The 57,671-nt window shown below is 31.1% G+C and carries 45 protein-coding genes (1 of these 45 running past the window's edge); 18 read left to right on the top strand and 27 right to left on the bottom strand.

Annotation, left to right across the window (positions count from 1 at the left end):
- From HSX10_RS00225 to HSX10_RS00200, 6 genes are all read right to left on the bottom strand, one after another.
- On the bottom strand, positions 1-2,495 hold the 5' portion of the coding sequence (locus tag HSX10_RS00225; protein ID WP_173586186.1) for a TonB-dependent receptor. It extends 166 nt beyond the left edge of the window; 2,495 of the gene's 2,661 nt are visible here — the first part of the coding sequence; the start codon lies at positions 2,493-2,495; its stop codon lies beyond the left edge, outside the window.
- A 150-nt stretch (positions 2,496-2,645) separates the two neighbouring features.
- Positions 2,646-4,292, bottom strand: a complete 1,647-nt coding sequence (gene pgi / locus HSX10_RS00220; RefSeq protein WP_173586185.1) for a glucose-6-phosphate isomerase — start codon at positions 4,290-4,292, stop codon at positions 2,646-2,648.
- 8 nt (positions 4,293-4,300) lie between these two features.
- Complete coding sequence (locus HSX10_RS00215) at positions 4,301-5,608, bottom strand: peptidoglycan DD-metalloendopeptidase family protein (RefSeq protein WP_173586184.1); 1,308 nt, start codon at positions 5,606-5,608, stop codon at positions 4,301-4,303.
- A 13-nt stretch (positions 5,609-5,621) separates the two neighbouring features.
- Entirely contained in the window at positions 5,622-6,554 is a 933-nt protein-coding gene (locus HSX10_RS00210) for a tryptophan 2,3-dioxygenase family protein (RefSeq protein WP_173586183.1), read from the bottom strand.
- A gap of 7 nt (positions 6,555-6,561) precedes the next feature.
- Positions 6,562-7,344: a DUF3108 domain-containing protein gene (locus HSX10_RS00205; RefSeq protein ID WP_173586182.1), complete on the bottom strand. Its 783-nt coding sequence runs from the start codon at positions 7,342-7,344 to the stop codon at positions 6,562-6,564.
- A 323-nt stretch (positions 7,345-7,667) separates the two neighbouring features.
- Positions 7,668-8,144, bottom strand: coding sequence for a CCC motif membrane protein (locus HSX10_RS00200; RefSeq protein WP_173586181.1), 477 nt, complete (start codon positions 8,142-8,144; stop codon positions 7,668-7,670).
- A 947-nt stretch (positions 8,145-9,091) separates the two neighbouring features.
- Here HSX10_RS00200 and HSX10_RS00195 point away from each other — a divergent pair.
- From HSX10_RS00195 to pth, 6 genes are all read left to right on the top strand, one after another.
- Positions 9,092-9,334 carry a hypothetical protein gene (locus HSX10_RS00195; RefSeq protein ID WP_173586180.1) on the top strand — a complete coding sequence of 81 codons (243 nt, stop codon included), beginning with the start codon at positions 9,092-9,094 and terminating at the stop codon, positions 9,332-9,334.
- A gap of 8 nt (positions 9,335-9,342) precedes the next feature.
- A complete protein-coding gene (locus HSX10_RS00190) occupies positions 9,343-10,056 on the top strand; it encodes a GLPGLI family protein (RefSeq protein WP_173586179.1) in 714 nt (237 codons plus the stop codon).
- Positions 10,057-10,195: 139 nt separating this feature from the next.
- Complete coding sequence (locus HSX10_RS00185; RefSeq protein WP_173586178.1) at positions 10,196-10,438, top strand: hypothetical protein; 243 nt, start codon at positions 10,196-10,198, stop codon at positions 10,436-10,438.
- 73 nt (positions 10,439-10,511) lie between these two features.
- Complete coding sequence (locus tag HSX10_RS00180; RefSeq protein WP_173586177.1) at positions 10,512-11,240, top strand: GLPGLI family protein; 729 nt, start codon at positions 10,512-10,514, stop codon at positions 11,238-11,240.
- Positions 11,241-11,290: 50 nt separating this feature from the next.
- Positions 11,291-13,942, top strand: coding sequence for a carboxypeptidase-like regulatory domain-containing protein (locus tag HSX10_RS00175; protein ID WP_254453180.1), 2,652 nt, complete (start codon positions 11,291-11,293; stop codon positions 13,940-13,942).
- A gap of 109 nt (positions 13,943-14,051) precedes the next feature.
- Complete coding sequence (pth, locus tag HSX10_RS00170) at positions 14,052-14,684, top strand: aminoacyl-tRNA hydrolase (protein WP_173586175.1); 633 nt, start codon at positions 14,052-14,054, stop codon at positions 14,682-14,684.
- A gap of 56 nt (positions 14,685-14,740) precedes the next feature.
- Here the strand turns inward: pth and HSX10_RS00165 are convergent, their stop codons facing one another.
- Positions 14,741-18,052, bottom strand: a complete 3,312-nt coding sequence (locus HSX10_RS00165) for a zinc-dependent metalloprotease (protein WP_173586174.1) — start codon at positions 18,050-18,052, stop codon at positions 14,741-14,743.
- 94 nt (positions 18,053-18,146) lie between these two features.
- On the opposite strand from HSX10_RS00165, the gene HSX10_RS00160 reads away from it, so the two are divergent.
- From HSX10_RS00160 to serS, 3 genes are all read left to right on the top strand, one after another.
- Positions 18,147-19,052, top strand: coding sequence for a bifunctional riboflavin kinase/FAD synthetase (locus tag HSX10_RS00160; protein WP_217363212.1), 906 nt, complete (start codon positions 18,147-18,149; stop codon positions 19,050-19,052).
- Positions 19,049-20,362 carry an HTTM domain-containing protein gene (locus HSX10_RS00155; RefSeq protein ID WP_173586173.1) on the top strand — a complete coding sequence of 438 codons (1,314 nt, stop codon included), beginning with the start codon at positions 19,049-19,051 and terminating at the stop codon, positions 20,360-20,362. The genes HSX10_RS00160 and HSX10_RS00155 overlap by 4 nt, the downstream gene beginning before the upstream one ends.
- A 175-nt stretch (positions 20,363-20,537) precedes the next feature.
- Positions 20,538-21,812 (top strand): serine--tRNA ligase, encoded by a 1,275-nt coding sequence (gene serS / locus HSX10_RS00150; RefSeq protein WP_173586172.1) that lies wholly within the window; start codon positions 20,538-20,540, stop codon positions 21,810-21,812.
- Between the two features lie 274 nt (positions 21,813-22,086).
- Here serS and HSX10_RS00145 read toward each other — a convergent pair whose 3' ends face one another.
- Positions 22,087-23,040 (bottom strand): NAD-dependent epimerase/dehydratase family protein, encoded by a 954-nt coding sequence (locus HSX10_RS00145; protein ID WP_173586171.1) that lies wholly within the window; start codon positions 23,038-23,040, stop codon positions 22,087-22,089.
- Between the two features lie 173 nt (positions 23,041-23,213).
- Between HSX10_RS00145 and HSX10_RS00140 the strand changes: the two genes are divergently transcribed.
- Complete coding sequence (locus tag HSX10_RS00140; protein ID WP_173586170.1) at positions 23,214-23,741, top strand: hypothetical protein; 528 nt, start codon at positions 23,214-23,216, stop codon at positions 23,739-23,741.
- A 94-nt stretch (positions 23,742-23,835) separates the two neighbouring features.
- Positions 23,836-25,902 (top strand): M13 family metallopeptidase, encoded by a 2,067-nt coding sequence (locus HSX10_RS00135; RefSeq protein WP_173586169.1) that lies wholly within the window; start codon positions 23,836-23,838, stop codon positions 25,900-25,902.
- 70 nt (positions 25,903-25,972) lie between these two features.
- On the opposite strand, the gene HSX10_RS00130 is transcribed toward HSX10_RS00135, so the two are convergent.
- Together HSX10_RS00130 and HSX10_RS00125 are read right to left on the bottom strand one after the other, a co-directional pair.
- A complete protein-coding gene (locus HSX10_RS00130; protein ID WP_173586168.1) occupies positions 25,973-26,686 on the bottom strand; it encodes a hypothetical protein in 714 nt (237 codons plus the stop codon).
- Positions 26,687-26,779: 93 nt separating this feature from the next.
- On the bottom strand, positions 26,780-27,598 hold the full coding sequence (locus HSX10_RS00125; RefSeq protein WP_254453179.1) for an NAD(P)H-binding protein: 819 nt from the start codon (positions 27,596-27,598) through the stop codon (positions 26,780-26,782).
- Between the two features lie 112 nt (positions 27,599-27,710).
- Between HSX10_RS00125 and HSX10_RS00120 the strand changes: the two genes are divergently transcribed.
- Positions 27,711-28,193: a CBS domain-containing protein gene (locus tag HSX10_RS00120; protein ID WP_173586167.1), complete on the top strand. Its 483-nt coding sequence runs from the start codon at positions 27,711-27,713 to the stop codon at positions 28,191-28,193.
- Here HSX10_RS00120 and HSX10_RS00115 read toward each other — a convergent pair.
- On the bottom strand, positions 28,190-28,540 hold the full coding sequence (locus HSX10_RS00115; RefSeq protein ID WP_173586166.1) for a hypothetical protein: 351 nt from the start codon (positions 28,538-28,540) through the stop codon (positions 28,190-28,192). The two genes, HSX10_RS00120 and HSX10_RS00115, sit on opposite strands and share 4 nt — an antisense overlap.
- 41 nt (positions 28,541-28,581) lie before the next feature.
- Complete coding sequence (locus tag HSX10_RS00110; RefSeq protein WP_173586165.1) at positions 28,582-29,226, bottom strand: spermidine synthase; 645 nt, start codon at positions 29,224-29,226, stop codon at positions 28,582-28,584.
- A gap of 204 nt (positions 29,227-29,430) precedes the next feature.
- Between HSX10_RS00110 and HSX10_RS00105 the strand changes: the two genes are divergently transcribed.
- On the top strand, positions 29,431-29,826 hold the full coding sequence (locus HSX10_RS00105) for a hypothetical protein (RefSeq protein ID WP_173586164.1): 396 nt from the start codon (positions 29,431-29,433) through the stop codon (positions 29,824-29,826).
- A 45-nt stretch (positions 29,827-29,871) separates the two neighbouring features.
- Here the strand turns inward: HSX10_RS00105 and HSX10_RS00100 are convergent, their stop codons facing one another.
- Positions 29,872-30,873 carry an NAD(P)H-dependent glycerol-3-phosphate dehydrogenase gene (locus HSX10_RS00100; RefSeq protein WP_173586163.1) on the bottom strand — a complete coding sequence of 334 codons (1,002 nt, stop codon included), beginning with the start codon at positions 30,871-30,873 and terminating at the stop codon, positions 29,872-29,874.
- A gap of 235 nt (positions 30,874-31,108) precedes the next feature.
- On the opposite strand from HSX10_RS00100, the gene HSX10_RS00095 reads away from it, so the two are divergent.
- Positions 31,109-32,050: a nicotinic acid mononucleotide adenyltransferase gene (locus HSX10_RS00095; RefSeq protein ID WP_173586162.1), complete on the top strand. Its 942-nt coding sequence runs from the start codon at positions 31,109-31,111 to the stop codon at positions 32,048-32,050.
- 117 nt (positions 32,051-32,167) lie between these two features.
- Here the strand turns inward: HSX10_RS00095 and HSX10_RS00090 are convergent, their stop codons facing one another.
- From HSX10_RS00090 to mfd, 4 genes are all read right to left on the bottom strand, one after another.
- A complete protein-coding gene (locus tag HSX10_RS00090; RefSeq protein WP_173586161.1) occupies positions 32,168-36,604 on the bottom strand; it encodes a chemotaxis protein CheB in 4,437 nt (1,478 codons plus the stop codon).
- A gap of 558 nt (positions 36,605-37,162) precedes the next feature.
- Positions 37,163-38,464, bottom strand: coding sequence for a TlpA family protein disulfide reductase (locus tag HSX10_RS00085; protein ID WP_173586160.1), 1,302 nt, complete (start codon positions 38,462-38,464; stop codon positions 37,163-37,165).
- Positions 38,465-38,599: 135 nt separating this feature from the next.
- The gene (locus HSX10_RS00080) at positions 38,600-39,463 is read right to left on the bottom strand and encodes a DMT family transporter (protein WP_173586159.1); all 864 of its coding nucleotides are present in this window, start codon (positions 39,461-39,463) and stop codon (positions 38,600-38,602) included.
- On the bottom strand, positions 39,463-42,792 hold the full coding sequence (gene mfd / locus HSX10_RS00075; protein WP_173586158.1) for a transcription-repair coupling factor: 3,330 nt from the start codon (positions 42,790-42,792) through the stop codon (positions 39,463-39,465). Before mfd ends, HSX10_RS00080 begins: the two co-directional genes overlap by 1 nt.
- Positions 42,793-42,905: 113 nt before the next feature.
- Here mfd and HSX10_RS00070 point away from each other — a divergent pair, with 113 nt between their 5' ends.
- On the top strand, positions 42,906-43,337 hold the full coding sequence (locus HSX10_RS00070) for a tellurite resistance TerB family protein (protein WP_173586157.1): 432 nt from the start codon (positions 42,906-42,908) through the stop codon (positions 43,335-43,337).
- A gap of 78 nt (positions 43,338-43,415) precedes the next feature.
- On the opposite strand, the gene fbp is transcribed toward HSX10_RS00070, so the two are convergent.
- A complete protein-coding gene (gene fbp, locus HSX10_RS00065) occupies positions 43,416-44,432 on the bottom strand; it encodes a class 1 fructose-bisphosphatase (RefSeq protein ID WP_173586156.1) in 1,017 nt (338 codons plus the stop codon).
- Between the two features lie 126 nt (positions 44,433-44,558).
- Here fbp and HSX10_RS00060 point away from each other — a divergent pair, with 126 nt between their 5' ends.
- From HSX10_RS00060 to HSX10_RS00050, 3 genes are read left to right on the top strand one after another with little or no spacing between them, the layout of a single operon-like run.
- The gene (locus HSX10_RS00060; RefSeq protein ID WP_173586155.1) at positions 44,559-45,035 is read left to right on the top strand and encodes a GNAT family N-acetyltransferase; all 477 of its coding nucleotides are present in this window, start codon (positions 44,559-44,561) and stop codon (positions 45,033-45,035) included.
- Positions 45,035-46,285 carry an aspartate kinase gene (locus HSX10_RS00055; protein WP_173586154.1) on the top strand — a complete coding sequence of 417 codons (1,251 nt, stop codon included), beginning with the start codon at positions 45,035-45,037 and terminating at the stop codon, positions 46,283-46,285. The genes HSX10_RS00060 and HSX10_RS00055 overlap by 1 nt, the downstream gene beginning before the upstream one ends.
- 19 nt (positions 46,286-46,304) lie before the next feature.
- Positions 46,305-48,134: a GNAT family N-acyltransferase gene (locus tag HSX10_RS00050; RefSeq protein ID WP_173586153.1), complete on the top strand. Its 1,830-nt coding sequence runs from the start codon at positions 46,305-46,307 to the stop codon at positions 48,132-48,134.
- Positions 48,135-48,249: 115 nt separating this feature from the next.
- Here HSX10_RS00050 and HSX10_RS00045 read toward each other — a convergent pair whose 3' ends face one another.
- The 9 genes from HSX10_RS00045 to HSX10_RS00005 all read right to left on the bottom strand — a co-directional run bounded on the left by HSX10_RS00045 (position 48,250) and on the right by HSX10_RS00005 (position 57,428).
- On the bottom strand, positions 48,250-48,696 hold the full coding sequence (locus tag HSX10_RS00045; RefSeq protein ID WP_173586152.1) for a TM2 domain-containing protein: 447 nt from the start codon (positions 48,694-48,696) through the stop codon (positions 48,250-48,252).
- A 75-nt stretch (positions 48,697-48,771) separates the two neighbouring features.
- On the bottom strand, positions 48,772-49,158 hold the full coding sequence (locus HSX10_RS00040; RefSeq protein ID WP_173586151.1) for a VOC family protein: 387 nt from the start codon (positions 49,156-49,158) through the stop codon (positions 48,772-48,774).
- A 71-nt stretch (positions 49,159-49,229) separates the two neighbouring features.
- Positions 49,230-49,685 (bottom strand): DUF1801 domain-containing protein, encoded by a 456-nt coding sequence (locus HSX10_RS00035; RefSeq protein ID WP_173586150.1) that lies wholly within the window; start codon positions 49,683-49,685, stop codon positions 49,230-49,232.
- 10 nt (positions 49,686-49,695) lie between these two features.
- Complete coding sequence (locus HSX10_RS00030; RefSeq protein ID WP_173586149.1) at positions 49,696-51,405, bottom strand: phytoene desaturase family protein; 1,710 nt, start codon at positions 51,403-51,405, stop codon at positions 49,696-49,698.
- A 91-nt stretch (positions 51,406-51,496) separates the two neighbouring features.
- Positions 51,497-52,438, bottom strand: coding sequence for a 2-hydroxyacid dehydrogenase (locus HSX10_RS00025; RefSeq protein WP_173586148.1), 942 nt, complete (start codon positions 52,436-52,438; stop codon positions 51,497-51,499).
- Between the two features lie 196 nt (positions 52,439-52,634).
- The gene (mgtE, locus tag HSX10_RS00020) at positions 52,635-54,011 is read right to left on the bottom strand and encodes a magnesium transporter (protein ID WP_367651247.1); all 1,377 of its coding nucleotides are present in this window, start codon (positions 54,009-54,011) and stop codon (positions 52,635-52,637) included.
- Positions 54,012-54,067: 56 nt separating this feature from the next.
- Positions 54,068-54,856 (bottom strand): 16S rRNA (adenine(1518)-N(6)/adenine(1519)-N(6))-dimethyltransferase RsmA, encoded by a 789-nt coding sequence (gene rsmA, locus HSX10_RS00015; protein WP_173586147.1) that lies wholly within the window; start codon positions 54,854-54,856, stop codon positions 54,068-54,070.
- Positions 54,857-55,096: 240 nt separating this feature from the next.
- The gene (locus HSX10_RS00010) at positions 55,097-55,414 is read right to left on the bottom strand and encodes a DUF4286 family protein (protein WP_173586146.1); all 318 of its coding nucleotides are present in this window, start codon (positions 55,412-55,414) and stop codon (positions 55,097-55,099) included.
- 229 nt (positions 55,415-55,643) lie between these two features.
- On the bottom strand, positions 55,644-57,428 hold the full coding sequence (locus HSX10_RS00005) for a tetratricopeptide repeat protein (protein WP_173586145.1): 1,785 nt from the start codon (positions 57,426-57,428) through the stop codon (positions 55,644-55,646).
- Positions 57,429-57,671: the final 243 nt, after the last annotated feature.

Here is a 57,671-nt window from a genome sequence, read left to right as displayed (position 1 = left end):
AATAAAGAATAAGATGGTAATTTAATAGAATCATAAACATTACCAGATAAAGCCGCATCAGCAACATCTGCAGGATCTACAAATTCATATAAACCGTTATAAATGTTATAATCTAAATCTATAGAAAGCCCATTAAATATCTCAGCTTTAACACCAAAACCAAAAGATGTTTGTGGTGCATTACCAATTTTAACATCTGTTAAATCTATATTTCCATCTGTAGTAATAAAATCTCCCGTATCATCATTTTGCAAAGTGTATGGTGTTTCTCCATCATATTTCCAATCTCCTAAAGAACCAAATACTCTAAATGACCATGCCCCATTTAGAGGACGGTATTCCATATCAAACTCTACTCCTTTATGTGTTTGAGCAACATCCGTTAATCTATAAGTACTTAACTCGTCATCACTAGAACTTAAGCCACCCTCACCATCTATAATACCATCAGCACCTGGCTGAACTGGTCCATCTGTAGAAAGAAATCTATTACCCCATTCTGTACTATAAACATCAATGTTTATTCTCAAAGTTCTATTTTTAAAACGGTAACCTCCTTCAAAACCCGTAATCTCTTCATTATCTACATCTGGCTCTGAAAGTGCATTATCATACCTCACATTACTAAAAATATTATCTAAGAAAGGTTGACGTGAGTAAAAACCTGCATTAGCAAAAACAGAATGCTTGGTATTAATTTTATAAGCCAAACCTCCTTTAATATTATATCCTTCTTTACTTATTTTGTCAGACTTCCCTAAACCGTTTCCTGTTCCTATAAAAAACCCTTCTCTTTGGTAAGATTGTGTTGATACAGCCCCTTGAACAAATGCAGAAAAATTATCATTAGAATATTCTGCTTGACCAAACCCTCCTATATATTGAATTACTTCTTCATAGTTATAATCATATCTTTGATCATTATCTGCAGAGTTAAATAATGAAGACCACGGATCGGCATCAAAAGTTTCAGTTATTACATAATCACTAGGACGACTTGTGCTTGAATTATCATTGTAACCATCTAAACCTAATGTGTTTTCTAATTGTCTAAAGTGCATACCATTATAAGTTCTAGCATCTACACCGAAATTCATTGACCAATTTTCATTAGCCTCATACTCTAAACTAGATAATAGACCGTACCAATTATGATTATTTATTGAAGAACGTCTTAAATAAGAGTCATCAGATGTACCATACTGACCTCCATTAATGGTTGTTGCGGTTGCAATGTTATTCAATTCTATTTGATCAAAATCAATTTCTTCAGCATTTAAACCATCTCCGCCAACTCTAACTCTACCACTACCAACATTACCGGTTCCTCCACCACGACCCCATGATGCATATAAAACAGTAGATAAATCTAATTTCTCGTTAATACTTAAATCCCAGTTTAAGTTAGCAACTGGTTTGTGGTAAAAGTTACGACGTTCTGTATAGCGTTCACCTTCGTAAAAACCTGTATTACTGTTTGCTTTATCACCATAGTCTTGATAAAACTCAAGATCTTGAGAAAAATTTTGATCGTGCCATTGCGGAGCTCCTGTTAACAAGAAGTTGAATGTGTTTTTTTCGTTTGGCTTATAACCAACTGAAAACATATAGTTTTGTCCTTGACCTGCAGTACCAATTGAATATTTTCTATGTGCTTGCCAATGATCTAATAACACAGAAAACGCCCATCCTTTTTCACTTAAACCAGAATCGTAACCAATTGAACTTTTAACATAACTATCATTACCTCCTAAAAATCTTACAAATCCACCTTTTTGTTTATCTGTTGTCTTAGACACAATGTTTACTGTACCTCCAACAGAAGAAATAGCTAATTTTGAAGATCCTAACCCTCTTTGAACCTGTACTACATTAGCAACATCTGACATACCTGACCAGTTAGACCAATACATTGCTCCGTCTTCCATACCATTAATTGGTTGACCATTTAATAAATAAGCTGTGTTTGTTTGATCAAAACCTCTTAAGAAAATCTGGCTATCACCAAATCCCCCAGCTTGGTTTGAAACGTACACAGAAGGAGTATTCTTCATAGATTCTCCAAATTCAACGTTACCAGATGACTTTAATCGAATATCTCTTCCACTAATAGTAGAAACTGCAACAGGTGTTTCTCTACTATTTGCTAAATCAATTACCCTCGTACCAACAAGTACAACTTCATCCAAAGAACTATCTAGGCTTAAAAAGATAGTACCAAAGTCGGTATTACCATTAAATTTCAACGTTTTACTTTCAAACCCAACGTAAGAAATTACAATTTCACCCGACTTTTCCTTTGTTAATAATGTGAATTCTCCTGTGAAATCTGTATCAACCCCATTTTCTGTATAATACTCTATAATATTAGCCCCTGGAAGTGCTGAATTTGTCTCAGCATCTATTATTTTCCCGGTAATAGTACTTTGAGCAAATGTTACTGTAGTAAACAACGTAATTACAGCTAAGAGTAAAAATTGATTAAAATTTTTCATTATAAAATTATCAGTTAATTGTTTTTACAGAGGCAAAATTACATAATACAATAGTCCTACTAATAATTAAATGTTATTAATTACTCACATAGAAAAATAAATATAGAATTAACAAATCTTAACAATTAATATTTAAAATAATTACAATTTTTAACAATTACTCATATAAAAAGCCAATAAATTTTGCGTAGACGCATCATGACTGGCGTCTTTACTGGCTTTATTAAGCTCATCTAGTATAGATTTTGCGAGTTGTTTACCTAACTCAACACCGAATTGATCGTAACTATAAATGTTCCAAACGATGCCTTGAACAAATATTTTATGCTCATACATAGCAATTAATTTCCCTAAACTCTCTGGTGTTAGCTTCTGAATTAATAAAGAAGTTGTTGGTTTATTACCTTCAAATATTTTGAATGGTGCCAATGTAGAAATTGCTTCTTTAGACATAGATTTACCTTCAAATTCAGCTAAAACTTCTGCTTCTGTTTTACCATTCATTAAAGCTTCTGTTTGCGCAAAGTAATTAGACATCAATTTATCATGATGATCCTTATTACCATATAATGAATTTACAAAACCAATAAAATCTGTAGGAATAAGTTTTGTTCCTTGGTGAATTAATTGAAAAAAGGCATGTTGAGAATTTGTTCCTGGTTCTCCCCAAATTAAAGTACCTGTTTGGTAATTTACTTTGTTACCATCTCTGTCTACACTTTTACCATTACTTTCCATAATACCTTGTTGAAGGTAAGTTGCAAACTGGTTTAAATATTGTGTATAAGGAATAATTGCCTCGCTTTCTGATTGAAAGAAGTTATTATACCAAACGGTTAATAATGCTGAAATTACAGGAATGTTTTGATCAAAGTCGGCCGTTTTAAAATGTATATCCATTTTATGCGCTCCTTCTAGTAAACTTTCAAAATGCTTGTAACCTAAAGCTAAACTTATAGAAAGACCAACAGCACTCCAAAGTGAGAATCGTCCGCCTACCCAATCCTTCATCGGGAAAATATTTTCTTCATCAATACCAAAAGCTTTTACACTTTCAATATTTGTAGAAACAGCAACAAAATGCTTAGAAACGGCTTCTTTTGGTAAAGATTCTAAAAACCAAGCTCTAATAGAATTAGCATTAGAAAGTGTTTCTTGTGTTGTAAATGTTTTAGAAACAATTACAAAAAGTGTGGTCTCTGGATTTAATTTTTTTATAATTTCTTGGTAATGATCACCATCTACATTACTAACAAAATGTGTTTCTAATTGGTTTTTATAATATTGTAGTGAATCTACTACCATTGCTGGCCCAAGATCTGAACCTCCAATACCAATATTTACAACATCAGTGATTGCTTTGCCAGTAAAACCTTTATGATCACCATTAACAACAGAATTTGTAAACGCTTCAATTTTTCGTTTTACCTCATGAATTTCAGGAATAACATTTTCGCCATCCACTAAAACCTCAGCATCTTCTGGTGCTCTCAAAGCGGTGTGTAAAACTGCTCTACCTTCTGTTGCATTAATTATATCTCCATCAAAATACTTAGAAATAGCATCTTTTAAATCTAGTTCATTTGCTAGCTCAACAAGTAAACTTACTGTTTCTTTTGTAATTCTATTTTTAGAAAAATCAGCATAAAAATCATCCCACTTAACCGTTAGATCGTTTGCCCTTTCAGCATCAGAACTAAATAAATCTTTTAAATGTTTAGATTTAATATCTTCAAAATGTGCTTGTAATTTTCCCCAAGCTTTTGTTGTGGTCGGATTGGTTGCTTTTAATGCCATAATTTTAATTATAAAATTGGATCTTCAGTTATTGTATTTTCAGTTTCCTTAGGTTCTGCTTCTAAGAAAAAGATATTATCGAGTTGTTTTCTTATTGGTTTAATATACTCTAAGTATTTCACCTTTAAACTATCAGAGATTGGTTCTGCATCAGGTAATTCTTCTTTAAAAGGATCTACTTGTTTTCCGTTTTTCCAGAAACGATAACATACGTGTGGTCCTCCAGTATTCCCTGTCATTCCTACGTAACCAATAATATCACCTTGTTTAACATATTCACCTTTTTTTACATTTTGATTTCTCATATGTAAATATTGTGTGCTGTAAGTAGCGTTGTGTCTAATTTTTACAAATTTACCATTACCACCACGTCTTGTAGACTCTATAACGGTTCCATTAGCTGTTGCCATAATAGGCGTACCAATTGGTGCTGCAAAATCAGTTCCTTTGTGTGGACGTACTTTGTAACCATAAACAGCTATACGTCTTGTTAAATTATAGCGCGAAGAAATACGGCTAAATTGAACAGGTGCTTTTAAGAAGGCACGACGTAAATTTTTAGCATCTTCATTAAAATAATCTCTAATACCTTTTATTGAATCGGTTTCAAATTGAAACGCATATAATGAATCTCCGTTATGCTCAAAATAAGCAGCTTTCACATCTTTAATTCCGGCATAAATAGTATCATCAATATATTTATCAGTGTAGATAACCTTAAAGCGATCCCCTTTTTGTAAACGTCTAAAATCTATAGTCCATGCATAAATTTCATCGGCCATTTTATAAGCTAATCTTTGGCTCAATCCTTTTTCTTCTAATGTTGCAGAAATACTACTTTCTATAACTCCGGTTGCTGTTTTTTCAACATAAGTTATTTTCTTTCTGCTCTTATAAGCATGAATAGAATCTTTTAACCCAATAACAACATAATCTATTTGATTTGGTTGATAGATAAATGTACTTGGACTTGGGAGACTATCTTTTTCTGATCCTTTTGAATATAATAATGTGTAAGGTCTACCAGCACGCAAGTTCCTAATATCAAAAGTATCTTTGGTCGTTTCTGCAATTTGAAAAATATTAGGATACCCAATATTGTTTCGTTGCATAATTTCACCAAAACTATCACCAGATTTAATGGTGTCTCGTTTTACAATGTAATTATTGATATCGAAACCAAATTCTAGAATTTTTTCTTCTTCAGCAATTTCTGCTTGTTCTTTTTCGTAGGCAGACTTTGCAGAATCATCATCTTTACATGACCATAAACTAATTGCAATAATGAATATTGCTAAACTTTTTTTTAATTGCATTAATATTAATCGCTTATAAATTATTTCCCCAATTTTCTACTTCTTCTTTACTCCAGAGTTCCGGAAAGAAAATACGCTTCTGATATTTTGGATGCATATATTTTTTCCAATTACTTCCTCCTGTAGCTTCACCATCTCCAATACCACTATCTATGTAATGTTTTGCTGCATTGTAATGTGCCATTACCCAAGAAACATTAACCGTATAATCGTAATGACGCATTGCTTTTATAAGCGTTTTGCTTTTCTGATCTTTCTCTGGTAACTCCTTAAAACGCGTCCAAAGATTCTTAGTATTATAGGTTTCCATAAACCTTAAAAACTCATCTTTATAACGTTTTTCAAAATTAACTAAAAGCACGGATTTTTTACCGGTTTTATGGTCTTTTCCTGCGGCTTGCCAATATAAATGTTCAAAAGCATGATTAAAAGGAGTTTCCCTGTCAATATCTTTTCTAAATCTATAATCTATTAAATTAATTAATTCAGTAGAAGCAAATTCTATAAGCCTATATTGTGCACTTTGAAAACCACTGGCTGGTGTAAGCGTGTATCTAAATTTCATATATTGCTCCACATCCATTCCTTCCCTCATAATATTGAAAGAGGTTGACAACATATCGAAATAACGACTGATACGCATAAGTTTGGTTTCGAAAAATGTAACGTCTAAATCTTCTTTTTCTGCGACTTGGGCAATTTCCCAAAGAATCATTTTAAAAAGTAATTCGTTAATTTGATGATAGCCAATAAATACCATTTCATCTGGAAGTGTGGTACGTTGAATTTGCAGATTCAACAAAGCATCAGTTTGTATATAGTCCCAATAGGTTATGGGTTTACTGTAAAGAAGACCATATAAATGGTCGTCTGTATCTTGATCTATTTTTGCGTACTTTTCTTCAAGCGCTTTTACAATATCATCGTAATTTTTTTGCTCTGACATATTTAAATTATTCTTTGTAAATGATTTCAAACGGATGTTTTAAACCTTTAAAAGCAACTAACTCTGCTCTTAAAGAACCTACCGCTAAATCTGCTTTTATTTTTAATGGAATTTTATTTTTATCCTCGCTTACCCATAACGTTAAGCTTTCTTCTTCTTTAAATACACGACCTGCCATAACGTAAGGTCTAAACTTAAGCGCTTTAACTTTACCAAATTCAGTCTTAATAATTTCTTTCCCTAAATATTTTATTTTGAAGCCATAATTCTCTTCATCAAAAAACATATTCGTCTTTATTTCATCTCCTACTTTTAAAGATGGAATATCAATTTTGTTTCTAAGATGATAATACATGGATACCATATCTTGAACATCTTTCTCAGTAGAAACTGTACTTATTTCATTTTTCTTAAGATTCTTTACTTGTGCTAACCTAGAATCATGATCAAAATTAATTTCAATGTCTTTGGTATGACCGCCTTCATCTATTTTTCTAATAAATTTATACGGTACACCTGTTTCTCTATCAAAATAACTTTCATAGCGGTCTTTTACTTTAAAAAACCATTTTATAGCACCGGTGGTCCAACCTTTTCCGACAACATGGTAAACAGGTTTTCCTTTTAAATTTGTTTCATTAACCGATAGTGTTGCGTTACCTGCTTTTAGAAAACCACTATAACTCATTTCAAACTTAAACCATTCGCCACCTTGAAAAGCAGATTGCTTCTCACCATTAGGCGCTTGGAATCCCACAAAAAATAATATGATAGTAAATAAATGTTTCATGTTCTTATATCTAGTTATTTACGGTCACATACGCTCGCTATTAATTACCTCTCCGATATAATTTATTCTTAAATTACTCGACTCATAACCTCTAGTTTGTAAATATAATTAATGTGACGCATTTTTTATGTTACAAGCATCACAAATACAATTACCGTTCCAAATGTAATAATAACAAGGCAATCATATATTTCTTTTCTAAAACATCACCTAACAGCTTAGTTGGCGTTAAGCGAATGAAAATCAAGTTTTATTTAAACAAAAAACGCGTCTAACTTTAAAAAGTTAAACGCGTTTTTGTATTTTAAAGTCTCTCTTCTTTTTTATAATTCTTCAACCTGAACTGAATCTACCTCTTCTTCTTCTATAATATATGCATCATCATCCCAATTTTCAGAACTCTCTGGCTCTATAGTTGTTTCGTATTCAGACTCATAATAATAATCATCTTCTTCAAAATTTCCATTTTGGATACCATCTAAAACGGCAGATGAAACTAAAGTACCATAAAAAGCAAGTGCAGCAAGTGCAAAAAGAACTACTAAACCATTAAGTACAATGGCAATAATATTTATAATCCTTGCGGTATTTACATTACTTCTAGACTGTGGATTGAAAGCCTCTGGGTTTTCGCCAAACTCTCTTAAACTTTTATTTGCCATCACCAGACCAATAATAGACATTGCTAATGGAATAATTGCCGTAATACCATAACAGCAACAACCAGCAATACCCATAACTAATGCTAATATTCCTAAAATAAGTGCTAATGGATCTGCAGGTAATTTGTTTTGATTCATCTTTAAGTTTTTATTTGAATTTTATTGTTTACTAATTAATGTTCTTACCAGGATTAAAAATAATCTCTATTTAAAATATTTGAGTATTAAAACCTTTAGATTGCACTCAAAATCACTAGGAATTAACAAATTTGAAAGTACAAAAATGCATATTTATTCTGAATACTTTGTTATGATGGAATAAAAGTGATTTTTTTTCTAGACCAAAACAGTTTCAATTCCTTGCCTCTATACTCTTTTGGATTTATTTTAAATGATCTATTAATTGTTTTCAACTTAAAAATAAAAAAGCAACATCTATTAATTTTGAAATGAAAAACCTTGACAATAACTACCAAAATGATTTCAATTTATCTAGAGGATGTGGCCCTTTAGAAGATATATTTACCCAAACCCCTAATAGTAAGTGTGTTATGATATAAAGATTTATAGACTCTATTGTGAATGATTATTTGAAATCCCTAATTTTAAAGATTGATTCTATTTTAAAAACCGCAACAACATATTCACCCACAAAAATTTAACGTCAAAACTCAAACTCAAAACTGTTAAATTTTTAATTATCTCACGATTTTAATTACGGTTTTTCCACAGCGTAATTACGGAAAAACCGTAAACTTAAAATTGATAGAAAATTCTCATAATTCCCTTGGCTACTTCTATTTTTTATTTTTAGATTTACAGCGTTGGAAACCACATTTAGAGCAATTTAGAAATCACTCTTTATGTTTCAACCAACAAAAAAATGTTTAAACATATAACTTGCGCAAGCTTTTTATTTTGTTAAAGAATACAATAGCAAAAAAAATGACTTCTACTTCTCATTTTCTTAATGAGAGAACAAATGACTTCTAAATTTAAAAGACTTCTATTCCCTAAATTTTAGGGAGACATTAGTTATTAACCAACCTATCTTAAAAAATGTGATGGGTTTAAAGTCTTAAATTATGAAGAAAAAAGTATTTAGCCTTATGGCTGTGGTAATGTTTATGGGAAGCATGAATGCTTCTAAAATGGATAATAAAAGCTATGAACTCGAAGCCACCTCCTGTTTTGAGCAAGGGCATTATTATGCTCAATGGTGGGGTTCTGTAACAGGTGCGACCGCGATTCAAAGAGTGCAAATGACATTATTATACGCTGAGTTGTGCGAACAAGAAAAAGCAAACAGATTTAATCAACAAGCTTAAACATACTTATGAAAAAATTGTACTTCATATTTCTAATTATTCCTATATGTTCATTTTCACAATCAAATATTGAAATTCACTACGAATCAAACATTTCGATTGATTTTGACACACTCAAAGGACCTGAAAATTTTAAAAAAATCTTAAAAAGTTCATTAAGCAAATCTAATTTAATAAATTACATTTTAATGGTTAATGAAACTAAAGGTTTATCTATTTTCAAAAAAGACGAATATAATGATCCATCGATATCAAAATTGGACTTATTAACAATTAATCAAATTCTTAACATCGAAGGAATTTATATAAAGAGTAAAAATAAATTAATTCATGATTACAATATTTTAGACAAAAACTTAAAAGTTGATGTCGAAAAAAGAGTAAGTTGGAATTTAGTTAATGAGAAGAAAAAAATCGGAAATTATATTTGTTTAAAAGCAATCGGAGAAATAGAATATGGAAAAAATAAAGGTGAAATCGTTGAAGCTTGGTATGCACCAAAAATCTCATTGTCATATGGCCCAGTAGTTTACGATGGCTTACCAGGTTTAATATTTGAAATAAAAGAAAAAAATTATTCCCTTTATGTAAAAAAAATTGAATATACCGATAAAGATATAAAAATTGAAGTACCAAATCAAGATCAATTAATTACTGAAAAACAGGCTGATAAGCTTATAGATGAAATGAACAAAAAAGCTGAAGAATATTTTAAAAATTAAAATATTTGTTTCTGAGCAATATGTTTGACGAGTTAAAAGCAACTTGTTTTTCAAAAACTATTATCCCTATAGTTAACTAGGGAAAATTATTTACTAATCAACCTTTCGTTAAAAATATGATAGGTTTAAATCTTAAATTATGAAGAAAAGAATTTTTAGCCTTATGGCTGTGGTAATGTTTATGAGTAGTTCATTAATGGTAAATGCGAATACACAAAACGAGGATTTAGATAGTGGAACTTGTTTTGATGTAGCTGCTTCTGCTGAACAAAATTTCATGAACGATATGGCCAATAGACTTCAAATCATTCCATCAGATATGGCAGCATATAATGTGTTTGCAGCAGCATATGATGCTTGTAACGAAGCTGGAGGGCAATAAAGAGGATTGGAATCAATAAATTATCCAGACAGTTAAAGGTGAAATTTTAACTGTCTTTTACAAATATGCGCTTATGGCTAAAAAATATATTTCATTCTTAATATTTTACTTTTTTTCTATATCAATGTTTTGCCAAATAGGTAATGCGGTTTATGGTAAACAATTAGAATCGTTAAGTATTAATAAATCAGGCACTTCAGATGATATAGATCAATCTATTAAAAAAATATTAGAAAATCTTGAAACGCACGAATATCAATTAGTATTTAATGATAGAGAAGCTTTTTACAAAAAAAATAAATCGTTAAACAGTAATGTAAATCCTATTGTCAAAGCAATGACAGAAGGGGTTGCTAATTTCAAAGGCACTATATTCTTTGATAGTAGTTCTGAAATAGTTTTACACGAACTAGAATTCGCTGGTGTGAATTACCTTATAAAAAAAAATAAAATAGACTGGATTTTAACTAAAGACACATTACAAATTGATAATTACCTGTGTTATAAAGCAAAAACCACTATTATTATAAACAACCTTAAAGGCAAACACGAATTAGAAGTTATAGCTTGGTATGCGCCAGAAATTCCAATACCTTATGGGCCAGATGGTTATGGGGGATTGCCAGGTTTAATTCTACAGCTTAATAATAATGGCATCATAACGTCTTTGAAAAAAATAGAATTCTTTAAAAAGGATAAAACAATCGATATAGAATTGCCTACAAAAGGCGAAAAAGTTTCTGAAGATGAATTTAGCAGTATAGTTGCTAAACAATATGCAAACAGAAAAAATAAATATTGAAAGCTTTGTTAAAATTTTCATCAAAATATATTGTTGTAATCCTGATATTTTTGGCAGGATTTTCTTCTTTTATTAATGCCCAACAAATCAAAGTCTCAGGTAAAGTATCAGACACCTTACAAAACCCTCTAAGCTACTCCAACATCCTAGCCATCCCCAAAGCAGACGACCAAGACGTTAAATTCGCCATCACCGAAAACGATGGCAGCTACAAACTTGGCTTAGCAAAAAACCAAACCTACGAACTCACGGTAAGTTATTTGGGCTACAAACCACAAACGATTATTATAACTACCACAGACCAAAACCTCTCTAAAAACTTCATCCTCAAAGAAAACCCAGACCAACTAGACGAGGTTAACATAAAATACACACCACCAATAACCGTAAAAAAAGACACCATCACTTACGATGTTTCTAAATTTGTAACTGGAGAAGAACGCAAACTAAGAGATGCTTTAAAAAAATTACCAGGCGTAGAAGTAGATAGAGCAGGTAATGTGATGGTAAATGGCAAAAAAGTAACCAAAGTCTTAGTAGAAAACAAAACCTTTTTTACAGGCAATAGTAAATTGGCTGTAAATAATATACCAGCAGATGCCGTAGAAAAAATAGAAGTTTTAGATAATTACAATGAGGTGGCTATGCTAAAAGGCTTGCAAGACTCTGAGGATATGGCAATGAATATCTTATTAAAAGAAGACAAAAAGAAATTTGTGTTTGGTGATATAGAAGCTGGTGCTGGCATTGAAGAGCGATATTTGTTGCATCCTAATTTGTTTTATTACAGCCCAAAAACCAATGTTAATTTTATAGGCGACTTAAACAACCAAGGAATAAAAAGTTTTAGTTTTAGAGATTATTTAGAATTTGAAGGTGGTTTTGGTAAACTACTAGATGATGCTGGTAATTATTTTAGTTTATTTAATAGCGATTTTGCGCAATACCTCAATAACCAAGATTTTACAGATAATACTAACCAATTTGGAGCTTTAAATATTAGGCAATCCGTTTCTAAACATACAGATATTAGTGGTTATTTAATTACATCTAACTCTAAGACCCAAACAGCTAGCAATACGCTAAATTCTTACCAAAATATTGCAGACCCTTTTACTGAAGATAGAACAGTTGCCAATAATCTCAACAACTTTTTTACCATTGGTAAAGTAACCATAGATTACGACCCAAGTTATAAAGAAGATTTTGCTTATAACGCTTTTGTTAAGGTGACCAATAATGATAGTCATGGTTTTGTAAATACAATGAACCCAGACCAAAACAATAGCATTACGACTTTAACAGATGTTACGGCACTTAATCTAAAACAAAACATTACTTACAGTCGCAAATTATCTAAAGCGCACACAGCAACCTTAGAAGCGACTTATAATTTTCAGAATGATAAACCGATTACCGAGTGGCTAACTAATCAGCAGATTTTACAAGGCTTAATTCCTTTGGAAGATGATGCTGTTTACAATATTCTACAGACTAAAAGATCAACGTCGCATAATTTTAACGCCATTATAAAAGACTATTGGGTAATTAATAACTTTAACCACCTCTATACAAGTTTAGGCGTTAATACATCTTTTAACGATTTCTACAATGAAGATGTACAATTACTTAATGATGGTAGTATTAATAATTTTAGCTCTGCTGGTTTTGGCAATGATTTTGGCTATAGTTTTATAGACACCTATTTGGGATTAGAATATAAATTTCAAATTGGCATTGCCACGTTTAAACCCGCTGTGTTTTATCATGGGTATTTATGGCGAACGCAACAGTTTGAAGACTCAGAAACGTTTTCTAAAAATCTAGTTTTGCCACAATTCACAACAAAAGTAGAATTTAATAATAGCGAAAAACTCAATTTTAAATACAAACTGAATGCTCGCTTTCCTGGTATTAACCAATTAGCTAATAATTTTGTACTCTCAAATTTTAATAGTGTTTATAGAGGCAATAATCAACTAGAAAATCAGTTGTATCATTCTGCAACATTGAGTTATTATAAATTTAGTTTGTTTAGAGGTCTTAACTTTAACTTAAACACCAGTTTTAATAAACGCTTAAAAACTATAAAAACAGTTTCTGAACTTAATGGTATAGAATCCTTTAACACAACCACTATGTTTGATCAGCCAGAACATAACTGGGTGCTTAGTGGGCGCATTTCAAAAAAAATAAATAAAATTAGCTATAACCTGAGTAATCGTTTTAGTTATAATGATTTTTATCAAATTTTAAATGACGAAACCAATCTTAATATTTCAAAATCTATCGCTTCCACCATTGGCATAGAAACATCTTTTAAAAATTATCCCAACGTAGAGATTAATTACACCAAAGATTTTAATAACTATAAAGCCTTAAATAACGTCTCTAATTTTGAAAATGACCAATTAGAAGTCATCTTAGAATACGATTTTTTAAAGGATTTTATCTTTAAAGCAGATTATACCTTTGATAATTACAACAACAAAAGTCTCGATACCAAAACCACTTTTGACACGGCAAATGCATCGTTATTCTACCAAATTGAAGATAGTCCTTGGGGATTTGAGATAAATGCTACTAACCTTTTTGATACACGTTTTAAACAACAGAATTCGTTCAACGCTTTTGTAATTAGTGATAGTAGAACATTTATTCTACCTCGTATTCTGATGTTTAAAGTGAGCTACAAATTGTAAGTCTGTATATAAACAGCTTCAAAAACTAAATCCACAAACCAAAGACCATAACGATATAATTAGTTTTTAGTCAACTTCTTTTTATTTTTGTACAAACTAGAAATACAGTATGTATAGTTTTATAAAAACATGGTTTGGTTTTAGTAACAAAACAGAACGCACAGAAGAAGATAAAATGAAAAAATTCTTAATCGTAGGCTTAGGAAACATAGGCGAAAAATATGCAAACACCAGACACAACATTGGCTTTAAAATTCTTGATTATTTAGCCGAAACAAATGACATTCTCTTTGAAACAGTAAAACTTGGTGATGTTGCTACATTAAAAATAAAGGGAAGAACTTTAATCCTTTTAAAGCCTAGTACATTTATGAACCTTAGTGGAAAGGCTATAAAATATTGGCTAGAGAAAGAAAAAATACCTTTAGAAAATCTACTCGTTATAACCGATGATTTAAATCTTCCTTTTGGATCGCTTAGACTAAAAACCAAAGGTAGTGCCGGAGGCCATAACGGCCTAAAGGACACACAAGATAAATTACAAACTGGAAGCTATAACCGTTTTAGATTTGGTATTAGTGATGCATTTAGCACAGGCCGACAAATTGATTATGTTTTAGGCGAATGGACCGATGAAGAAAACACACAACTTAAGGAGCGCTTAAAAATTTCGGCAGAACTTGTAAAATCTTTTGCTTTAGCCGGAGTTAACACAACTATGAATCAATTTAATGGAAAATAAAAAAAGCGGTCTAAAAATTTAATTTAGACCGCTTTTTAAGTTAAAATATTTTAATATTAGTTAACTACAATCTTCTTAATACTTTCAAAAAGACCATCTGTAATTTTAATTAAATAGACACCAGACTGTACTTGGTTTAAATCTATTTTTTCATCAAAGCTTTGATTGGCATTAAATTGCTCTTCAAAGATTCTTCTTCCATTAATATCGTAAACAGCAATTTTTATTTTAGTAGATTGTGGGTTACCGATTAAAATATTAAAAGAACCATTATTAGGATTAGGATAAATAGTTAAATCAGAATCTAAAGCTACTTCATCAACCGATAAGGTTGGCTCTAAACATAAATCTAATGTAAATTCTTCAATTGAACCACCATCTAGTGCCGTATCATCTACCACTGTTAAAACCCAATTTCCTGCAGAAGGCTCACCATATAATAATGACAAATCTCCTTCAGGCAAAAAGCTACCCGTAAATGGAGCAGAAGCATTAACAATAGATGCAGAAGCCTCTGAATCAAATATTGTTTCGGTATAATTATTTTCATTCCCTCCATTATCTGTTGATAATTCTATTGTTGTTCCACTTGGACTTGTTAAAGAGATATCTAAATCACTAGTATAAGTATGACTAATATTTATTAAAACAGCGACATCTGTAATAACTCCTTCTTCTACAATATTTAATATAGACGTATAAGTTACGTTTCCTGCTGCAGAAATATTAATTGGAGTATCTAAAGAACTATAAAAATCACAATCTACACTTGATGTCGTAAAATTATTTACCGAAAAACCACCCAATGCACAATCATTTATACCTCTAACTCTCCAAAAATAAGAAGTCATTAAACTTAAAGTAGATATTGTATAAGTTGGACTGTTAATAACAGAAGTCTCTATAACATCTGTAAATTCAGAATCTGTAGCAATATCAATCTCATAAGATGTTGCGTTAACATCTTCTTCCCAAGTAAAAACAACTGAACCTACTAAAACACCTGCAGATCCATTAGTAGGAGTTAATAAATTTAATGGAGAAAAATTAGAAGTAAATACATCAAAATCTAAATCGATCGTCTTTATTATTGATCCCGATGTTGCTTCTATTGTAAAAGGATAATTACCTGCAGCTAAATTTTCTATTCCACTTACATTTACCATTACCATTGTATCATCCACACTAGCAACTGAAGGCGAAAATAATACCGAGGCTCCTGTTGGCAACCCTTGAGCACTAAATGTCGTTGTTGCAGAAAACCCTGAGACGGTATTATAAGTAAAATTAAACACGGCATCATCAGGAGAACAAACCGCAACCCTATTTTCTTCATAATTCAATACAAATTCAGCTTCTTGAATACTAAAATTTGTTGAATTTATAGCATAAAAAATATTATCATTCGCTTCAACTTTTACCCTAACAGTAGAAGAACCTCCATTAATGATAGGCACTGTTATGATCTGTTCTCCATCATTAGGAACAGCAGAAACCAAAAGGTAAGGATACGTATATCCACCATCAGTAGATAGCAAAATATTAACTGTTGATGTATTTACGTTACCTGTATCTGTACCTGCAACATCCCAAGTAACGACCTGGCTAGATTCAGCATCCCAAGTTTCATTGGCAGATTGAGATGTTACAACAAACGGACCTACTGTTGCATCTACATTTACAAGCATAGTATCAAAATCGCTTTGAGGTGTTAAACCAATGCCATTACCCTCACTTCTATCTCTAACTGTTAGTGCAAAATTTAAAGATCTTGCAACATTAGACACAGTCTCCCAAGAAGTGTTATCAGTTGTTTCAACAGGGTTAGATTCTGTTAATTCACCAGAAACTACACGTTCAATTATCGGCATATAACGATCCTTTGAGGTACTTGGAGGTCGTGATCTCCAAACAGCTCCTGAAGTCTTATCTGGACCAAAATTTGAAAATGACGATACACCATCATCTATTTGCTCCCAAGTATAGGTTAGCACATCATCTGTGTCAGTGTCTGTTGCATCACCTTTAAGCACAAAAGCAGTTCCCATAGGGATAGTATAATCTGAACCCGCATCTGCTATTGGCGCATTGTTAACAATAGCAGTACCAAGCCAGCAAGTTCTACTTTCTAAATTATTTAAAATTTGTGTAATACTATAATAATGAAAATAAGGATCCGAATGATCCTGTACATCATTACTACCAGTAATTCCAGCATACCCCATTATAGTTGTACCACTACCTGGTTCTGCATTTACACCTGTTCCTTCAGAAGAATTAGAAAATGTATGATTTGCTCCCATTTGGTGACCCATTTCATGTGGTACATAATCAATATCAAAAAAATCAGTCATATAAGGACCTCCGTTATTATCCGTAAACTCATGTGCTGAAAAACCACTTCCTTTAGAACCATCTACACAAACGCAACCAATACAACCTGCATTACCGTTATTATTATCATAAGCAAATAAATGCCCAATATCATAGTTTTCTTCGCCGATTACACTTGTTAATGTTGACTGTAATTCTGAATTATAACTTCCTGTATAAGGATCGTCGTCTTCATCTACATATATAATCTCTTCACCTGTAACTAAAGTGAAAGACACTGCCATATCAACCTCAAATACTTCATTAAGTCTATTTAAAGTTGAAACTACCTGAGCTAAAGCATCTTCTTGAGCATTTCCATTAGCAGCATTACCGTCATCCCAAAAATTAGTATATTCTGCAGTTGTAGATATGGCTATTCTAAACGTCCTTAGCAATTGATCATTTGCATCTCTATTGCTGTTCGTTGTACCTTTCTTTTTTACAGCGAAATCTTCCGTTAAACATTCAAAATCTTTATATCCCTCTTCTCGTGCTGCTCTACTATAAACAATATAAGACGTTGAATCTGTTTTGCTTTGAGGTACTAAGAAATTCATATCATCCCCAGGGTAAGTCACCATACTTTGCAAGCCTTGTGGTGTTACACTAAAACGAGCTCTTACACCTGGCGTCTTTTTACTAAACCCTAAATACGTTTTAATATTTGGATGTAATTCCGTTAATTCTTTAGACAAAAGCCTTGTTTCAACAACTGAAAAAGGTTCTAATTCTCCTTTTACATTAGGAAGGTATATTGTAATATTAGATGCAGAAGTTGATGCAGATCTTAATGGTGCATTAACAAGTTTCGCTTTAAAACTATCAATATCTAATTGATATGTTTGATAAAATTTTGAATTAAGAGTCGTTGTATTACCATTAATCCTTAATTGATTTTTTTCTGTTTTTTGCCAGTAACTCTGCTGAGCCATTACCGAAAATACAGTTAAAAAGAAGGATAATGACAAAACAAAATGTAGTTTTGTTTTCATAAGTGTTTGAGTAAAAAATTATAATTCTCCGAATTTATGTTTTTTTACAGATATACATTTAAATTTAACATCAATAACTCATAAAACGCAAAACTTGACGAATAATTCGCCAAAAGTCACAACAATAGGCACCTTTGATGGTGTACACATCGGGCATCAAAAAATACTAAAACGGGTCGTAAAACTTGCAGAAAAGCAAGGTTATACCCCTGTGGTATTAACACTTTTTCCGCATCCAAGAATGGTGCTTCAAAAAGACAATTCTATTAGACTTTTAAACACCATAGAAGAACGTGTTAAACTATTAAAAACATTAGGAATCAAGGAGGTTATTGTAAAAGAATTCACCAAAGAATTCGCTAATTTATCTGCTGAAGATTACGTACAAAAAATTTTAGTAGATGAATTAAACACCAAGCAAATTGTTATTGGTTACGATCATCATTTTGGCAAAAACAGAAGTGCTAATATTAAAGACCTTAGAGCATTTGCTAATCAATTAGATTTTAAAGTCGAAGAAATAACGGCTCAAGACATAGAAGACGTTACCATAAGTTCTACAAAAATCAGAGCCGCTTTAAACCAAGGAAAAGTAGATTTAGCAAATTCGTATTTAGGGTATAATTTCTTTATTACAGGAACTGTTATAAAAGGAAAAGAACTTGGTAGAACTATAGAGTTCCCTACAGCAAATATTGATGTAACTGCAACTTATAAATTAATACCAAATGACGGTGTTTACATTGTAAAATCTATGATCGACAATGAAACTGTTTACGGAATGATGAATATAGGTACTAACCCCACTGTGGATGGCAAAACACGCTCTATAGAAGTTCATTTTTTCGATTTTAATAAAGATCTTTACGATATAGAAATAAGAATTGAATTTTTAAAACGTTTACGTAGCGAACAAAAATTCGAGAACCTTGAAGCATTAAAAATTCAACTTAAAAACGATATGGTTAATGCCCACAATTTCATAAATAATTTAATATGAATAAGTTCCTCTTTAAGCACATAGACAATTCCGGATTAATTGTTTTTAGAATAATATTTGGGTTTCTATGCTTCCTAGAGGCCTTTGGTGCTATTTTTACAGGTTGGGTAAAACGCAATTTAATAGATCCTAAATTTACATTTTCTTTTATTGGGTTCGAATGGTTACAACCACTTCCAGGGAATTGGATGTATGTTTACTACGCTATGATGGGTATTTTTGCAATTTTTATTATGTTAGGCTATAAATACAGAACCAGCATACTGGTATTTGCTTTAATGTGGACAGCCACGTACCTAATGCAAAAAACCTCTTATAACAATCATTATTATTTACTAATGTTATTGAGCTTTTTAATGGCTTTATTACCAGCAAATCGCTATGCCTCAATAGATGTTAAACTAAACCCTTCTCTAAAAAGTATTTCGATGCCAAATTGGTGTAAGTGGCTTTTTATAGTTCAGCTTCTTATTCTTTACACCTATGCTTCAAAAGCAAAAATCTACCCAGATTGGTTAGACGGCACTGTGATGGAAATATTTATGAAAAGAAAAGAAAACTATATTCTTATTGGCGATCTTTTACAAGAGAAAACCACTCATCTCTTTTTGGCTTATGGAGGAATTTTATTTGACGGATTAATCATTCCTCTGTTATTATTTAAGCCCACTCGTAAATATGCGTTTTACGGTTCAATTTTCTTTCATTTATTTAATTCAATCGTTTTTCAAGTCGGTATATTTCCATATATGTCTTTAGCTTTTTGTTTATTCTTTTTTGAACCTAAAATTGTTAGAAACATATTCTTAAAACAAAAAGATTACTACGATACTAACGAGGTTATTATCCCTAAATACAGTAAAGTATTGGTTTCTTTCTTTTTAATTTATTTTTGTTTTCAAATAGGATTACCGTTAAGAAATCACTTTTTTAAAGATGATGTTTTATGGACAGAAGAAGGCCATAGACTATCCTGGAGAATGATGTTACGCAGCAAACAAGCTAGAATAACCTACAAAGTAATTGATGCCAATACAAATAAAATGATCCCTTTTAATATAAATTATTTTTTGACTAAAAAACAACAACGGGGAGCCAGTACAAAACCCGATGTAATATGGCAATTTTCTAAGTATATTAAACAAGATTTTGCTAAAAAGGGGATTCCGGTAAAGGTTTATGTAAATTCATTTGTAGGAGTTAATGGCAGACCTTCGCAACGATTTATAGACCCAGAAGTAGATATTGCAAATGAAGAATGGCATCCTTTTAAACATGAAGATTGGATTCTGCCTTCAAAATTAGATTAACATGACTCAAAATTAAAATTTCGCGTTAAAAAGCAGCATTAAAAATAGCAGCTATTAGTTAAATGAATACTTCAATTAAAATAGACTAATTTATATTTTTTCTTGCTCATTTTCTTTTTACTTTTGTAGCTTGTTGTATACTGAATACAATTGGTTAAATACCTAAAATAAAGATATGTTACAAGTTGCTTTTATACAAGAGAATAAAGAAGACATCATTGCACGTTTAGCAAAACGAAATATTGATGCTACAGAAATGATTAATGAAGCGATTGCTTTAGACGAAGATCGCAAAGCGATACAGACTAAATTAGACAATACAAAAGCAGAATCTAACACATTATCCAAAGAAATAGGAAATCTTTTTAAATCTGGCGAAGTACAAAAAGCCAATATTTTAAAAGAAAAAACAACACAATTAAAAGAAACAACTAAGGAATTAGAACAGCATCTTGGAGATAAAGTCTATGCACTTTCTCAGTTATTGTACAGAATTCCTAATGTACCAAACCCTATTGTACCAGCTGGTAATACAGATGAAGACAATGAAGAAACCTTTAGAGAAGGAGATATTCCTAAATTACATGAAGGTGCTTTACCACATTGGGAATTAGCAAAAAAATACAACATTATAGATTTCGAATTAGGTAACAAAATTACCGGAGCCGGTTTCCCTGTTTATATTGGTAAAGGTGCAAGGTTACAACGTGCATTAATCGCTTATTTTTTAGATAAAAACACAGAAGCAGGTTATACAGAATATCAAGTACCACATTTAGTGAATGAAGCTTCTGGTTTTGGAACAGGTCAATTACCAGATAAAGAAGGACAAATGTACCATGTTACAGCAGATAATTTATACTTAATACCAACTGCTGAAGTCCCTGCTACTAACATTTTTAGAGACACACTTTTAAATGAAAATGATCTACCTATAAGTATCACAGGTTATACACCTTGTTTTAGACGTGAAGCCGGTAGTTATGGTGCTCATGTAAGAGGACTTAATAGGTTACACCAATTTGATAAAGTTGAAATACTTCGTGTTGAACATCCTGACAATTCTTACAAAGCCTTAGAAAGCATGGTAGAACATGTAAAAGGAATTCTACAAGATTTAAAATTACCATACAGAATTCTAAGATTATGTGGTGGTGATTTAGGATTTACATCTGCATTAACTTATGATTTTGAAGTATTCTCAACAGCGCAAGACCGTTGGTTAGAAATTTCTTCAATCTCTAATTTTGAAACTTTTCAAGCTAATCGTTTAAAATTACGATTTAAAAATAGTGAAGGTAAAAACGAATTATGCCACACATTAAATGGGAGTTCTTTAGCCTTACCAAGAGTATTAGCCGGAATCTTAGAGAATTACCAAACAGAAGATGGTATTAAAATTCCTGAAGCATTAATTCCTTATACTGGTTTTGATATTATTTCAGAATAATATAACGCTACAAAAGTGCAAATGTTAAAATTAAATGTATTTCAACGGATATATTAACAGTTCTTCGTTTTAAACATATTATTTTCAGTACTTTGCTGTTTTAGATTTAAAAGTATTTATATCTAAACTTAAAATAGTTAAGTGAGTTAACAACATCTAGCCAAGATAATTGAATCATATTATATAAATTAATGATTAATAGCACATTTATTTAGCTAGCAAAAAGCCTAAACAAAGTTTAGGCTTTTTTTATTTTATCACGTCTGCTTAATTTTTAAGCATCATACTTCTTCTTTAATTCACTTAACATTACAGAAGTCATTTTCTCAAGATTAAAGTTGTGAGACCAATTCCAATCTTTACGTGCAACACTGTCATCAATAGAAGAAGGCCAACTATCAGCAATAGCTTGTCTAAAATCGGGTTGATACGTAATTTCAAAATCTGGCATTTCTGCTTTAATACTTTCAGCTATTTCTTGTGGTGTAAAACTAATCGCAGATAAATTATAAGATGATCTTATCGATAAATCTTCAGGTGCAGCAGCCATAATATCTGTAGTCGCTTTAATGGCATCATCCATAAACATCATGGGTAAATTAGTGTTTTCAGATAAAAAACTTTCATACTTACCATTTTTTATAGCTTCGTGATATATTTCTACGGCATAATCTGTTGTTCCTCCACCTGGCATAGCCTTATGACTAATAATACCTGGGTAACGGATACTTCTTACATCTACATCATATTTATCATGGTAGTATTCACACCAACGCTCACCAACTTGTTTTGTAATTCCATAAACCGTTGTAGGTTCACAAATGGTATGTTGAGGTGTGTTTTCACTTGGAGTTGTAGGTCCAAAAACAGCAATACTACTTGGCCAAAATACTTTTTTAATTTGTTTAGCTTTCGCTAAGTTAAGAACATGAAAAAGCGAATTCATATTTAAATCCCAAGCTTCCATTGGGTATTTTTCTCCCGTAGCACTTAATAAAGCAGCCATTAGATAAATGGTATCTATATTATGATTAATGCAACAATCTTTTAAAGCATTAAAATTTTTAGCATCTAAAATAACAAAAGGACCAGCATTAACTAGATCTAAATTACGTGTATTAATATCGCTCGCAACGACATTATCTACACCATGGATTTCTCTTAACCTAGTGGTTAACTCTGTTCCTATTTGCCCACAGGCACCGATGATTAATATTTTTGAAGACATTTATTTTATTGATAATTTTCGCCAAAAGTAATAAGAATTAACGCGTTGAAATATTAAATTTTTCAAAAATTGAAAGGTTTATTTTCATGAATTCCTCAACTTCGTATGATACACATATATTAAAATAAAAAAAAGATAGTTTAGTATATTTACAGTCAAATTAATAGCTACTTATGAAAATTAGATTTGTCATTTTATTTTTGAGTTTTATTCTTGTAACTAATTGCGACGATGACACAAAAAACAATACAGAAGTTGAAACAACCCCAACTACCGATCATCATGCAAAAATCACTGCAAAAACAATTGAAAGTATCCAATATAAAGACTTTGCACTAAGTCGAGAGACTGAGGATGCTATCAGAACTTGGGAAAAATATCATGAATTAGCAACACAACTTAGCTATTTAAAAAGAGGAGATTTTTCGTTTTTTAATGGTGATATAGAAGTATTAAAAAAGTTTATAAAAGAGTACGATGCTCAAATTCCAGAAGTATTTAGCACCAATCCTATCCTATCTAGAAATACAATTATAGAAACAGAACTATTAAAACTTAATGAAAGCCTCACTTTAGACAACATTGAACGAAGCGAAAAAATAGAGAACATAAAAGGCCTTTTTATCGCATTTTCTAATTTAAATGATATGATGAATAAAAAATTAGAACGCGATATATACAGTAAAATAGTACCCGAATAATTAAATATATAAACTATAGCAAGTTGTAACATTTTAAAACACTAATAGACTTATAGCTAATTATTCTCAATTAAAATTAAACAATAATAGAATTATGAAAACCAATTTTAGTCGCATAGTAGCGATATCAGGTTTAGCATTTTTTACAATAGTATCTTGTAAAGAAGAAGCTAAAAAAGAGAAAGTCATGGCAGAAGTAAAAACGCCAGGAATTGTTTTAGAAAACATGGATACAACTGTAAATCCAAAAGATGATTTTTATAATTACGTCAATGGTAATTGGGCCAAGAGCAATACCATTCCGGATGACGAATCTAGCTGGGGTGGATTTGGAGTTTTACGTAAGTCTACAAGGCATGATGTTTTAGATATTTTAAAAACATCAAAAGAATTAGGAACTTACACTGAAGGATCTGACCAAAGAAAAGCGTTATTAATTTACGAATCTGAATTAGATACTATTGCACGTAATGAAGCTGGTATTACACCACTACAACCTTTATTAGATAAAATAAATAGCATTAAAAATCTTAGCGATATGCAAACCGTTTTTGCTTCTACGTTAGGAGTTGCAGCACCATTTGCAGGTATTGGAGCTAATGCAGATCTTAATGATAGTAGTATGAATACGGCTTGGGTATTTCCAGGTGGTTTAGGCTTACAACGCGATTATTATATAGATGAAGATGAAAAAACTGTAGAAATCAGAGGTAAATATGTAGATCATATCACAAGAATGCTTCAATACATTAATTACTCAGAAGCAGATGCACGCACTGCAGCAGAAAAGATTTTAGCTTTAGAAACAGAATTAGCAAAGCCACGTTTAGATAAAGTAGCAAGTAGAGATATTAGAAATTTTAATAATCCAACGGCACTTACAGATTTACAAAAAATGGCACCTTCTATTAATTGGCAAAAATTAATGGATGATATGGGTGTTGACAAAAAAGTAGACACACTTACTGTAATGCAACCTGCTTACATGAAAGCGATGGATGCATTTTTAAAAGCGACTCCAATAGAAGACCTAAAAACAATGATGGTTTGGAATACGCTAGATAATTCAGCAAGTATGCTTACAACCGAAATGGAGAAAGCTAATTGGGAATTTTTCGGAAAAACACTTAATGGATCTAAAGCGATGCGCCCAGCAGACGAACGTGCTTTAGGAACTGTAGATGGTAGCGTAGGTGAAGCAATAGGACAATTATATGTACAAGCTAAATTTCCACCAGAAGCAAAAGTGAAAGCTGAAAAAATGATTGCAAACGTTATTAAGGCTTTTCAAAACAGAATTAATAAGCTAGACTGGATGAGCGAAGAAACAAAGAAGAAAGCCATTGTTAAGCTTGATAAATTCACCGTTAAGATTGCTTACCCAGATGAATGGGAAGATTACTCAACTATGCAAATAGAAGAAGGTAACACGTATGCAGAAAACATGATGGCTGTTGGTGCTTGGGCTCAAAAGAAAAACTTAGAAGACATTAACGAACCTGTTGATAAATCTAAATGGGGAATGGCGCCACAAACCGTTAATGCTTATTTTAACCCAATGAACAATGAAATTGTTTTTCCTGCGGCTATTTTACAACCTCCTTTCTACAACTACACAGCTGATGAAGCTGTAAATTATGGTGGAATTGGTGCTGTAATTGGTCATGAAATTTCTCATGCTTTTGATGATTCTGGTGCACGTTTTGACGGAGATGGAAATGTAAATAACTGGTGGACACCAGAAGATTTAGTAGAATTTGAAAAAAGAGGAAAAGCTTTAGCGGATCAATATTCTGCTATTAAAGTTTTAGATAGCGTTTACATTAACGGAGCTTATACTCTAGGAGAAAACATTGGAGATCTTGGTGGTGTACTAGGTGCTTATGATGGTTTACAACTTTATTTTGAAGAACATGGAAGACCAGAAAACATTGATGGTTTTACACCAGAACAACGCTTCTTTATGTCTTGGGCTACTGTATGGAGAACATTAACAAGAGAAGAGGGATTAAGATCACAAATTAAATCTGACCCACACTCTCCTGGAATTTATAGAGCGACACAACCTTTAAAAAATATAGACGCTTTCTATGAGGCTTTTAATATTAAAGAAGGAGACTCAATGTATTTAGCACCTGAAAAGCGTGTAAGAATCTGGTAAATAAATCAATCTAGATATAAAACAAAAAAGCAGCTCAATGAGCTGCTTTTTTTATGATATGTAAAAAATATTAATTCTTTTTACCTGCTGCTTGTTGTGCACGTTGTGCTTTTTGAGCCTCTAATGCTTCTCTACTTATTTTAGCTAAGTTAAAATTAGGGTCAATAGCTAAAGCATCATTCATAAATTTTAATGCAGAATCTATATTTTCAGTATTGTTTTCTGTGAATGACAAAAGGCCTTTTAAATACAACAAACTAGCTTTCATAGAAGTTTCGTAAGGTTGTTGGCGCTCATAAAAAGCACGTTTCATATCGTCTTTTACATTAGCTAAACCATATTCTATATTTAATTTCGCTCCTGCTAAATCTTTAGTTTGAATTTTCATATCTGCTAATTCATAAGCCAAGTAAACATTAGGATCACGCTTATAAAGCACTTCAAAATGATCAAGTGCCATTTTTGGTTGATTTAAGTTTTTTAACGCTAATGCTTTTACCTCAACATTCATATCAGAATCTGTTGCATTTTTTTCAACTCCAATAGTATTTAAAGCTTGCATATATTGTCCATCAGAAAGGTATATGTATGCTAAAGTATCTTTACGCGCCACAGAAGGCTCTATAACTTCGAGATGTGTCATAGCATTAATAACGCCTTGAGTATCTCCTTGTTTTTTCATTTGTTTGTAATAGTCTTCAAAATGATTTTTCAGTTCTGTATTGCTTTGCGCAAAAATACTTACCGAAAATAACATAAGAATTGCAATTGTAATAGTCTTCATCTGTCCTTAAGTTTATTGTTCTTTAATTTATTGAAAATATGAGGTTAAATCTATAAAAATTAATAAGAAAAGGTCTTAAAAATCTATTAATTTCTAAGGCACCACTTTAAAAGTATAATTCAAAAGTTGTACCAATATTTTACTTTCTACAATTTTCCCTTTACTTTCTTCTGCAGTACTAAATTCTGGTAAGGGTAAATTTTTGGCAGCACAGTAATTTGTATAATAGTCTTTTTTACAAATATGGCTTGGATAAACAGCATTGAGTGTTGTACCCCAAAGATCATTATCAAGTATATGAGCAATAATTGAAATGCAATCTGTTCTATGAATTAAATTTATTGGAGCTTCCGGATTAGAAATACCTTTTCTCCCTGATAAGAATTTTGCAGGATGACGCTCATCTCCTATCAAACCTCCAAAGCGTAAAATGGTGGTTTTAAAATAAGGATTAGATTGGAGCATTTTTTCTATTTCTATAAGTTGCTTACCATTATCCGCACTTGCATTAGGAAGTGTTTTCGCTGTTATAACAGGAAAAGGAACTTCATCTTCATATACCGAAGTAGAACTGATATACAAAACGTGTTTTATGCTCTGTTTTTCAATTTGATGGATTAAATGTTCTATTTCTACAACATGATTTTTATTCGGGTTTCTCCTTAATCCTGGTGGAATATTAATAATTACAGTATCACTTCCTGTTAAAAATTGAGCACATTCTTCTGAAACTCCAGATTCAGTTAAGCTTACTAAAAAGGGCGCTATACCATGTAATTTTAATACCTCTAATTTATCTCTAGAGGTTGTAGAACCTTGAACTTTAAACCCTAACTCTACCAGTTTAGTAGCCAAAGAAAACCCTAACCAACCACAACCTATAATACTAATTTGTCCTTTCAATACAATCAAATAATTTACGTGTTTAAAGATAATGAATATTTATGCCTTTACAGCTCCATTTTATTAAGTCATTAATTTTCAGTAACTTTAAGACAATCTCTAATTTATAAACAACAATCTTATGGCTATTAAAAATTTTCAAGGCGCACGTAAACAACAAAATATAACCGAAACAAAAATGTTAAGAGTCAGAGACTATATGTCTACAAATCTTATAACATTTAAACCCAATCAACCTATACAAGAAGTTGTAGAAACTTTAATAAAGAATAAGATTTCTGGTGGTCCTGTGGTAAATGACAAACAAGAATTAATTGGAATTATTTCTGAAGGAGATTGTTTAAAGCAATTAAGCGAAAGTAGATATTACAATATGCCATTAAAACATGATACTGTAGATAAACGAATGGCTATTAGTGTTGAAACCATTGATGGAAATATGAATATTTTTGATGCTACAAATAAGTTTTTAAATTCTAAGCGAAGGCGTTTCCCTATTGTTGAAAACGGTAAATTAATTGGACAAATTAGTCAAAAAGATATTTTAATTGCGGCTCTAGAGCTTAAATCTGAAAATTGGAATAGTACTACAAAAGGAAGCTAATCATCACGTTTTACTAAAGCATAATACTCACCTTCTAGTGGCAAATAACCTTGGTCGTAAACAAAGTAATAAATCGTACCAGCTTTAGTGGTATAAGTACTTGTAAAATAGTTAAAATCAAAACCTTTTTCTATAAGCTTAGCTCTAGAGCACTTCATCTTTTTATTAGGATTAAGTGCTTCTAAAATTCTATAATTTTTTCTTAATCGGTTATTGGTATTTCTAATTAGGTTCTTAGAATCCTTATTGAGACGGTTATTTTGTGCGTTTCTGCAACCATCACTACAGTATTTCTTATCAACTCTACCGATAATTAAATCACCACATTCTGGACATTTTTTTCGCATATTGTAAAATTAAGTTCTTACAATATACTAATTAAAAATCATTATAAACCACTAGCAATGATTACAGTATTGGTATTATTTACTTTTTTATAGATATCAACTTTAAATACTTTTGATTTAAAATAATTCACCAAACTATCAATTTTACTCTCATTAGAAGCCTTTACCGAAGCATTAAAGAGAATAAAACCTTTTGATGATTTTGAGTTTAAAACGGAAGTCCAAAATTCTTGACTCAAAAATTTATCGGGTACGGTAAGATCTATATAAAGGTCAACAATAATTAAGTCAAAAGGTTTTGTATTTGTCTTTATAAACTGAAAAGCATCTGCACAATTGATTTTTAATTGACTACTTTCAGTAATACCAAATTCCGTTTTAGCAATATCAATAACAACAGGATCTAGTTCTACTGCTTCTATAAATTTAGTATAGCTAAAATCACTTCTAAGCGTTTCAATAACACTTCCTCCACCCATGCCTAAAACTAAAACAGAATTAACACTGTTAAGGTTTATTTTCTGAAGTCCAAATTTTAAAATACGCTGTAAAGATCCATAACTGTAATTAGCATTTTCTGAATTAAGATGCTTTCTCCCGTTATACCAAGTAATTTCTAATTCACCACTATATTTTGACGTTATGGTTTTAGTAACGGGATAGATATAACTTAATATTCGCTTCATAATGGACTTAAAGGTAAGATTTATTCTACCTGTTTATAGTTTTAAAATGCTATGTAAAATTACAAATGGTATGTTTAGCACGATTATTTAGTTATTTCAAATAATTTAGCTACGAATATCACAAATTAACACAACTAAAATGTGTTGGATTTTCTATTTTTGAAAACTGAAAGATAATACGCCTTAGATTTTAAATACCATTTTATGAAAAAAGATATTGAATTTCCAAAAGTACAAGATGTTTACGTTACTGTTGTGCAAGAAAAACATTTAGAGTATAAAACTTTAGATTGGAATGCTTATATCATTAACAATAGCGATAAAGATCTAGACACCGTACTTATTGTTTCTAGAGGGTATAGCGACACTAAATTAACACCTGTAATGCGACATACCATAGCAAAACTGCCAGCAAGAAGTTATGCTAAAATTGAATTTTTACAAGAAAAGGTTATAGAACTAAATAACGAATTTAAAGTCACCTTTTTTGAAGGCAACAAAATGTATGATAAAAGCTATTTATTTAGAAAAAACACCATTAATGAAAAGGCCTTACAAACGGTACCTTTAATGCAAATGAAAGGTATTCTTGTAAAATAAAATTCCTGTAAAAAGCAGGAATCTCACTATATGTTTTATAAAAGTTTAATCTAATTTATCTACTAATTTCTCAAAGACTTTTTTAGGGTTTTTATTTTCATATAAAATCTCGTAAACAGCTTTAATAATTGGCAATTGCGCTTTACTCTTATTCTTTTTATTTAAATCGTAAGCGCTTTTAGTAGCGTAATAACCTTCTGCAACCATGCTCATTTCCATTTGTGCAGATTTAACAGTGTAACCTTTACCTACCATACTTCCAAACATTCTATTACGAGAAAACACAGAATAACCCGTAACTAATAAATCACCTAAATAGGCTGAATTATTAATGTTTCGCTTCATTTTGTGTGTCTTTTTAATAAAGCGCTTCATTTCTCGAATAGCATTACTCATCAACACACTTTGAAAATTATCGCCATACCCCAAACCATGTGCAATTCCGGCAGCGATAGCATAAATATTTTTAAGCATTACGGCATATTCTATACCAATTACATCATCACTCGTTTTAGTTTTAATGTAATCGCTAGATAAATTATCTGCAATAGATTGTGCTTTTTCAGTATCGTCACAAGCAATGGTTAAATAAGATAAACGCTCTAAAGCTACTTCTTCTGCATGGCAAGGACCTGCAATGACAGCAATGTTATTAAAAGGAATATTATAGATATCATGAAAATGCTCACCGACTAATTTTCCGGTTTCGGGCATAATGCCTTTTACAGCAGAAACTATTGTTTTATTACTAATATCTACTGTAAGTTTTTCGAGTTCAGAATGAATAAAAGCAGAAGGAATAACAAAAACAAGCACATCTGCCCAATCTGCTATTTCATTAATATCATTACTTATTTTTAATTGATCTGTATGGAATTCTACCGAACTTAAATAACTAGGGTTGTGTTGTTCTTTTAAGAGATGTTCTTTAACATAAGAACTTCTCATATACCAACCGACTTCTTCTAAGTTTTCGCAAAGCATTTTTACAATTGCAGTTGCCCAACTTCCAGCGCCAAATACAGCGTATTTTGTAGTGTCACTCATAAGGTTTTAATCAATTTTAATATATCAAAAGTACATAAAAATTATAGAAAAACTCTTGTTAACACTGAGTAGAAACCATACAATTAGCATCAATTTATATAACCTAAAAAAACACTTATTGTGTATATATAAGATAATGTTCTTTATGAATATATTTCATAATTATAAACCATAAAAAATATTTTTGGCATATGTTTTGAAACTAAACTAAGTAGTAACTATAAACCGTTAAATTATGAAAACGACAAAACTACTCTTAGGATTTGCTTTTATAGCAACATTATTTACCTCATGTTATACTGAAGAGGTTTATATAAATGACGAGCCAGCAATATCATTAAACCAATTATTAAATTCTTACGATTTATGGTATGTCGATATTAATGCAACACAAGGTTATAATGAAACCTCATTTTTACAAATGGCATTTACTATTTCATTTAATAATGGTCGACTATACGCTAATAATAATTTAGTTGGTATAGGAAGCCAAGGTAATGGTTATGGTGTACAAATAGGAACCTATAGTGCTTATGATATGATTATAGATATAGACCATATTATTGATGGTTATGATAGCTTTGATGTATACCAAATAGATAATAATACCATTGAATTGTACAACCCTTATAATGACACGTCTTATTTTTTAGATGGTTACCAAAGATCTAACTTCGATTATGATTTTGTTTTCTATGATAACATTCATTATTTCTTACAAGAATATGAAGCTTGGGAGAAAACATACACAAGCAATTTTGGTGCTTTAAACGACTTTGATAACGAAAATTATTTACAATTTTTAGCTGGTGGAAATGACGATACTTTTAGAAGTTCTCAAGATCAAAATATCTATAACACTAATAATATTTATTGGGATTTTACAGGAAACTATAACGTCGGTGATATTTCTGGAAATATGTACTCAAAAAGATTAACATTAGATTATGATTTCTTTTATAATGAATTCTTCAAACTCACCGTTATAGATGACAGTACGATAGAGTTGTTACATTCAAGTTCTGGTACAGTTTACGAATTTAAAGGACGAGGATACATTGCTTATTACAGAAGTGAGAATTCTAAAAATAAATCCACTACAAAAATTGAAAGTGGTAAAATGCGTAAGCAGAAAACTAAAAAAGTAGAGAATACAAGACATAGTGAAAGAAGCTAAATTTGGTTGGTTATTTAGCTTCAAAAACGCTCAGTAAAACATATAGTTTTAACTGAGCGTTTTCTTTTTTTTTAATAATTATTACTAAATAATAGTTGTTTTTCAGCACTAAGCACGCTATTCTTTGACATTAACCCACTTATTTAAAGTAGAATATAACTCATCCTTAATGATTGGTTTAGAAAGAAAACCTAAACATCCTTTTTTGTAACATCTTTCTTTTTCATCTGGCATTGAATATGCCGTTTGCATAATAATTTTAGCCATAGGATTTATTTTTAAAATTTCTCCCATTGCTTCAATTCCATTCATGGCAGGCATTCTAATATCTAGTAACACAATATCAATAGCCTCTGTATTACTATAGATTTCTACAGCCTCGACACCTGTTTTAGCAAATAAAACATTTGCTCCAGTATCTTTGAGGACTATTTTAAAGAGTAATCTTATTAAAGAATCATCTTCTGCTATTAAAATGGTTTTGTTCTTTAAGAAGTCCTTTCTTTTAGGTAGAGCTACTTTTTTCCTTACCAAGTCTTCTTTTGCATATTTAATAGGGATTGTAAACTCAAATAAGGTTCCTTTGTTTTCCTCTGAACTTACAGTAATATCTCCACCCAATAAAGTTAATATACCTTTACAAATAGTAAGACCTAATCCTGTGCCTCCATATTTGGCATTACTTTCGTAATTAAGTTGTTTAAAGCGCTCAAATATTTCTATTTGTTTACTTTTTTTAATCCCCATTCCGTTATCTTGAACAAAGAACTTAATAGTATTATCATTCACATTGAACCCGAATGAAATTTCTCCTTTTTCAGAAAACTTTAAAGCATTGTTTAAAAGGTTAGAAACAACTTGTTGCAGGCGATGCTCATCGGTAATGATATATAATGGTTTAACGGGAATATGTGTTTTAAAAACAATATCTTTTTTATGCTTTGCTATTTTTAGTTGGTTATAAGTAATCTCTAAGTTTGAGATTAAACTTGAAATATCACATTCTTTAAAAGATACTTTTAACTCATTAGATTCTATTTTAGCAATATCAATAATATCATCGATTAAGTTTAAAAGTTGTTTAGAATTTCCATCTATTATTTCAAGATACTTAAAACGTTCTTCTTTAGTTAAACTATCATTTTTTAATAATTCAGAAAAACCTAAAACACCATTCATTGGGGTTCTTATTTCATGACTCATATTAGCAAGAAAATAGTTTTTATGAAGGTTAGCTTCTTCTGCTATTTTTTTTGCATTTATAAGTTCTACCTCAGATAGTTTTTGACTAGTAACGTCCTGAGCAGCACCTCTTAAAGCTATTTTATTCCCATCTTTATCTTCAACAATTTCTCCTTGTGCTTTAATCCAAATTTTATTTCCATCAGACCTGTAAAGATTTAATTCTAACTCATATGGAGTACCATATTTTTTGGTTTTTTCTATGGCTTTAGATAATTTAGCCCAACTCTCTTTTGTAAAAAGGTTTTCTTGTTCCTTATAGTCTGGGGGTTGAGAATTAGGATCTAATCCATAGATTTTAAATAATTGTCCAGTCCAAGTTACTTTATCGGTTTTTATATCTAAATACCATCCGCCAACGTGAGTTAATTCTTGAACTCTATTAAGTTCTTTTTCACTTTTACTAAGTGCTTCTTCTTTATTTTTTAGCTCTGTAAAATCTGCAATAGTACCTGCAAATTCACCTTTTTTAGGTGAAAATATATTTATAAAATAATGTTTTTTTGAATTTGCAATGTAGGTCTCAAAAGTTTGATTTTCTCCAGACAATGCTGTTTTTCCATATTTTGAAATCCAGTCATTAGGGTCATGCTCTATCCCTGGAATTATTTCTAAAATCCTTTTTCCAATAATTTCATCTGTTGTAAGATTCAATATCTCTTCAAAAGCAGGGTTTACATCAATATATTCCCAATCTACGGGCTCACCATCTTTATTGGTTATAATTTTTGCATGCATAAAACCTTCATTAAGGTTCTCAAACAATTTATGATATTTTACACCGGTATCTAGAAGCTCGAGTTCTGTTTCTATAAGCTTGTTAATGTTATTTAAAGTAATTACTACTCCATTAATAATTTTATTAGATGTAATAAATGGACTTATTCGTAATAAATAGTGGTTATCATCCTGATCTTTGACTTGTTTTTCAACAATTTTTAATTTGTCTAACACAAATTTAGAATCTTGAATAATTGAGTTCCTAGTATCTTCTTTAAAATTAGACGTAAAGCTAGATAATGTTCTGCCAAGATCTACCTCATCTAAATTAAAGACCTCTTTTAATGCTGGTGTAAATTTTCTTATTCTTAAATCAGTATCTAAGAATAAAGTTGCAATTTCCGTATTATCTAAAAGATTAGTAATATCATTATTAAGGTTTGTAAGTTCCTTATTTTTTTCCTGCATTTCTGTATTTACAGTATACAGTTCTTCATTTACAGATTGTAATTCTTCATTTGTACTTTGCAACTCTTCATTAGATGCCATTAACTCTTCATTAGACGATTGTAACTCTTCGTTACTCGTTTCTAATTCTTCAATAGCATTTTGTAATTCTGTTTTAGCTATTTTTAAGGCTGTTTCTAAATCTTCTAATCTTTGATTAGATACCTCATCTAAATCAATATTTCCTAAAACTAAAGGAGTTGCATTTGCTAAAGGTATATCGTTTGTAAACTCAATTAAATAGCAATTATTTAGATTATCATAATCCTGTGCTTTATGAAATTTTAAATCAAAAGAATAAGATTTCCCAAGGGTTTCATTAATAACACCCTCAATGATAACGTCGTGCTTTGTAGCTTCTGCTCTTCTAATACCGCTTCTAATAATAACAGCAATATCTGGATTCACCATTTTTAAGAGGTTATTCTGAAAAATTCCAGAACTGTGCGAAAGACGTTTCCCTGCATCTCCATTAATAAATAGAATATTAAAATCATGATCTATAAATATAGAATCTGGACTAAATTTTTGACTTAAATATTTATGAAACACCAGTTCAGGGCTTTCTTTTATATTTAAAACAGGAGTACTTCTGGGTGTTTCAGGATATTTATACGCAAGTGTTGTTATTCTATCTAAATTAGAACTGTGCGAAGGGATTTGTTTTGGAGGAGAAATATTTTGAAATATTTTCCATTTAACATCAATCGTTTTAAACAACTTAGCAACTTCACCTAAAGACTCACTATTACCTAAAAACAAATAAGAAAATTGATTTAAAGCAAACTGAAAATTAAACATTACCTTTTTTTGAATATTAGTATCAAAATAGATAAGTAAATTTCTACAAGAAATAAGATCCATTCTTATAAATGGAGGATCTTTAATTAGGTTGTGATTAGAAAATACAATCTTCTCTCTAATGCGTTTAATGATCTGAATTCTATCACCATTTTTAATAAAGTACTGGTCTAAATATGGCTTTTCAATTTCATTTATAATATTTACGTGATATACACCTACCCCAGCTATAACAAGTGCTCTTGGATCTATATCGGTTGCAAATATCTTAAAATCGAGATTTAATTGATGTGTTCTTAGATAATTATCTATTAGAATCGCTAAAGAATAAACTTCTTCACCAGTAGAACATCCTGCAATCCAAACACGGATAGTACTTTCACTATTTCTGTTTTTACAAATCTCGGGGATTACTGTGTTTTTTAATCTTTCAAAAGCTTCTGTATCTCTAAAGAAACGAGTAACTCCAATTAAAAAATCTTCTTTTAGGGATTGTTGTTCACTTACATTACTAGACAAATAAGTCGCATAATCAAAAACATGATCTATGTTATTGATATTCATACGCTTCTCAATTCTTCTTAAAAGCGTATTTTTTTTGTACTCCCTAAAATCTACTCCAGAGTATTTATAAACGATGGTAAGTATATCGTTTATTAAAGTTTCATTTGAAGGATGCTTGTTAAAATCTTCTTGAAGTAATGGTCTGCTAATAGGATTTTTATGTAATATTTCTGCAATCTTAGGCGGACTTAAAATGTAATCTACTGTATTAGTTGAAATGGCTGAATTTGGCATTCCATCAAACTGAGCCGTAGAAGGGTCTTGTACAATAATTGTCCCTCCACCTTCTTTTATCGTTTTAATTCCTCTTGAACCATCAGAACCAGTCCCGGAAAGTATAACACCAATAGAACGTTCTTTATATTCTTCACCTAAAGTGTGAAAAAAGATATCTATAGGAAGGTTTAAATTGTGTTTAGGTCCTTTATCTAAAAGATAAAGTTCAGAACCTTTAACATGCAGGTTTTTACTTCTCTGATTTAAGTAAATACAATTGGGTTTTATTGTTTGCTTATCTTCCGCTGTATAAATAGGCATTTTAGTATGCTTACTAAGCAATTCTGGCATAAGACTTTTAAAATCTGGAGACAGATGCTGAATAATAATAAAAGCCATTCCAGTATCGCTTGGCAGATGATCAAAGAGGTTTTGAATTGCATCTAAACCTCCTGCAGAGGCACCAATACCTACAACGTAGAACTTAGGGTCGTTCTTTTTCATTGAGTTTTTGTTGTAAAACAGTTTTAAAAAGGGGAAACTATCTTACTTAATTAGGGGGTTAATTTTTGTGTTGTATTATATATACGTGAAAAAGGAAAAATAAGTTTTATAAAATTATAAAACTTAGACAATGAAATTGTAATCTAACTTTCACTTATATATTTAGGGCGCATGTAATAATCTTAATGTATTAACTAATAATAACAGGCTTATAAAGTTGTGTCGTAGTTTTTTCATCAGCCCGTTTTACATAAAAAGTAAAAAAGGAAGTGATACTTATTGAATACTTACGAAAACGTAAGCAATTACTTTTATAATGAATAAGAATTCTACTACACACATAATTACCACAAGAAATTAGCTTTGCGGTAATACATATTTTTAGAGAATACAGAATTGTTTTACCAAAATCTGCTGTAGAATAAATCATTAAGTAGTTATAATAAATGTCAAAAATAATGATAAATATAACCAATTAAGGCATAATTTATATTAAGTCCAGATTATTAAATTCTGATTACCTATGTTTTAGGTATAAGTTTTATTAATATGAAAAATTTATAAGCCTTTTAAAACAACCTCTAAATCTTCTAGACTATTCGGTTTTGCTATAATTACTTTAGAAGCATCTAATAAAAAATACGTTGGTGTAGAAGACACTCCATAGTTTTTTACTAATGGATTATCCCATTTTCCCAAACCAATTTGATGTATAAACTCAGGGTATTTTTTAATTTCTCTTTTCCAATTAGTATCGTTATTCTCTAAACCAAAAGCAACAACTTGCAAATTTGGCTTATTAGCTACCATTTTTTTTACTTTAGGCAATTCATTTAAACAATGACCACAAGCACTACTCCAAAAAATAAGCAAATAATTATCAGCACCTTCTAATTGATGTAAACTTGTTTTTTTATCATCAGATGTAATTTCAAAATCGGATGCAACAACACCGATTGAAGTATTTTTAAAAGAAATAAGCATATCTTCTAAAACCATATTATTTGTTTCCTTAGCTAACTCTAACAAATAGTGATCTGTAATGTAATTGGCTACTTCATTATTTTCTATGCTTACAAAATTTTGCCAAAGCATTTGTAAAAGACTTATTTTAATAGCAGAATCATTATCTCCAATAGCCTTAGCAACATCATCTATATGTGCTTCGTAAGTTTCATTATTTGGATTTGAAACCATATTAAAAACATATGCTGTTACACGATCTGTTAAATACGAAGAACTCTGTAAAAGGTAATCACTAAAATCTACCTGACTTAAATAATGCGCTTTAAGATGTTCTGAGTAAACACTTATCGTTTCATATTTTTCAGGTATATAAGGACGATTAGCAATAATAAAACGAGAAACCAACTTACCTTCAGCTAATTCTTCATAGGCAGTTTGCGTGTCTTTTAAAGTCTTAAAAATAGCTTTAAACCCTTTTTTATCTGAATTCGATTTACCAAAATAATTACTTATGGTTTGGTTAACCATATCAATACTTTTTAAATAAGAACTCCAAAGTTTATTTTCTTCAGAAGCTGTAAAGACTAAACCATTAGCATGACTAAAATTAAAAGCAACATCTTCTTTTCCGTCGTAGATAAAATCAAAATTATTCTCTTCTGGAGGTGTTGCATATACAATTTTATAAATCCCAGGTGTTAATGTAGAATCTAATTGAATTTCAAAATTACCCTTCTCATCTATTTGACCTCTATTAACATAACTAGCACTCTCTGGTGTTGCTTCGTATAAAAAAGCATAGCTAAAATCTTCTACAGGCGAAAATGTTCCTTTTACACTTTGCGCTTGTAACAGTAATGGTAAAACCAAAAGTAGAATTAATAATTTTTTCATCTTATAAATTGTTTTCATTATACCTCTAAAAAGAGGTCTTGTAAGCTTATAAATTATGATGTAAACTTAATACTTATTCGTATGCTATAATAACGGTTTAACAACTTCAATAATTGTACCATTATAATTCTGTTTTTATCCCTTTTTAGACCTCACACTTTCAATAATAACGGTTGCTAATATTAAACTCCCCCCTATAAATGTATGGATTGTTGGTGTTTCGTTTAAAAAGAAATACGCTATTATAATTCCGAAAACAGGTTGTGTACTTCCTATAATACTTGCTGTACTTGCTTTAAAATGATTTAAACTATTTACAAACATTGTATGTCCTAAGGCAGTCGTTACAAATGCTAATAGTAAAACATATGGATATTGCGTTGTAATTGTAGAGGTCCCCATAAAATATAGAGTAGGCGCTAATACAAAGGAAAGTATAAGTACTTGATAAAACATAAGCATTATACTGTTATAAGTCTTTACATGATTTTTTAACATTAAAATTCTAAGCGCATAAAATAAAGCGGACAATAAGCCCGAGAGAACACCTTGCAAATGGCTACTTTCTAAATCGAATTCTGGAGCCAAAATATAAATACCTAAAAGCACCATAAGACCTAAAACAATATGCATTGAATCTAATTTAACCTTAGTAAAAAAAGGCTCTAAAAGTGCTATTAAAACAGGAAATGTAAATAGAGAAAGCATGCCTATAGCAACATTAGAGAGTTTTAAAGCATAGAAGTAAAAAATCCAATGTCCTCCCATAAATAAGGCTGCAACAATAAAAGTTCTACGGTCTTTATGATTTTTTATTTTTAGATTAATGCCTTTGTATAAACAAAATGCTAGTAAAATAAATACAGATAAAATACAACGCCACCAAATAATTACTGGAGTAGGCATATCTATAAATCTACCCAAAGGACCAGAAGTACTCATAAATAATGTTGCCAGAGTTAGCAACAATAGGTTATTTAAATGATTTTTTTCATTCATTATATATCCTTTAAAGCCAGGAGAGCCTGCTTGGTATTTTTAATTTTATCAAATGTAATAAGCAGACGTAATCCTTTTCGGGTTTGTTTTTCTTTTATGGTACATTTTCTCGCATTAGTTTGAACAAATTGCATCACTCTTAAAAAATCTGCGCTTTGATAAAAACTACTTTGCTGATCGTTTATAAAGTAACCAATCATCTTACCCTGCTTCATAATAAGCTTTTCAATCCCCATTTTAGTAGCAATCCACTTTAAACGAACACTATCTAACAAGTCGGCAACTTGTGTAGGTAACTCTCCAAAACGGTCAATAATATCAGCTTCAAACTTAGCAAGTTCTTCTTCGGTTTTAATAGCGTTTAACTTGGTATAAAGATTAAGACGCTCGGTAATATTATTTATATAATCATCTGGAAACAATAATTCAAAATCCGTATCAATGGTCATATCCTTAACGTAATTTTTAGGCTTACCATCATCTTTATATAAATCTGAAAATTCTGTTTCTTTTAATTCTTCTATCGCTTCATTTAAAATTTTCTGGTAAGTATCAAAACCGATATCGGTAATAAATCCACTTTGCTCTCCTCCTAATAAATCTCCTGCGCCACGAATTTCTAAATCTTTCATAGCAATATTAAATCCGCTACCTAATTCTGTAAATTGCTCTAAAGCCGAGATACGTTTTCTAGCATCTGATGTCATTGCAGAATGTTCTGGTGTAATAAAATAACAGAATGCTTTTTTATTACTTCGACCTACACGTCCACGCATTTGGTGCAAATCACTCAACCCAAAATTATTGGCGTTATTTATAAAAATAGTATTGGCATTTGGTACATCTAAACCACTTTCAATAATAGTAGTACTGACTAAAACATCAAATTCACCATTCATAAAAGCCAACATAAGACCTTCTAGTTTTTTTCCATCAAGCTGTCCGTGACCAATCCCTATTTTAGCATCAGGTACCAAACGTTGAATCATCCCTGCAACTTCCTTGATATTTTCAATACGATTATGAATAAAGAACACTTGTCCGCCACGCTCAATTTCATAACTCACAGCATCTCTAATGGTTTCTTCTCCAAAACGGACAACATGACTTTCAATTGGGTATCTATTTGGCGGTGCGGTATTAATAACCGATAAATCTCTTGCTGCCATTAAACTAAACTGAAGTGTTCTAGGTATTGGAGTTGCTGTCAATGTTAATACATCTACATTTTCCTTAATCGTTTTTAATTTTTCTTTTACGGCAACACCAAATTTTTGCTCTTCATCTACAATTAGTAAACCTAAATCTTTAAATTTTACGTTTTTACTAGCCAATTGGTGTGTCCCTATAATAATATCGATATTTCCATTTTCTAAGCCCTCTAATGTTTCTCGTTTTTCTTTAGCAGTTCTAAAACGATTAACATAATCTACCGTTACCGGAAAATCTTTTAAACGCTCCTTAAATGTTCGCGCATGCTGATACGCTAATATTGTTGTTGGTACCAAAACGGCAACTTGCTTTCCATTATCTACAGCTTTAAATGCTGCTCTAATTGCAACCTCTGTTTTTCCGAAACCAACATCACCACAAATTAAACGATCCATTGGACGCTCGCTTTCCATATCTTCTTTTATAGCTGCAGTAGAAGACATTTGATCTGGCGTATCTTCATAAACAAAAGAGGCTTCAAGCTCTAATTGCATATGACTATCTGGTGCGTACTGAAAACCTTTTTTAAGTTTTCTTTTCGCATATAATTTTATAAGATTGAAAGCAATTTCTTTTACTCTAGACTTTGTTTTTTGTTTTAAAGTTGTCCAAGCTTTACTTCCTAATTTGTAAACTGTCGGTGGTTTTCCATCTTTACCATTAAACTTGGTAATTTTATGTAAGGAATGAATACTGAGATACAAAATATCTCGCTCCCCATAGACTAACTTTATAGCTTCTTGCTTTTTGCCTTCTACATCTATTTTTTGAAGTCCTCCAAATTTCCCAATACCGTGATCAATATGAGTTACATAATCACCAATTTCTAGATTTGTAAGTTCCTTTAAAGTTATAGCTTGCTTTTTAGCATATCCATTTTTAAGATGGAATTTATGATAACGATCAAAAATTTGATGATCAGTATAAACCGCAATTTGATGCTCTGTATCTACAAAACCTTGATACAATGAAAGGACTATAGTCTGATAATGAACTTCTTGCTCTGCATCATCAAAAATATCATGAAACCGTTTGGCTTGCTGCTCGCTTACACAAGAAATATAATTGGTAATACCGTTAGCGTGGTTTTCATTTAAATTTTCTATTAATAAATTGAATTGCTTATTAAACGTAGGTTGTGGCGTGGTATAGAATGCAATAAGTTGCTTTGCGAATAGTGCTTCTGTTCCAAATTCAACCAAAGAATACTCTAAAAATTGACGCTTTAATAATCCCGAAGTACAGAATAACTGTTCAGGTGAAGCATGTTTTATATCACTCGACAGATTTTTAAAAGCCTCTTCTGCCTTTCCATAAAAATCATCAATTTTAGAAAATATAAAAGCGGCATTTTTAATAAATATAACCGTGTTATTGGCAACGTATTTTAAAAAACTTTCACGCTGTTCGGCTATAAGTTTATTAGCCACATTAGGTATAATACTCACCTTTTTAATACGCTCTGTAGAAAGTTGTGTTTCTACATCAAAGGTTCTTATACTATCTACTTCATCTCCAAAAAACTCTATACGATAAGGCTCATCATTAGAAAATGAAAACACATCTACAATTCCACCTCTGACAGAAAAATCACCTGGTTCTGTAACAAAATCGACACGTTTAAACTTGTATTCAAATAAAACTTCGTTTACAAAATCAATACTAAGGTCATTACCAACAGCGATCTTTAACGTATTCTTTTCAAGTTCCTTTTTAGTCACTACTTTTTCAAAAAGTGCATCTGGATACGTAACTATAATACACGGTTTTTTACGCGAATTAATACGGTTTAAAACCTCGGCACGTAACAGAACATTAGCATTATTTGTTTCTTCAATTTGATAAGGTCTACGATAACTACCCGGATAAAAAAGAACATCTTTAGCACTAATAAGTTGCTCTAAATCATTAAGGTAGTATGCCGCTTCTTCTTTATCATTAAAAACAAGTAAAAACGGTTTTTCTGCTGTTTTAAAAGCTTCCGCAACCGTAATTGAAAAAGAAGATCCTACTAGACCTTTTAAATGTGTTTTTGCTTCGCTTTGGGCAATAGTAGTTTGTAGATTTTGCAGTTGCAAAGTCTGTGCGAGTGTTTGGGTAATAGTCACTTTACTCAAGTTTCTTTGTTTGATAGTCCTGCAAATATAAAATATTTGAAATGCCCAATACTGATAATTATGTGAATAGAATTATATTTGTCCTCAAATTACTAATATTTAAACATTAAAATATGTCATTTTCAGATTTATTCGATAGCGGATTTAAAAAGCGCAACGAAGACCATTTTGCAGCCATTGTAAGGGTTGCACAAAGTGATGGGATTATTACTGATAAAGAAAAAGCTTTCCTAGATCGTCTAGCAACACGCTTAGATATTTCTGCAGAAGATTACGAAGAAATACTAAAAGATTATAAAAGTCATCCTATTAATCCTCCATCTTCATACGATCTACGTTTAGAGCGTTTATACGATTTAGCACGTATGGTTTGGATTGATGATATCGAAGGACCTAATCAACATTGGTTATTAGAAAAATTATGTGTTGGCTTAGGGTTTCATGCTCAAAATGTAAGATATATTGCTGATAAAGCTTTAGCTCTAGCGCATGATAAAGTAGATGCTGATACTTTTATTACAGAAATGAAAAACATGAACAAATAGTCGTTGACTTAAGTTCTGTAAAAGTAAAAAGCAACCTAAATAATTAGGTTGCTTTTTTGTTGTTGTTTATGACTTAGTTTAAAACTCTTTTTCTGCGTTACGCATAAATTCTTCTACTTTTTCTACCATATTTTTACTACCACAAATAAAAGGTGCACGCTCGTGTAATTCTTTTGGATCTAAATCCATAATACGGGTATATCCGTCACTCGCTTTTCCATTAGCTTGCTCAGCTAAAAATGCCATAGGATTACATTCATATAACAAACGTAGTTTTCCATTAGGGTTTTTAGAACTTTGAGGATACATATAAATCCCTCCTTTAATCATGTTTCTATGAAAATCAGAAACCAAAGAACCTATATAACGACTTGTATAAGGACGATCTCCTTCTTCTTCCTGGCAATATTTTATATATTTTTTGATACCAATAGGGAAATGTGAATAATTACCTTCATTTACAGAATAGATATTTCCATCTTCTGGAAATTTCATATCAGGGTGAGACAAATAATAAGATCCTATTGCTGGGTTAAGCGTAAAACCATTAACACCATGTCCTGTTGTATAAACTAACATCGTAGAAGTTCCATATACCACATAACCAGCTGCAACTTGTGCACTTCCTTTTTGTAAAAAATCTTCAATTTTAACAGGTGTTCCTATGGGAGTAATACGTCTGTAAATTGAAAAAATAGTTCCTACAGAAACATTAACATCGATATTAGAAGATCCATCTAACGGATCAATTAAAACAACATATTTGTTCTGATTATTTTCATCTTGACTATTAATGGCAATAAAGTTATCTTCTTCTTCACTCGCTATTCCACAAACAATATTTCGTTTGGTTAAAGTTTGAATAAATTTATCATTAGCATACACATCTAATTTCTGCTGATCTTCACCTTGAATATTAACATCACCAGCTGTACCAATAATATCTACCAACCCCGCTTTATTTACTTCATGGTTAACAACCTTAGCTGCTAAACGAATAGAATTTAAAAGACGAGAAAGTTCACCAGAGGTATATTTAAAAGACGTTTGATTTTCTATTATAAATTCCCCTAGGGTTTGATTTGGTTTAGACATGAAATATGTTATTGATTATATGCTCACAAATATCGTATTTTTTTAAAGAACTACAACGTTTTCGCTTTCTAAAAATTGTTTTATGAAGCGAGTTTAGATTACCTTTGATGTTTTTTATTCGTAATAATGAAACAACCAAGATTAGCGGTCATACAAGATATGCCAAGAGTGATAGAGCTTATTCAAGAATTAGCAACTTTTGAAAAAGAAACAGATGCTGTAGAAATCACACAATCCGATTTAGAAAAAGATGGCTTTGGTACCAACCCAAAGTTTACCTGTTTTGTTAGTGAGCTTGAAAATAAAATTGAAGGTATTGCCTTAGTTTACCCGAGATATTCTACTTGGAAAGGCCCAATTTTACATTTAGAAGATCTTATTGTTAGTGAAAATTCTAGAGGCAAAGGACTTGGAACTCTACTTTTAGACGCCGTTGTTAAACATGCTAAACAACTTGGTGTAAAACGTGTAAGTTGGGAAGTTTTAGATTGGAACGAACCTGCTATAAAATTCTACGAAAGTAAAGGTGCAAACGTTATGAGAGATTGGAATGTAGCACATTTAAATGAAAAAGGAATTGAAAATTATTTAAATCAATTATAATGCAAATTTATAAGTTTGGTGGCGCATCTGTAAAAGATGCTGATGGTGTAAAAAACTTAGCAAAAGTTTTAAAAACTACAGGGTATGAGAATACTTTGGTTGTTGTTTCTGCAATGGGAAAAACAACAAACCATATGGAATTGGTTATCAAAAATTATTTTGAGCACAAAAATGAATTGCAAAGTGCCATCTATGACGTTATAAAATGCCATAACGATATTTTAATTGATTTATTTGAAAATAATCGTCATCAAGTATTCGTAGATGTCAAAACACTTTTTGAAGAATTAAATGCTTTTTTTAAAAGTAATAAATCACCAGATTACAACTATGTTTACGATCAGGTTATTGGCTATGGAGAATTAATTTCAACCACTATTATTAGTCATTACCTTAATGAAATAGGCTTAAAAAACAATTGGTTAGATGTTAGAGAATTTGTAAAAACAGATAACTATTACAGACATTCTAACGTAAACTGGGAAGCTACACAACAAAATATTTCTTCTAATTTAGATCCAAAAGTTTTAAATATTACACAAGGATTTTTAGGCAGTGATGCCAATAACTTTACCACAACATTAGGTAGAGAAGGTAGTGATTATACGGCTGCAATTTTTGCTTATTGCCTAAACGCTAATAGTGTAACCATCTGGAAAGATGTTCCTGGAGTTTTAAATGCAGATCCTCGTCATTTTGAAAACGCACAATTACTACATCATATATCATACAGAGAAGCTATTGAATTGGCTTTTTATGGTGCTTCTGTAATTCACCCAAAAACGCTTCAGCCCTTACAGCAAAAGGAGATTCCTTTGTTTGTAAAATCGTTTTTAAACCCAGAAGGAGCAGGAACTTGTGTTAGTAAAGGAAAAGCATTAGAACCTAAAATCCCATGCTTTATTGTAAAGAAAAACCAGACTTTAATTTCACTTTCATCATTAGATTTTTCGTACATTATGGAAGATAATATTAGTGAAATTTTTAGTTTATTACATTTATACAAAATGAAGGTAGATATGATTCAGAATTCGGCAATTAGCTTCTCTGTTTGTATCGATAATTTATATGATAATTTAGAAAAATTACTTCAACATTTAAAAGCTAAATTTAAAGTAACATGCCATAATAATGTCAGTTTATACACCATTAGACATTATAATGAAGATGTTGTAAAAGAGCTTGAAAAAGATAAAATCGTGTTATTAAAGCAGCTAGCACAAGTAACAGTACAAATAGTTACTAAATAATTAGTTGTTACATTTGTTTATGGGGAAATCATCAGATAAAGGATTAGTCACCGCAAAGGAAGTTGCAAAGGCAATTCATGTTGATAAATATGGGTTCTTAGGAACCTTTTTGGGTTGGGTATTAATGAAAGTCCTAAAAATATCAACAATAAATAAATTCTACTTGCGAAATAAGCATCTTAGTGATGGTGCTTTTTTAGATGCTATATTAGACGAATTTCAAATTAAGTTTGAAATCCCAGAAGAAGACATGAAAAGGCTTCCAAAAGAAGGACCTTATGTCACAATTTCTAATCATCCTCTTGGTGGTATTGATGGTATTTTACTGTTAAAATTAATGATAGAGCAACGTAGTGATTTTAAGATCATTGCTAATTTTTTACTGCACCGCATTGAGCCATTAAAACCATACATCATGCCTGTTAATCCTTTTGAGGGTCGTAAAGATGCAGCAAGCAGTATTTCAGGTTTTAAAAATGCAATTTTACATTTAAGAGCGGGGCACCCATTAGGTATTTTTCCTGCTGGGCAAGTATCCACATATAAAGATGGAAAATTAGTTGTGGATAAAGAATGGGAAGCCTCTGCAATGAAATTAATTCAGAAAGCAGAAGTTCCTGTAGTTCCTATTTATTTTCATGCTAAAAATAGTAGATTATTTTACCGACTTTCTAAAATAAGTGACACACTAAGAACTGCAAAATTACCATCAGAAGTGTTAACGCAAAAAAGACGTATAATTAAAGTTAGAATAGGTAAACCTATCTCTTTAAAAGATCAAAAAGAACATCCAACGCTTCCTGAATTCTCAGAATTTTTAAGACGAAAAACCTATATGTTGTCTAAAACTTTTGAAGATAAACCTAAACTTTTAAACAATATTCAATCTCAGTTAAAAGTGGCTAAGTTACCTAAGCGTATTGTTACTCCTATTGCACCAAAATTAATGATTGCCGAGGTAGATAAGCTTAGACTTGGAGATTGTAGACTTTTAGAAAGTAAAAACTACGAGGTATTTTTAGCATCTCCAAAAGACATTCCTAATATACTAAGAGAAATAGGCCGTTTGCGTGAAATTACTTTTAGAGAAGTTGGAGAGGGAACTAACGAAGCGATTGATTTAGATAAATTTGACACTTATTATCACCATATGTTTTTATGGGATAATGTGCAAAACGTAATTGCCGGAGCTTACCGAATGGGCTTAGGTTCTAAAATTTATAAGCGTTTTGGTATTGACGGATTTTATCTTCAAGATTTATTTCGTTTTGAACCAGAATTACATAAAATGATGAGCCAATCTATTGAAATGGGGCGTGCTTTTATCATTAAAGAATACCAACAAAAACCAATGCCTTTATTTTTACTTTGGAAAGGAATTGTACACATTACATTGCGTTTCCCTGAGCACAAATACTTAATTGGAGGTGTAAGTATCAGCAACCAATTTTCTAATTTCTCTAAGAGTTTGATGATTGAGTTTATGAAATCTCATTACTACGATCCTTATGTGGCACAATACGTACATCCTAAAAAAGAATTTAAGGTAAAACTAAAAGATGCTGATAAAGAATTTGTTTTTGACGAAACAGAAGCCGATTTAAATAAATTCGATAAAATTATAGATGAAGTAGAACCAGGTGCTTTACGTTTACCTGTATTGCTTAAAAAATATATTAAACAAAACGCAAAACTTGTAGCATTTAATGTAGATCCGTTATTTAATAATGCGGTTGATGGTTTGATGTATATAAAAATTGCCGACTTGCCAGATAGTACTGTAAGACCTGTAATGGAAGAGTTTCAGGCTGAGTTAGAGCGTAAGTTTATGGACAATCAAGATAAATAAGCAAGTCTATTTATCACAAACACTTAACAAGGTTACTTGTTTTTGATTTTAATAATACTTCATAAAAAAACCAGAACTCACGTTCTGGTTTTTTTATAAATATTTTTAAGATCGCTTAAAACCAAGATTTTTTTCCTACTTGGTATGTATTATAGAAGTCTTCATCTGATTTTGTGAGGTAAATAATCCCTTCAATTAAACCAACTAGACCCACAAGCCAAACAACAAGAATACCAACGCCTACACAAGATAAAACAATACCTAATAGTGTAATACCTAATAAGATTCCACCTTCTTTATTGTAACCTAAAATAAATTTATGAACTCCAAAAGCACCAAGTAAAATAGCTAATATACCTGCTAACATTTTCTTATTGTCTCCGGGTGCATTACTAAATGTTTCTTTAGCATCATCAGAAAACTCCTTTGCAGACTCTTTAGCTTCGTCTGTAATTTCATTAACTTTTTTACTTATTGTTTCACCTGCTTTTTTTGCATTGTCTTTAGCATCATCTAACATATCGTTAAGATCATTACCTAAATTTTTATTATCGTCTGACATTTGTTTATTTAATTTAATGGTTAGTATTATTACAGATTTTTGATAGCGTCAAATTTAGTGAAAAAACGCAGATAATTACTTAAATGCAGAATCAATAGGTTCCCATAATTCAATTTTATTATTTTCATTATCTAGAATCCAAGCAAACTTACCATAATCATAAGTCTCCATATCACCTACAATTGTTACACCTTCGTCTTTTAAGACTTTTAAAAGCGTCTCTAAATCTTCAACACGGTAGTTAAACATAAATTCTTTTGGGGAAGGCTCAAAATACTTGGTCTCATCAGGGAAAGGACTCCATTGTGTTGAACATTCTTTACCTTCTTTGTCTTTCCACCAAAACGTAGAACCATAATCATCTGTATTAAAACCAAGATGTTTATTATACCAATCTTTAGAGGCTTTTGGATCTTTTGTTTTAAAAAATAATCCACCAATACCTGTAACTCGTTTTTTCATTTTGTCTTAAATTTTCACACTCTTATAATAAAATTTCGATAATGTAAAGTAACCGTAAGAGCGTTTTATTATTACTTTTTTATTGTTTGCTCATAAATTTTAATCCACTCTTCATAAGTTAACTTCGTAACGAGTTCTCCTATTAATTCAAAAGGAATTTCATCCATTTTTTTAAATCTAATACAGCTTTTTCCCATATCTAATTTACGTTTGCAATGCTTAGGATATTCGTTAATAAACCAATCATGTAATTCTTGTTGGGCATATATACCGCTATGGTATAGATTTATTGAGTTCTTTTGAGAAGCAAAACTCATAAAAGGTAAAGGTATTTTAGGATCACAATGGTAACCATCAGGATATACAGAATGTGGCACATAATAACCAATCATTCCATATTGAATGCCTTCTTCAAAACCTTTAGGTAAGTTAAGTCTAATAACATCTCTTAATTTTTGTAATATTTGCTGACAATCTTCTGGAGCTTGTTTAATATAATCTTCAGCACTTGTGGCCTTATATTGCATAGAGATACGTTTATGAGTTTTCTAAATTAGTAAAAACATCTTTAGAAGCTAATTTAGATTTTTTAAGCACAATTTTTTTTAACATCCAATTGGGGTAATTACTATTATCTTCTGCATCATAAACACGTAGATTTTGTGAGGAATCAGCCTGTATTAAATCGTCTTGTTTGCATCCTAAAATAACGGCTGCAGTTTGAACACCCGAATATCCAGCTCCAGCAACACCATGAGATAATGTACTAGAACCACACATATAGAGATTTTCTATTTCGGTTTTCATTTTATAAGCAAAAGGACCAATATGCTTTAAGCTTTTTTCTGTACCGTAAACGTTTCCTTTTGTAGCATTAATATAGTATTCATTAGTTATTGGTGTCCCTAATTCTTGATGTACAATATTTGAAGTAATACCAGGAACGACCTTTTCTATACTTTTTAAAAACTTCTGAATTATAGCTTCTTTAAATTCTAAATAGGCAGGTGAACGCTTCTCCGTTTCGTCTTTAAAAGCTGCAAAAGCATCGTAATTTATATATGTAATTGCTTCTATTGTGTGATATTTTCCATCAAAACTTACAGGATCTTTTAATGTGGTACAACTAATAAACATACCCGGAAATTCTTCGTCTTCTAAAAGGTCTATTTTTTGTGAATCATTATATACTTTATCTAAATCTTGGTCAGACAATAACCAGATATTTCCGGAATCTAAACCTGCATTTTTCACATCCATATCTACTGTTAAAAACAACATGATAGACGTACATGAATATTTTGTTCCATTTAATTTTTTAAGCAATTTTTTACTTAAATGCGTTTCTCCAATAAGTTTAGAATATGTAATACCAGGATCAGCATTAGAGATAATGCGTTTGGCAAAAAGTTGCTCTCCAGATTCTAATTCTACACCAATAGCTTTTTTTGTATGACTTCCTTCTAATAAAATTTGTTTTACAGAAGTACTAGTTTGTACTACTCCATGATACTTTTTTATTTTATTAGTCATGGCTTTAACTAAAGATCCACCTCCACCCATTGGATAATAGCCCCCAGCAGAATAATGATCCATAATAGCAGCATGCATAACAAAACTTGCTTTAGATGGCGGCAAACCATGATCACCAAATTGCACATTTAAAATACTTTGTAATAATGGATCTTTTACATGCCAATTAACAACGCGTTTTAAACTAAAGGGTGCATATTTTCCCATATGTTTAGTACGAAAGGGAATTGTAATTTGTTGCCATAAACCCTTTATTTTTGGAATAAGCTGCAACTGCCTACCAACATTTTTAACTAAGGTTAGATACTTAATAATTCCTTTTTTTTCATGTGGAAAAAGTTCTATTAAGGCCGCTTTTAAATCCTCGAAATTTGAAGGGTAATCAAAGCGTTCTTTTCCAATGTGGCAATGTTCATAAGCTTTAGGATTCATTTTATAGAAAGCAATATCATTTGCAATACCTAAACCTTCGTAAAGTTCGCTTGTAGATTGACCTTTGTCTAGTAAACCAACATAATGCACACCTGGCGTAAATCTATAACCGTTAAGATAAAAACTATGACACCAGCCTCCAGGAACATCATGTTGCTCTAAGACTAATACTTTTTGACCTGCTCTAGCAAGACATATTGCGGCGGATAAACCACCAACTCCAGAACCAATAATAATGGTATCATAAGTGATTTGCGGAGTGTTATTTTTAGTAGTTGACATACTTACAAGGTACTTTTATTTTTCTTAAAAAAAGCACGACTCTGATTTTAGTCTATTAAGATTGAAATATGTTGAATTTAAACAAAACGTATTACTTTTTTGAAAAAGCGATAATTTTATCCACAATGGTTTGTGAGAGTTTTATGTTACTTTCAATAGTCCAACCAGCGACATGTGGTGATAATAGAACTTTTTCAGAATTTATAAGATATTGAAAAGCTTTAGGCATTGCATCGGAAGAAAATAAATTTTCGAATGATGATTTTTCGTATTCTAAAACATCTAATCCTGCTCCTAAAATTTTACCAGATTCTAATGCTTCTACTAAATCTTTGGTAACTACACTTTTTCCACGTGCCGTATTAATAAGCCAAAATGGTTTTTTAAATCCGTTTATAAAGTCCGAATTTACCATATTGAGTGTTAAATCGGTTTGTGGTATATGCAAGCTTAACACATCGGCTTTTGTTTTTAATTCTTCAAGTGTAACTTGTGTGGCGTTTGCATTACCTACGTCGGGTTTAATATCGTAACATAAAACATCGACATCAAAACCACGTAGTTTTTTAGCAAAAGCATTCCCCATATTTCCGTAACCAATAAGTCCAACTGTTTTACCATCTAACTCTAATCCTCGGTTTTCCTCACGTAACCATTTACCTTCTCTAACTTCTTTATCGGCTTTATTTAGTTTATTAAAAAGTGAAAGTAACATTCCTAAAGCATGCTCACCAACGGCATTTCGGTTACCTTCTGGTGCAGAAATAAGATGCACTCCTTTTTCTTGGGCGTATGTGCAATCTATGTTTTCTAATCCTGCGCCTACACGACCTATAAATTTGAGTTGTGTTGCGGCATCTAAAAATGCTTTATCTATACTAAAGCGACTTCGGATGATTAGACCATCGTAATCGGCAATTTTAGCTTCAATTTCTGATTTTGAAGAGGTAAAGTCTTCGTGATTGGTAAATCCTAAATCATTAAGTTGATTTAGTAATAATGGATGATTGGCGTCTAAGTGTAATATTTTCATAGCAATACCTTCTAAAGCAGGTGTCTTATTTAGAAATTTTATGAAGTAAAGTTACAAAGATTTGTGCTAGGCTTGTGTTCTATTTTGAATGAAAACGAGGATTTGCGTTAAGGATTGAACGGCTTGTTTGAGCTCTTTTGCTTTTTCTGCAAAAAGCGAGTAGTGAAAGCCTGACCTTTGTGGTAACGCCCAAATATTAAATACCTAAAATTAATTTAGCAATAAGGAAATAAATTAAAATCCCGAAAACATCGTTGCTAGTGGTTATAAAAGGACCTGTAGCAACGGCTGGATCAATACCACGTTTGTCTAAGAAAATAGGAATAAAAGTCCCGATAAGAGCGGCCATAATAATCACAGCAATTAAAGCAATACTAATGGTTATGGATACAATATATGGGGTTCCGAAAATAAAATGAGTGATTAAAATAGCAACTAAAGAAATAGCAATACCATTAACTACGCCTAGTAAAAACTCTTTGAATAATCGTTTTAAAATTTTACCATCAATAGTGCCATTAGCAATACCCTGAACTACGATAGCTGAGGATTGTACGCCTACATTTCCGGCAGTTGCCTGGATAAGCGGAACAAAACTTAATAGGACTACAAAATTGCCCATATTATCATTAAACTGCTCTATAATACTAGCTGCACCAAGCCCTCCAAACATACCAATAAACAACCAAGGTAAACGTGCTTTTGTGAGTTTTAGAATACTATCATCGGCTTCTACGTCTTGAGAAATACCTGCTGCTAATTGGTAATCTTTGTCGGCTTCTTCTCTAATGACATCTATAATATCATCGACCGTAATGCGACCAACAAGAATGTTGTGATCGTTAACTACAGGAACAGCTTCTAAATCGTATTTAGCCATTATTTTTGCAACGTCTTCTACATCATCATGGACATGAACCCAAGCCACATTGTCTTTAACAATATCTGCGATTTTTTGATCACTTTTAGAAACAATTAAATCTTTTAAAGATAACCGACCAATAAGTTTGCCTTGTCTATCTACTACATAAACAGAATGTACTCTTGTTACATCTCTAGCCTGACCTCTAATGCGACGTAAACAGCCTGCAACAGTCCACGTTTCGTAAACTTTAACGAGCTCTTTTGCCATGAGTCCACCTGCTGTATCTTCATCGTAAGCTAAAAGTTCTTGAATTTCTTCTCTATGCTCAGTATCTTCAATTTGCGAAATAACTTCGGCTTGCCTGTCTTCGGGAAGTTCTGCTATAATATCTGCAGCATCATCCGTATCTAACTCTTCAATCTCTTCAGCAATCTCTTTATTAGAAAGATTTTTAAGGACCTTTTCTCTAATATCTTCATCAAGCTCCATTAGGATTTCTGAAGTTATTTCAGAACCCAAAAGCTTTATAACATATACAGCTTCATCTAGATTTAACTCATCAAGAATTTCGGCAATATCCGCGTGGTGATACTCATTTAAAAGTGATTTAATTTCTTTGTCGTTTTGTTTTTCGACAAGGATCTCTACCTTTTCTACAAGTTTATCGGTAAGCTGAAATTGGATGTTATCTTGACTATTATCTTCCACTCTTAAGTTTGCTATTTAGAGTTGTTATTATAGGACTTAATGATTAAATGTAAAAGTTAATCTTTATCATTTTCAATTAGCGATGTTAACTCAATAAATTGTGAAACGCTTAATTGTTCTGGTCGCTGGCCAAATATAGTATTTGCTTTTAAATCATCTGACAGATCAAATGTTTTTAAACTGTTACGCAATGTTTTTCTACGTTGTTGAAATCCTGTTTTTACAACTCTAAAAAACAATTTCTCATCGCATGGCAACGTAAAATTTTCTTTTCGCTTAAGACGTAAAACACCCGAATCTACTCTTGGTGGAGGATTAAAAACAGTTGGAGGTACCGTAAATAGATATTCGGCATCATAAAAAGCTTGTGTTAATACAGATAAAATACCATAAACCTTAGAACCTTCTTTAGAACAGATTCTAAGAGCAACTTCTTTTTGAAACATCCCTGAAAACTCAGGAATTTGATCCCTCATTTCTAAAGTTTTAAATAATATTTGAGATGAAATATTATAAGGGAAATTACCAATAATAGCATAAGGCTTACCGTTAAAAACAAGGTTTAAATCGTACCTTAAAAAATCTTTTTCAATAACTCTATCTGCTAAATGAAGGTAATTATTTTTTAAATAAGCAACAGACTCTGTATCGATTTCAATAACATGCGTCGTGGTATCTTTTTTTAGAAGATATTTAGTAAGCACACCCATTCCCGGACCAATTTCTAAAACATCACTATATCCTTCAAGAGATAAACTATCTGCTATGTCTTGCGCTATAGATTCGTCTGTTAGGAAATGCTGTCCTAAATGTTTTTTTGCTTTTACTTGATGTTGATTTTCCACGAATACAAGGCTGTTTTTAATGAGTTGTGATGCAAAGATAAGCGATGGTTAATTGAGAGGCGAAAAGTTCTAAGTTTATTTCAGGAAACAAAGAATCTTGAAACATTGGACACAATTAAAATCTGATTATAAAATTGTAAGGCAGTAAAACCTTTAGGCTGGCTAAGAAATAGAAAATAACATTGGTATTAAATCACCGATATATCATATTAAAATCTCAATACTTAACAGGATGATGATTTATGCTTTCACAAAATATTCATCTATCACTTCTAATTCTGTTCTAAATGATAAAACTTTTTCTCCAAAACGCTTAAGCCCTACTTGTCTTAAACTATCGGCATCATTATCGTAATAAGCCTCTAATGCTTCTCTAGAGTGTGCTCTATATTGCACAGAATACGTATCTGTCTCTTCATCCTCTACCAAAACTTTGGTAAGCTTAGCTTCTTTAAATTTACCTGTAGCCAACACTTCTGCAATATGGTCTTTAATCCATATTAACCATTCGTCATGAATACTTTTATCAATGTTAAGAGTAACATTATATATAATCATTTTATTAAAATTTAAATTGAACGCAAAAATAAGAATTAAAAAATGATAGTTTAATATAGTTCTTAACACGAAAATAGGAAAACGGACTTAAAACTCTATTACAAAATTAAAATACTATAAATAGTTTTGGAAAGAAACTAAAAAAAGAGTTATAGACTAATAACAAAACCTATAAGCGAATACAAATTATCTATATTTGGCAATTGAAAGTATAATTTAATACTGAAAATCAATTTAAAAGATCTCCACGTAACGCTCTAAAACGTCGTCTAGCTTCAATAAAATAAATACTATCTTGGTAATCAAATAAAATGCGCTCGTAATGTTCTTTGGCTTCTTCAGGATTTGCTAATTGTGTATTATAGAGTTCTGCTAAATAGTAATGAGCATCATCAGCTAAAATACCTTCGCCATAATCTTTTATAATTTCTAAATAATTAGATTCAGCTTTATCAAATTGTTTTGTTTTTTCAAAAAGTTTGGCTTGTTGAAAAAGAGTTTGGTCAGTTATACTTCCCCCTTTATGTTCTTTTAAAATTTGAGATAAAAGCGTAATCGCTTCTTTTGTTTTATTCTGAAAGGCAAACAAATCGGCTTTAGCATATTGTTTTAATGCTGTTTGTGTACTATCCTCATATTTGTTATCAGAGATCAAAAGTTTTAAATCTAACGCATCATTTGCAATAAGCTGTGAAGTTGAAGATTTTAAGATATTAAGTTGAGATTCTGCCCAATCAAAATCACCTTTATAATAACTGGTTTTAGCAACTTTAAATCGTGCTTCTTGTGCAAGAGGACTATTTTTTAAGTTGACTTGTATTTGAGAATAATAAATCAAAGCCTCATTAAACTTTTCTTGAAGGACTAAAATATCAGCTAATAGTAATTTAACTTCTGCCTGCTGAAATTTAGATATAGAAAGTTTTAAACTTTTCTTTAAAAATTTAATGGCAGATTCTGTGTCTTTTAAGTTAAACGCTAAGAATTTACCATAAGCAAGTTGTAATGGTAGTGTTCTTTCAGATTTTCCGTATTCTTCAAATAGAGATTGATATTTTTTATCTATCTCTAATATCATTTTATCATCAGCATTATTAGTCTCAATTTCTAAAAGAGATTTATGAGCATTTAAAAGTGCTCCCAAATTTTGAGTTGATTCTAATATAAACTTATAAATCGTCTGTGCCGTTTCATCGTCGTTGTCCTCATGTGCAATAGAAGCTAATTCAATAATACGATAGAAACTTTCTTGACTACGTTTATAAAGTGCCTTTTCTTGAATAAAAGATTTTTTATACGCTTTTTCTTGTACGTATAACCAACTCAACATTTCGTACCAGTAGATTTTTGGCTGTTGCTGTATTTTTTTTAGTAACTGACGTCTTAAATATATATTATTATCATTAGAACTATCTTCAGATACAAAGTCGCTAAATGCACGCTTAATACTATTGATATGATCAGGAGAATAAGCAATGAAATCTATATAATTAGAAAACATTAATTCTACATCACCTTGATCACCATAAATTCTAGCTAATTGAAGACTATAGTTTTTTTCTGGTGTTAATCTTTTTCCTTTTTCATAGACTTCTATCGCTTTATCTAAAAGAGAATAATCTTCAAATCTCTTTGCTACTGAATTAATGTAGTTAGGATTTTCATCTATAAAGTCAATTGTTTGACCATAATATTTATCCGCAGCTAATTGATTGCCTTCTAATTGATAATTATAACCTAAAACAACAACTGTCATAGGGTTGTATCGCTGTGATAAGATTTTTATAATAATCTCTCTAGCATCACTAAACTGCTCTAACTGTTGGTAAATATCTATGAGCTTTAAATTGTACTGGTAGTGATAAGGACTTTCTTTAACTAGATTTTCATAGATAATTAATGCTTTTTTAAATTCTCCTTTTATATAATAACTTTCAGCCTGGTCTTCGTTTGTTTGTGAAAAACCAGAATACCAGCAACAGATTATAAGTAAAAGAAAAATTCGTTTTAGCATTATTCTATTTTAAGACATTGAGATCATCTAGATCAATTCAAATATAATAAATGAAACGTTATTAAAACATAAAATAAATACTTTAGTATAAGCTTAGCTTTACTTCTAAACATTTATTAGAAATCAAAAGTTCTAAAACACAAAAAACCCTTACTAGCTAACTAGTAAGGGTTCTTAAAAAGGCGGCGACCTACTCTTCCACAGTAAAGTAGTACCATCGGCGCAAACGGGCTTAACTACTCT

The organism is Winogradskyella undariae, from assembly GCF_013285155.1.
Taxonomy (GTDB): Bacteria; Bacteroidota; Bacteroidia; order Flavobacteriales; family Flavobacteriaceae; genus Winogradskyella; species Winogradskyella undariae.
The sequence above is the reverse complement of the archived record's forward strand: the minus strand, read 5'-3'. Positions and strand labels throughout refer to the sequence as shown.

Coding starts and splice junctions, on each gene's coding strand:
- pgi (WP_173586185.1), bottom strand. CDS start 4,292: ATGGCATTAAAAGCAACCAATCCGACCACAACAAAAGCTTGGGGAAAA.
- HSX10_RS00215 (WP_173586184.1), bottom strand. CDS start 5,608: ATGCAATTAAAAAAAAGTTTAGCAATATTCATTATTGCAATTAGTTTA.
- HSX10_RS00210 (WP_173586183.1), bottom strand. CDS start 6,554: ATGTCAGAGCAAAAAAATTACGATGATATTGTAAAAGCGCTTGAAGAA.
- HSX10_RS00205 (WP_173586182.1), bottom strand. CDS start 7,344: ATGAAACATTTATTTACTATCATATTATTTTTTGTGGGATTCCAAGCG.
- HSX10_RS00200 (WP_173586181.1), bottom strand. CDS start 8,144: ATGAATCAAAACAAATTACCTGCAGATCCATTAGCACTTATTTTAGGA.
- HSX10_RS00195 (WP_173586180.1), top strand. CDS start 9,092: ATGAAGAAAAAAGTATTTAGCCTTATGGCTGTGGTAATGTTTATGGGA.
- HSX10_RS00190 (WP_173586179.1), top strand. CDS start 9,343: ATGAAAAAATTGTACTTCATATTTCTAATTATTCCTATATGTTCATTT.
- HSX10_RS00185 (WP_173586178.1), top strand. CDS start 10,196: ATGAAGAAAAGAATTTTTAGCCTTATGGCTGTGGTAATGTTTATGAGT.
- HSX10_RS00180 (WP_173586177.1), top strand. CDS start 10,512: ATGGCTAAAAAATATATTTCATTCTTAATATTTTACTTTTTTTCTATA.
- pth (WP_173586175.1), top strand. CDS start 14,052: ATGTATAGTTTTATAAAAACATGGTTTGGTTTTAGTAACAAAACAGAA.
- HSX10_RS00165 (WP_173586174.1), bottom strand. CDS start 18,052: ATGAAAACAAAACTACATTTTGTTTTGTCATTATCCTTCTTTTTAACT.
- HSX10_RS00155 (WP_173586173.1), top strand. CDS start 19,049: ATGAATAAGTTCCTCTTTAAGCACATAGACAATTCCGGATTAATTGTT.
- serS (WP_173586172.1), top strand. CDS start 20,538: ATGTTACAAGTTGCTTTTATACAAGAGAATAAAGAAGACATCATTGCA.
- HSX10_RS00145 (WP_173586171.1), bottom strand. CDS start 23,040: ATGTCTTCAAAAATATTAATCATCGGTGCCTGTGGGCAAATAGGAACA.
- HSX10_RS00140 (WP_173586170.1), top strand. CDS start 23,214: ATGAAAATTAGATTTGTCATTTTATTTTTGAGTTTTATTCTTGTAACT.
- HSX10_RS00135 (WP_173586169.1), top strand. CDS start 23,836: ATGAAAACCAATTTTAGTCGCATAGTAGCGATATCAGGTTTAGCATTT.
- HSX10_RS00130 (WP_173586168.1), bottom strand. CDS start 26,686: ATGAAGACTATTACAATTGCAATTCTTATGTTATTTTCGGTAAGTATT.
- HSX10_RS00120 (WP_173586167.1), top strand. CDS start 27,711: ATGGCTATTAAAAATTTTCAAGGCGCACGTAAACAACAAAATATAACC.
- HSX10_RS00115 (WP_173586166.1), bottom strand. CDS start 28,540: ATGCGAAAAAAATGTCCAGAATGTGGTGATTTAATTATCGGTAGAGTT.
- HSX10_RS00110 (WP_173586165.1), bottom strand. CDS start 29,226: ATGAAGCGAATATTAAGTTATATCTATCCCGTTACTAAAACCATAACG.
- HSX10_RS00105 (WP_173586164.1), top strand. CDS start 29,431: ATGAAAAAAGATATTGAATTTCCAAAAGTACAAGATGTTTACGTTACT.
- HSX10_RS00100 (WP_173586163.1), bottom strand. CDS start 30,873: ATGAGTGACACTACAAAATACGCTGTATTTGGCGCTGGAAGTTGGGCA.
- HSX10_RS00095 (WP_173586162.1), top strand. CDS start 31,109: ATGAAAACGACAAAACTACTCTTAGGATTTGCTTTTATAGCAACATTA.
- HSX10_RS00090 (WP_173586161.1), bottom strand. CDS start 36,604: ATGAAAAAGAACGACCCTAAGTTCTACGTTGTAGGTATTGGTGCCTCT.
- HSX10_RS00085 (WP_173586160.1), bottom strand. CDS start 38,464: ATGAAAAAATTATTAATTCTACTTTTGGTTTTACCATTACTGTTACAA.
- HSX10_RS00080 (WP_173586159.1), bottom strand. CDS start 39,463: ATGAATGAAAAAAATCATTTAAATAACCTATTGTTGCTAACTCTGGCA.
- HSX10_RS00070 (WP_173586157.1), top strand. CDS start 42,906: ATGTCATTTTCAGATTTATTCGATAGCGGATTTAAAAAGCGCAACGAA.
- fbp (WP_173586156.1), bottom strand. CDS start 44,432: ATGTCTAAACCAAATCAAACCCTAGGGGAATTTATAATAGAAAATCAA.
- HSX10_RS00060 (WP_173586155.1), top strand. CDS start 44,559: ATGAAACAACCAAGATTAGCGGTCATACAAGATATGCCAAGAGTGATA.
- HSX10_RS00055 (WP_173586154.1), top strand. CDS start 45,035: ATGCAAATTTATAAGTTTGGTGGCGCATCTGTAAAAGATGCTGATGGT.
- HSX10_RS00050 (WP_173586153.1), top strand. CDS start 46,305: ATGGGGAAATCATCAGATAAAGGATTAGTCACCGCAAAGGAAGTTGCA.
- HSX10_RS00045 (WP_173586152.1), bottom strand. CDS start 48,696: ATGTCAGACGATAATAAAAATTTAGGTAATGATCTTAACGATATGTTA.
- HSX10_RS00040 (WP_173586151.1), bottom strand. CDS start 49,158: ATGAAAAAACGAGTTACAGGTATTGGTGGATTATTTTTTAAAACAAAA.
- HSX10_RS00035 (WP_173586150.1), bottom strand. CDS start 49,685: ATGCAATATAAGGCCACAAGTGCTGAAGATTATATTAAACAAGCTCCA.
- HSX10_RS00030 (WP_173586149.1), bottom strand. CDS start 51,405: ATGTCAACTACTAAAAATAACACTCCGCAAATCACTTATGATACCATT.
- HSX10_RS00025 (WP_173586148.1), bottom strand. CDS start 52,438: ATGAAAATATTACACTTAGACGCCAATCATCCATTATTACTAAATCAA.
- HSX10_RS00010 (WP_173586146.1), bottom strand. CDS start 55,414: ATGATTATATATAATGTTACTCTTAACATTGATAAAAGTATTCATGAC.
- HSX10_RS00005 (WP_173586145.1), bottom strand. CDS start 57,428: ATGCTAAAACGAATTTTTCTTTTACTTATAATCTGTTGCTGGTATTCT.